The 53,133-nt window shown below is 65.2% G+C and carries 57 protein-coding genes and 1 other RNA gene (1 of these 58 cut by a window edge); 32 read left to right on the top strand and 26 right to left on the bottom strand.

The annotated features are described in order from the left end of the window. Positions 1 to 662: 662 nt before the first annotated feature. Complete coding sequence (locus AC3WOB_RS29510; protein WP_492276978.1) at positions 663 to 1,139, bottom strand: Lrp/AsnC family transcriptional regulator; 477 nt, start codon at positions 1,137 to 1,139, stop codon at positions 663 to 665. Between the two features lie 156 nt (positions 1,140 to 1,295). On the opposite strand from AC3WOB_RS29510, the gene hppD reads away from it, so the two are divergent. Next, on the top strand, positions 1,296 to 2,408 hold the full coding sequence (gene hppD, locus AC3WOB_RS29505; protein WP_013391515.1) for a 4-hydroxyphenylpyruvate dioxygenase: 1,113 nt from the start codon (positions 1,296 to 1,298) through the stop codon (positions 2,406 to 2,408). Between the two features lie 82 nt (positions 2,409 to 2,490). Here the strand turns inward: hppD and msrA are convergent, their stop codons facing one another. The 3 genes from msrA to ilvD form a co-directional block, all read right to left on the bottom strand. Beyond that, a complete protein-coding gene (msrA, locus tag AC3WOB_RS29500; RefSeq protein ID WP_492276977.1) occupies positions 2,491 to 3,045 on the bottom strand; it encodes a peptide-methionine (S)-S-oxide reductase MsrA in 555 nt (184 codons plus the stop codon). 77 nt (positions 3,046 to 3,122) lie between these two features. Next, positions 3,123 to 3,458 (bottom strand): c-type cytochrome, encoded by a 336-nt coding sequence (locus AC3WOB_RS29495; RefSeq protein WP_054458538.1) that lies wholly within the window; start codon positions 3,456 to 3,458, stop codon positions 3,123 to 3,125. Continuing rightward, positions 3,442 to 5,127: a dihydroxy-acid dehydratase gene (ilvD, locus tag AC3WOB_RS29490; RefSeq protein WP_492276976.1), complete on the bottom strand. Its 1,686-nt coding sequence runs from the start codon at positions 5,125 to 5,127 to the stop codon at positions 3,442 to 3,444. Before ilvD ends, AC3WOB_RS29495 begins: the two co-directional genes overlap by 17 nt. A 126-nt stretch (positions 5,128 to 5,253) precedes the next feature. Between ilvD and lgt the strand changes: the two genes are divergently transcribed. Beyond that, the gene (gene lgt, locus AC3WOB_RS29485) at positions 5,254 to 6,042 is read left to right on the top strand and encodes a prolipoprotein diacylglyceryl transferase (RefSeq protein WP_013391511.1); all 789 of its coding nucleotides are present in this window, start codon (positions 5,254 to 5,256) and stop codon (positions 6,040 to 6,042) included. Here the strand turns inward: lgt and AC3WOB_RS29480 are convergent. The 4 genes from AC3WOB_RS29480 to AC3WOB_RS29465 form a co-directional block, all read right to left on the bottom strand. After that, a complete protein-coding gene (locus AC3WOB_RS29480) occupies positions 6,017 to 6,775 on the bottom strand; it encodes an SIMPL domain-containing protein (protein WP_492276975.1) in 759 nt (252 codons plus the stop codon). The two genes, lgt and AC3WOB_RS29480, sit on opposite strands and share 26 nt — an antisense overlap. A gap of 82 nt (positions 6,776 to 6,857) precedes the next feature. Further along, positions 6,858 to 7,042, bottom strand: a non-coding RNA gene (gene ssrS / locus AC3WOB_RS29475) — 6S RNA. 33 nt (positions 7,043 to 7,075) lie between these two features. Further along, on the bottom strand, positions 7,076 to 7,387 hold the full coding sequence (locus tag AC3WOB_RS29470) for a cell division protein ZapA (RefSeq protein ID WP_006388757.1): 312 nt from the start codon (positions 7,385 to 7,387) through the stop codon (positions 7,076 to 7,078). Next, positions 7,387 to 7,833 carry a hypothetical protein gene (locus AC3WOB_RS29465; protein WP_013391509.1) on the bottom strand — a complete coding sequence of 149 codons (447 nt, stop codon included), beginning with the start codon at positions 7,831 to 7,833 and terminating at the stop codon, positions 7,387 to 7,389. Before AC3WOB_RS29465 ends, AC3WOB_RS29470 begins: the two co-directional genes overlap by 1 nt. A 424-nt stretch (positions 7,834 to 8,257) precedes the next feature. Between AC3WOB_RS29465 and AC3WOB_RS29460 the strand changes: the two genes are divergently transcribed. The 4 genes from AC3WOB_RS29460 (at position 8,258) to AC3WOB_RS29445 (ending at position 13,013) form a co-directional block, all read left to right on the top strand. Next, positions 8,258 to 8,722 (top strand): tripartite tricarboxylate transporter TctB family protein, encoded by a 465-nt coding sequence (locus AC3WOB_RS29460; RefSeq protein WP_013391508.1) that lies wholly within the window; start codon positions 8,258 to 8,260, stop codon positions 8,720 to 8,722. Between the two features lie 13 nt (positions 8,723 to 8,735). Further along, positions 8,736 to 10,241, top strand: coding sequence for a tripartite tricarboxylate transporter permease (locus tag AC3WOB_RS29455; RefSeq protein ID WP_013391507.1), 1,506 nt, complete (start codon positions 8,736 to 8,738; stop codon positions 10,239 to 10,241). Positions 10,242 to 10,426: 185 nt separating this feature from the next. After that, positions 10,427 to 12,031: a gamma-glutamyltransferase family protein gene (locus AC3WOB_RS29450; protein ID WP_492276974.1), complete on the top strand. Its 1,605-nt coding sequence runs from the start codon at positions 10,427 to 10,429 to the stop codon at positions 12,029 to 12,031. 76 nt (positions 12,032 to 12,107) lie between these two features. Then, entirely contained in the window at positions 12,108 to 13,013 is a 906-nt protein-coding gene (locus tag AC3WOB_RS29445; protein ID WP_013391505.1) for an NAD(P)-dependent oxidoreductase, read from the top strand. A gap of 65 nt (positions 13,014 to 13,078) precedes the next feature. Here AC3WOB_RS29445 and AC3WOB_RS29440 read toward each other — a convergent pair whose 3' ends face one another. After that, a complete protein-coding gene (locus AC3WOB_RS29440; RefSeq protein WP_492276973.1) occupies positions 13,079 to 13,708 on the bottom strand; it encodes an FMN-dependent NADH-azoreductase in 630 nt (209 codons plus the stop codon). 152 nt (positions 13,709 to 13,860) lie between these two features. Between AC3WOB_RS29440 and AC3WOB_RS29435 the strand changes: the two genes are divergently transcribed. Then, complete coding sequence (locus AC3WOB_RS29435) at positions 13,861 to 14,796, top strand: LysR family transcriptional regulator (RefSeq protein WP_013391503.1); 936 nt, start codon at positions 13,861 to 13,863, stop codon at positions 14,794 to 14,796. Here AC3WOB_RS29435 and AC3WOB_RS29430 read toward each other — a convergent pair. The 6 genes from AC3WOB_RS29430 to AC3WOB_RS29405 all read right to left on the bottom strand — a co-directional run bounded on the left by AC3WOB_RS29430 (position 14,790) and on the right by AC3WOB_RS29405 (position 20,810). After that, entirely contained in the window at positions 14,790 to 15,719 is a 930-nt protein-coding gene (locus AC3WOB_RS29430; RefSeq protein ID WP_492276972.1) for a 2-hydroxyacid dehydrogenase, read from the bottom strand. The genes AC3WOB_RS29435 and AC3WOB_RS29430 overlap by 7 nt on opposite strands. 108 nt (positions 15,720 to 15,827) lie before the next feature. Beyond that, positions 15,828 to 17,357 carry a tripartite tricarboxylate transporter permease gene (locus tag AC3WOB_RS29425; RefSeq protein WP_013391501.1) on the bottom strand — a complete coding sequence of 510 codons (1,530 nt, stop codon included), beginning with the start codon at positions 17,355 to 17,357 and terminating at the stop codon, positions 15,828 to 15,830. Positions 17,358 to 17,363: 6 nt separating this feature from the next. Then, the gene (locus AC3WOB_RS29420; RefSeq protein WP_207473562.1) at positions 17,364 to 17,792 is read right to left on the bottom strand and encodes a tripartite tricarboxylate transporter TctB family protein; all 429 of its coding nucleotides are present in this window, start codon (positions 17,790 to 17,792) and stop codon (positions 17,364 to 17,366) included. A 245-nt stretch (positions 17,793 to 18,037) separates the two neighbouring features. After that, complete coding sequence (locus AC3WOB_RS29415; protein WP_085947832.1) at positions 18,038 to 19,540, bottom strand: sensor histidine kinase; 1,503 nt, start codon at positions 19,538 to 19,540, stop codon at positions 18,038 to 18,040. A 30-nt stretch (positions 19,541 to 19,570) separates the two neighbouring features. Next, the gene (locus AC3WOB_RS29410; RefSeq protein WP_013391498.1) at positions 19,571 to 20,257 is read right to left on the bottom strand and encodes a response regulator; all 687 of its coding nucleotides are present in this window, start codon (positions 20,255 to 20,257) and stop codon (positions 19,571 to 19,573) included. Next, positions 20,238 to 20,810 carry an RNA pyrophosphohydrolase gene (locus AC3WOB_RS29405; RefSeq protein ID WP_013391497.1) on the bottom strand — a complete coding sequence of 191 codons (573 nt, stop codon included), beginning with the start codon at positions 20,808 to 20,810 and terminating at the stop codon, positions 20,238 to 20,240. The genes AC3WOB_RS29410 and AC3WOB_RS29405 overlap by 20 nt, the downstream gene beginning before the upstream one ends. 65 nt (positions 20,811 to 20,875) lie before the next feature. On the opposite strand from AC3WOB_RS29405, the gene AC3WOB_RS29400 reads away from it, so the two are divergent. The 10 genes from AC3WOB_RS29400 (at position 20,876) to AC3WOB_RS29355 (ending at position 29,866) form a co-directional block, all read left to right on the top strand. Further along, positions 20,876 to 22,603, top strand: coding sequence for a proline--tRNA ligase (locus tag AC3WOB_RS29400; RefSeq protein WP_207473491.1), 1,728 nt, complete (start codon positions 20,876 to 20,878; stop codon positions 22,601 to 22,603). A gap of 53 nt (positions 22,604 to 22,656) precedes the next feature. Next, positions 22,657 to 23,079 (top strand): tol-pal system-associated acyl-CoA thioesterase, encoded by a 423-nt coding sequence (gene ybgC / locus AC3WOB_RS29395; RefSeq protein ID WP_013391495.1) that lies wholly within the window; start codon positions 22,657 to 22,659, stop codon positions 23,077 to 23,079. A gap of 2 nt (positions 23,080 to 23,081) precedes the next feature. Continuing rightward, on the top strand, positions 23,082 to 23,762 hold the full coding sequence (tolQ, locus tag AC3WOB_RS29390) for a protein TolQ (protein WP_013391494.1): 681 nt from the start codon (positions 23,082 to 23,084) through the stop codon (positions 23,760 to 23,762). Further along, positions 23,762 to 24,220 carry an ExbD/TolR family protein gene (locus AC3WOB_RS29385; RefSeq protein ID WP_041652194.1) on the top strand — a complete coding sequence of 153 codons (459 nt, stop codon included), beginning with the start codon at positions 23,762 to 23,764 and terminating at the stop codon, positions 24,218 to 24,220. Before tolQ ends, AC3WOB_RS29385 begins: the two co-directional genes overlap by 1 nt. Before the next feature lie 39 nt (positions 24,221 to 24,259). Continuing rightward, positions 24,260 to 25,369, top strand: a complete 1,110-nt coding sequence (gene tolA, locus AC3WOB_RS29380; RefSeq protein WP_492276971.1) for a cell envelope integrity protein TolA — start codon at positions 24,260 to 24,262, stop codon at positions 25,367 to 25,369. Positions 25,370 to 25,385: 16 nt separating this feature from the next. Further along, the gene (gene tolB / locus AC3WOB_RS29375) at positions 25,386 to 26,708 is read left to right on the top strand and encodes a Tol-Pal system beta propeller repeat protein TolB (protein WP_041654868.1); all 1,323 of its coding nucleotides are present in this window, start codon (positions 25,386 to 25,388) and stop codon (positions 26,706 to 26,708) included. A 31-nt stretch (positions 26,709 to 26,739) separates the two neighbouring features. Further along, on the top strand, positions 26,740 to 27,240 hold the full coding sequence (gene pal / locus AC3WOB_RS29370) for a peptidoglycan-associated lipoprotein Pal (protein WP_013391490.1): 501 nt from the start codon (positions 26,740 to 26,742) through the stop codon (positions 27,238 to 27,240). A gap of 87 nt (positions 27,241 to 27,327) precedes the next feature. After that, entirely contained in the window at positions 27,328 to 28,017 is a 690-nt protein-coding gene (gene ybgF / locus AC3WOB_RS29365; RefSeq protein ID WP_013391489.1) for a tol-pal system protein YbgF, read from the top strand. Then, the gene (locus tag AC3WOB_RS29360; RefSeq protein ID WP_013391488.1) at positions 28,017 to 29,060 is read left to right on the top strand and encodes a FecCD family ABC transporter permease; all 1,044 of its coding nucleotides are present in this window, start codon (positions 28,017 to 28,019) and stop codon (positions 29,058 to 29,060) included. Before ybgF ends, AC3WOB_RS29360 begins: the two co-directional genes overlap by 1 nt. Beyond that, entirely contained in the window at positions 29,057 to 29,866 is an 810-nt protein-coding gene (locus AC3WOB_RS29355) for an ABC transporter ATP-binding protein (RefSeq protein WP_492276970.1), read from the top strand. Before AC3WOB_RS29360 ends, AC3WOB_RS29355 begins: the two co-directional genes overlap by 4 nt. A 17-nt stretch (positions 29,867 to 29,883) precedes the next feature. Here AC3WOB_RS29355 and AC3WOB_RS29350 read toward each other — a convergent pair whose 3' ends face one another. Then, positions 29,884 to 30,381: a YbaK/EbsC family protein gene (locus AC3WOB_RS29350; RefSeq protein ID WP_013391486.1), complete on the bottom strand. Its 498-nt coding sequence runs from the start codon at positions 30,379 to 30,381 to the stop codon at positions 29,884 to 29,886. Positions 30,382 to 30,509: 128 nt separating this feature from the next. Between AC3WOB_RS29350 and AC3WOB_RS29345 the strand changes: the two genes are divergently transcribed. Then, positions 30,510 to 31,319 (top strand): alpha/beta fold hydrolase, encoded by an 810-nt coding sequence (locus AC3WOB_RS29345; RefSeq protein ID WP_013391485.1) that lies wholly within the window; start codon positions 30,510 to 30,512, stop codon positions 31,317 to 31,319. Between the two features lie 119 nt (positions 31,320 to 31,438). On the opposite strand, the gene AC3WOB_RS29340 is transcribed toward AC3WOB_RS29345, so the two are convergent. Further along, the gene (locus AC3WOB_RS29340) at positions 31,439 to 31,909 is read right to left on the bottom strand and encodes an Lrp/AsnC family transcriptional regulator (RefSeq protein ID WP_013391484.1); all 471 of its coding nucleotides are present in this window, start codon (positions 31,907 to 31,909) and stop codon (positions 31,439 to 31,441) included. A gap of 244 nt (positions 31,910 to 32,153) precedes the next feature. Here AC3WOB_RS29340 and AC3WOB_RS29335 point away from each other — a divergent pair, with 244 nt between their 5' ends. Next, the gene (locus AC3WOB_RS29335; protein WP_492276969.1) at positions 32,154 to 33,110 is read left to right on the top strand and encodes a DMT family transporter; all 957 of its coding nucleotides are present in this window, start codon (positions 32,154 to 32,156) and stop codon (positions 33,108 to 33,110) included. A gap of 18 nt (positions 33,111 to 33,128) precedes the next feature. Here AC3WOB_RS29335 and fusA read toward each other — a convergent pair whose 3' ends face one another. From fusA to AC3WOB_RS29315, 4 genes are all read right to left on the bottom strand, one after another. Then, positions 33,129 to 35,240, bottom strand: coding sequence for an elongation factor G (fusA, locus tag AC3WOB_RS29330; protein WP_013391482.1), 2,112 nt, complete (start codon positions 35,238 to 35,240; stop codon positions 33,129 to 33,131). Between the two features lie 270 nt (positions 35,241 to 35,510). Next, a complete protein-coding gene (locus tag AC3WOB_RS29325) occupies positions 35,511 to 35,975 on the bottom strand; it encodes a universal stress protein (protein ID WP_013391481.1) in 465 nt (154 codons plus the stop codon). Positions 35,976 to 36,075: 100 nt separating this feature from the next. Continuing rightward, a complete protein-coding gene (locus AC3WOB_RS29320) occupies positions 36,076 to 36,420 on the bottom strand; it encodes a protein tyrosine phosphatase family protein (RefSeq protein WP_013391480.1) in 345 nt (114 codons plus the stop codon). Positions 36,421 to 36,461: 41 nt separating this feature from the next. After that, the gene (locus tag AC3WOB_RS29315) at positions 36,462 to 37,874 is read right to left on the bottom strand and encodes an aminotransferase-like domain-containing protein (RefSeq protein ID WP_085947831.1); all 1,413 of its coding nucleotides are present in this window, start codon (positions 37,872 to 37,874) and stop codon (positions 36,462 to 36,464) included. Between the two features lie 194 nt (positions 37,875 to 38,068). Here AC3WOB_RS29315 and AC3WOB_RS29310 point away from each other — a divergent pair, with 194 nt between their 5' ends. Further along, positions 38,069 to 38,992: a DMT family transporter gene (locus AC3WOB_RS29310; protein ID WP_492276968.1), complete on the top strand. Its 924-nt coding sequence runs from the start codon at positions 38,069 to 38,071 to the stop codon at positions 38,990 to 38,992. Then, positions 38,989 to 39,633 (top strand): LysE family translocator, encoded by a 645-nt coding sequence (locus tag AC3WOB_RS29305; RefSeq protein WP_492276967.1) that lies wholly within the window; start codon positions 38,989 to 38,991, stop codon positions 39,631 to 39,633. Before AC3WOB_RS29310 ends, AC3WOB_RS29305 begins: the two co-directional genes overlap by 4 nt. Before the next feature lie 8 nt (positions 39,634 to 39,641). Here AC3WOB_RS29305 and AC3WOB_RS29300 read toward each other — a convergent pair whose 3' ends face one another. Next, entirely contained in the window at positions 39,642 to 40,334 is a 693-nt protein-coding gene (locus AC3WOB_RS29300; protein WP_492276966.1) for an LrgB family protein, read from the bottom strand. Then, positions 40,324 to 40,728 carry a CidA/LrgA family protein gene (locus tag AC3WOB_RS29295; RefSeq protein WP_492276965.1) on the bottom strand — a complete coding sequence of 135 codons (405 nt, stop codon included), beginning with the start codon at positions 40,726 to 40,728 and terminating at the stop codon, positions 40,324 to 40,326. The genes AC3WOB_RS29300 and AC3WOB_RS29295 overlap by 11 nt, the downstream gene beginning before the upstream one ends. Before the next feature lie 98 nt (positions 40,729 to 40,826). Between AC3WOB_RS29295 and AC3WOB_RS29290 the strand changes: the two genes are divergently transcribed. The 9 genes from AC3WOB_RS29290 (at position 40,827) to AC3WOB_RS29250 (ending at position 49,303) form a co-directional block, all read left to right on the top strand. After that, positions 40,827 to 41,714 (top strand): LysR family transcriptional regulator, encoded by an 888-nt coding sequence (locus tag AC3WOB_RS29290; protein WP_492276964.1) that lies wholly within the window; start codon positions 40,827 to 40,829, stop codon positions 41,712 to 41,714. Between the two features lie 38 nt (positions 41,715 to 41,752). After that, positions 41,753 to 42,640 (top strand): alpha/beta hydrolase, encoded by an 888-nt coding sequence (locus AC3WOB_RS29285; RefSeq protein ID WP_492276963.1) that lies wholly within the window; start codon positions 41,753 to 41,755, stop codon positions 42,638 to 42,640. Between the two features lie 295 nt (positions 42,641 to 42,935). Beyond that, the gene (locus AC3WOB_RS29280) at positions 42,936 to 43,847 is read left to right on the top strand and encodes a dihydrodipicolinate synthase family protein (RefSeq protein WP_013391472.1); all 912 of its coding nucleotides are present in this window, start codon (positions 42,936 to 42,938) and stop codon (positions 43,845 to 43,847) included. A gap of 90 nt (positions 43,848 to 43,937) precedes the next feature. After that, on the top strand, positions 43,938 to 44,693 hold the full coding sequence (locus AC3WOB_RS29275; protein WP_492276962.1) for an ABC transporter ATP-binding protein: 756 nt from the start codon (positions 43,938 to 43,940) through the stop codon (positions 44,691 to 44,693). Then, complete coding sequence (locus tag AC3WOB_RS29270) at positions 44,686 to 45,411, top strand: ABC transporter ATP-binding protein (protein WP_492276961.1); 726 nt, start codon at positions 44,686 to 44,688, stop codon at positions 45,409 to 45,411. The genes AC3WOB_RS29275 and AC3WOB_RS29270 overlap by 8 nt, the downstream gene beginning before the upstream one ends. Before the next feature lie 57 nt (positions 45,412 to 45,468). Then, entirely contained in the window at positions 45,469 to 46,674 is a 1,206-nt protein-coding gene (locus AC3WOB_RS29265; protein WP_492276960.1) for an ABC transporter substrate-binding protein, read from the top strand. Positions 46,675 to 46,783: 109 nt separating this feature from the next. Beyond that, positions 46,784 to 47,686 (top strand): branched-chain amino acid ABC transporter permease, encoded by a 903-nt coding sequence (locus AC3WOB_RS29260; protein ID WP_492276959.1) that lies wholly within the window; start codon positions 46,784 to 46,786, stop codon positions 47,684 to 47,686. Between the two features lies 1 nt (position 47,687). Beyond that, positions 47,688 to 48,653 (top strand): branched-chain amino acid ABC transporter permease, encoded by a 966-nt coding sequence (locus tag AC3WOB_RS29255; RefSeq protein ID WP_492276958.1) that lies wholly within the window; start codon positions 47,688 to 47,690, stop codon positions 48,651 to 48,653. Beyond that, positions 48,653 to 49,303, top strand: coding sequence for a GntR family transcriptional regulator (locus tag AC3WOB_RS29250; protein WP_207470884.1), 651 nt, complete (start codon positions 48,653 to 48,655; stop codon positions 49,301 to 49,303). Before AC3WOB_RS29255 ends, AC3WOB_RS29250 begins: the two co-directional genes overlap by 1 nt. Here AC3WOB_RS29250 and AC3WOB_RS29245 read toward each other — a convergent pair. After that, on the bottom strand, positions 49,278 to 49,760 hold the full coding sequence (locus tag AC3WOB_RS29245; protein ID WP_492276957.1) for a multidrug/biocide efflux PACE transporter: 483 nt from the start codon (positions 49,758 to 49,760) through the stop codon (positions 49,278 to 49,280). The genes AC3WOB_RS29250 and AC3WOB_RS29245 overlap by 26 nt on opposite strands. 122 nt (positions 49,761 to 49,882) lie before the next feature. Between AC3WOB_RS29245 and AC3WOB_RS29240 the strand changes: the two genes are divergently transcribed. After that, a complete protein-coding gene (locus AC3WOB_RS29240) occupies positions 49,883 to 50,746 on the top strand; it encodes a LysR family transcriptional regulator (RefSeq protein WP_013391464.1) in 864 nt (287 codons plus the stop codon). A 28-nt stretch (positions 50,747 to 50,774) separates the two neighbouring features. Here the strand turns inward: AC3WOB_RS29240 and AC3WOB_RS29235 are convergent, their stop codons facing one another. Beyond that, entirely contained in the window at positions 50,775 to 51,590 is an 816-nt protein-coding gene (locus AC3WOB_RS29235; protein ID WP_013391463.1) for a ChbG/HpnK family deacetylase, read from the bottom strand. A 36-nt stretch (positions 51,591 to 51,626) separates the two neighbouring features. On the opposite strand from AC3WOB_RS29235, the gene AC3WOB_RS29230 reads away from it, so the two are divergent. Then, entirely contained in the window at positions 51,627 to 52,022 is a 396-nt protein-coding gene (locus AC3WOB_RS29230) for a GtrA family protein (RefSeq protein ID WP_013391462.1), read from the top strand. Here AC3WOB_RS29230 and AC3WOB_RS29225 read toward each other — a convergent pair. Next, positions 51,982 to 53,133: the 3' portion of a glycosyltransferase family 39 protein gene (locus tag AC3WOB_RS29225; RefSeq protein ID WP_492276956.1), read on the bottom strand. Its footprint extends 426 nt past the window's final position; only the last 1,152 of its 1,578 coding nucleotides appear in the window; the start codon falls outside the window, past its right edge — the gene reads right to left on this strand; its stop codon occupies positions 51,982 to 51,984. The genes AC3WOB_RS29230 and AC3WOB_RS29225 overlap by 41 nt on opposite strands.

Genomic DNA, 53,133 nt, shown 5'->3' with positions numbered 1-53,133 from the left:
AGCAGAGAAACGAGATTATGAAGAAGTTTTTATCGCTTGTCAAGTCAGCGTCACATCCATCGTTACGCTTTCTTGCCCGCGACCTCTTCAGGTCCGTCTCTCTTTAGCAGCTATCGAAATATCAGGGTTAACCCTAAGTTTTCGGTAACTGCCAAGCCCAAGACTATAACACGATTTTTGCAGATTGCGCAACCGGCTTTTGCCTAACTTGCACCCTATCTTGCAACCCCTCAGCTCGACTTTCGCCTCAGCCTTGGCCCCGGAATCCAGGGATCGGTCACCGCACTGGGTGGCTGGGAAGTAAGGGAAAACCCTTAAACAACATAACCAGCCAAGCCCAAGACTATAGCACGATTTTTGCGAATTGTGCAACTGGCTTCTGCCTGATTTGCCGCAATTCTTGCAATAACCGCTGAGCTTCCATTTCTGATCGCCTGGCGGCAGGTCGGCTTGGTTACCCATGCTGGCCTGTGTGCTTGCTTGGCTTCGCGCTTCAAAACTGCCCGAATCGCGAAGGAGCGAGACTATAGCACGGAATTTTTCCTATGCTGCGGAGGTGGCACCCTTTTTTCAAGAAGATGAATTTTTTAGGGGACGTACTAACGCATCTGAAACGATCCAGCCACCCGCGCCTATATATAAAGGGCAGTAAGGCGCGGCAGCTACAGCCTAAGCTCCGTGGTTTCCTTGATCTGCTGAAGCGCGAAGAATGAGCGCATGTCGATCACGGCGGGATGCCGCATCAGCGTGTCCATGGCGAACCGGGAGAAATGCGCCAGGTCGGCGACCTGTATGCGCAGCAGGTAGTCCATGTCGCCAGACATGGCGTAGCACTCGACCACCTCCGGCCAGAGTTGCACGTCGCGTGCGAAATCGCTCATTGGGGCATGACTGGAGCCGCTGTGCTTGTTCAGGCGGATGTTCACGTAGGCGAGCAGACCGAGGCCTACCTTCCCCGCGTCGATCAACGCGACGTACTTCTTGATGAACCCCTTCTCTTCGAGCCGGCGAACCCGGCGCAGGCAGGGACTGGGAGAGAGCGACACCCGGTCGGCCAGTTCCTGGTTGCTCAGGCGGCCATCTCGCTGCAGTTCAGCCAAAATCCGTATATCTGTCCTATCTAGCTCAATGTCAGACATTTTCAGCCCTGAATGTTTTCTGTACAGCAATATTATTGCTCAACCTAGCGGCTTTCGCGACATATTTGCAATTGTCTGCCCGTCATTCCTTCCTACAATCTCCGTCTAGACTTGAAGAACAAGTCGTCCTTAAAAACGATGCAAGGGAGCAGACTTATGAGCAGCGCTTTCCAACCCTGGGACAACCCGATGGGTACCGCCGGGTTCGAGTTCATTGAATATGCCGCGCCGGACCCCGCCGCGCTGCGCAAGGTGTTCGAACTGCTGGGCTTCAAGGCCATCGCCAAGCACCGCCACAAGGACGTGACGCTGTACCGTCAGGGCGGTGTGAACTTCCTGATCAACGCCGAACCGGATTCCTTCGCCCAACGTTTCGCCCGCCTGCATGGCCCGTCGATCTGTGCGATCGGCTTCCGTGTGCAGGACGCCAATGCCGCCTACAAGCGCGCGCTGGAGCTGGGCGCATGGGGTTTCGACTCGCATAGCGGCCCGATGGAGCTGAACATCCCGGCGATCAAGGGCATCGGCGATTCGCTGATTTATCTGGTGGATCGCTGGAGCGGCAAGGACGGCCACGGCGGCATCGGCGACATCAGCATCTATGACGTGGACTTCGTGCCCGTGGATCCGCAGAACGCCCAGGCCGATCTGCATCACCGCGGCGCCGGTCTGACGCTGGTGGACCACCTGACGCACAACGTGCACAAGGGCCGCATGGCCGAGTGGGCCGAATTCTACGAACGCCTCTTTAATTTCCGCGAAGTGCGCTACTTCGACATCGAGGGCAAAGTGACGGGCGTGAAGTCCAAGGCCATGACCTCGCCTTGCGGCAACATCCGCATTCCTATCAATGAGGAAGGCACGGAAGAGAAGGGCCAGATCCAGGAATACCTGGACCTGTACCGCGGCGAGGGCATCCAGCACATCGCCATGGCCACGGAAGACATCTACAGCACCATCGAAGCGCTGCGCCAGAACGGCGTGGTGTTCCTGGATACGCCGGAAACCTACTATGAACTGCTGGATCGCCGCCTGCCGAATCACGGCGAGGACGTGGCGCGCCTGCAGAAGAACCGCATCCTGCTGGATGGCGCCCCCGGCGGCGGCCTGCTGCTGCAGATCTTCACCGAAAACCAGATCGGCCCGATTTTCTTCGAGATCATTCAGCGCAAGGGCAACGACGGCTTCGGCGAAGGCAATTTCAAGGCCCTGTTCGAATCGATCGAGCTGGACCAGATGCGCCGCGGCGTGGTTAAGACCGTCGAGTAAAGACTTCCCCCGCCAGCGCCCGGTGCCCAGGCATCGGCGCTGGCTTTGAAACCTCACCTTTGGTGAGGTTTTTTTTCGCCTGCTACTTCCGCAGCCGGTCCTGGAACTGCTTGCGGAACTTGGCGACCTTGGGCGCGATCACGAACTGGCAGTAGCCTTGCTCGGGATGCAGGGCGAAGTAGTTGCTGTGATAGTCCTCGGCTTGCCAGAAGGTGGCGGGCGGCAACACGTGCGTCACGATAGGCGCATCGTAGATTTTCTGGGCTTCGACCTCCGCAATGACCGCTTGCGCCTGCTCGCGCTGCGTTTCGTTCTGCCAGAAGATGGCGGACTCGTATTGCGGGCCGACGTCGTTGCCCTGGCGGCCCGGGGTGGTGGGGTCGTGGGTCGCGAAGAACACGCGCAGCAAATCGCTGTAAGACAATTCGGCGGGGTCGAACTCGACGCGGGCCACTTCGATGTGGCCCGTGGCCTTCCCGCAGACCTGCTCGTAGCTGGGGTTGTCCACATGGCCGCCGCTGTAACCGGGCAGCACGCTCTTGACACCACGCAGCTCGGTGAACACCGCTTCGACGCACCAGAAGCAGCCGCCGCCGAGTACGGCGACTTCATTGCCCGGGGAGGGTTGTTCTGCCATGACGATTCCTTCCTGATAGGCGGCCGCGGACTGCGGCCAAGCGCCCCAGCTTACGCGCGGGACGCGAGAGAATAAGACTACTGCTTGGGCGGAGCCAGCGACAAGATCCATTCGGCGAGCGCGCGGGCGTCGTCCGGGCTGACCTGGGTTTGCGCGGGCATGGGCACGGCGCCCCAGGCGCCACGGCCGCCGCCGCGGATCTTGCCTGCCAGGTAGTCGACCATGGCGTCGCCCTGGCCCGCATAGCGTTCGGCCACGCTCTTGAGCGGCGGCCCCACGCGCTTGGCTTCGACCTGGTGGCAGGCCATACAGGCCTTGTTCTTGGCCAGGTCCAAGCCGGTGGTTTGCGCTTGCGCCGCCCCCGCGCCCAGCACGCAGGCGGCGGCCAACAACAGACTACTCTTCAAATGCATCGGTAACTGCCCCACGGCTCGCGGTGCTGGCGAGCTTGCCGAATTTGGCAAGCACACCGCGTGTATAACGCGGCCGGGGCTGCACCCAGGCCTGGCGACGAGCCGCCATTTCTTCGTCGCTGATATTGAGCTGCAACAGCAGCTTATGGGCATCGATGGTAACCGAATCGCCCTCGCGGATCAGCGCGATGGGACCGCCCACGAAGGCTTCCGGCGCAACGTGGCCCACGACCATGCCCCAGGTGCCGCCGGAAAAGCGCCCGTCGGTGATGAGCCCCACGGTTTCGCCCAGCCCCTGGCCGACCAGCGCGGAGGTAGGCGCAAGCATCTCGCGCATGCCGGGACCGCCCTTCGGGCCTTCGTAACGGATGACCACCACATCGCCATCGCGGATCTCGCGCGCCATGATGGCGGTCATGGCGTCATCCTCGGAATCGAAGACGCGCGCCGGGCCCGTGATGACGGGATTCTTCAGGCCGGTGATCTTGGCGACACAGCCTTCAGGCGAGAGATTGCCCTTCAAGATGGCCAGATGCCCCTGCGGATAGAGCGCGCGGTCCAGCGGCATGATGACGTCCTGGTCCGCCCTGGGCGCATCGGGCACACCGGCCAAGGTCTCGGCGATGGTCTTGCCGGTGATGGTGATGCAGTCCGCATGCAGCAAGCCCGCATTGAGCAGCAGCTTCATGACCTGCGGAATGCCGCCGGCGCGATGCAGATCGGTGGCGACGTATTTGCCGGACGGTTTCAGGTCGCACAGCACCGGCACGCGCTTGCGGATGCGTTCAAAGTCGTCGATGGTCCACGGGACTTCCGCGGCATGCGCAATTGCCAGGAAGTGCAGCACGGCATTGGTGGAGCCGCCCGTGGCCATGATGACGGACACCGCATTTTCGATGGACTCGCGCGTGATGATGTCGCGCGGGCGCAGCCCTTTCCTGACCGCCTCGACCAGCACCCGAGCCGACTCCGCCGCGGAAGCGACCTTTTCCTCGTCCTCGTTGGCCATGGTGCTGGAGTACGGCAGGCTCATGCCCATGGCTTCGAACGCGGAGCTCATGGTGTTGGCGGTGTACATGCCGCCACAGGACCCCGAGCCCGGAATCGCGCATTTCTCTATCTGCTTGAAGTCCTCTTCGGGCATGCGGCCCATGGTGTATTCGCCCACCGCTTCGAAGACGGAGACGATGGTGAGATCGTTGCCCTTGTAATGGCCGGGCTTGATGGTGCCGCCATAGACATAGATGCCGGGCACGTTGGTGCGCGCCAGCGCGATCATCCCGCCGGGCATGTTCTTGTCGCAGCCGCCGATCACCACCACGCCGTCCATCCACTGCCCTTGCGCGGCGGTCTCGATGCAGTCGGCGATGACTTCGCGGGACACCAGCGAGTACTTCATGCCCTCGGTGCCCATGGACATGCCGTCGGAAATGGTGGGCGTGCCGAACACCTGGGGATTCGCGCGCGATGCGCGAATGGCGTCGATCGCGGCATCGGCCAGGCGCTGCAGGCCGCTATTGCAAGGCGTGATGGTCGAATGGCCATTGGCCACGCCGATCATGGGATTTTCGAAATCGGCCTCTTGATAGCCCAGCGCGTAGTACATGGCGCGATTGGGCGCGCGCGCGACACCGTGAGTGATATGGCGGGAACGTTCGTTGTGCGGCATGGTCTGTCTCCTGTCGGCCGACGGGGCTCGGACATGGCGACCGCCCCGGGGGAACTGGCTCGCTTGCGCGCGAATCTTCAATGTTCGCCGGTTATTATCATTCAACTTTATTGTGTCGGGCAGAACATGCTGCAATATCCCCAATTTGATCCCGTCGCCCTGCAGATCGGGCCGCTAGCCATCCACTGGTACGGACTGATGTACCTGGTGGGCTTTGCCCTGGTGTACCTGCTGGGACGCCGGCGCATCACCAGCGGCCACACCACATCGCTGAACGTGAAGGACCTGGAAGACCTGATCTTCTATAGCGTGCTGGGCGTGGTGGTGGGCGGACGGCTAGGCTATGTACTGTTCTACAAGCCTTCGTATTACCTGTCCCATCCGCTGGAAGTGGCGTACCTGTGGCAGGGCGGCATGTCGTTCCATGGCGGCTTGATCGGCGTGATCGTGGTGATGCTGCTGTTCGCGCGCAAGAAGAAGCTGCCGTTCTTTGCGGTCAGCGATTTCATTGCACCGCTGATTCCGTTGGGGCTGGGCTTCGGCCGCCTGGGCAACTTCATCAATGGCGAGCTCTGGGGCCGGCCCACCGATGTGCCGTGGGCCATGGTGTTTCCTGGCAGCGGCGACGGCCTGGCGCGCCACCCTTCGCAGCTCTATGAACTGGGCCTGGAAGGCATCGTGCTGTTTGCGCTGCTGTGGTGGTTTTCGAGCAAGCCGCGCCCGCTGGGACAGGTGAGCGGGCTCTTCCTGATGGGCTACGGAACGTTCCGCTTCCTGGTGGAATTCACCCGCGAGCCGGACAACTTCCTGGGCCTGCTCGCGGGCGGTTTGAGCATGGGACAGTGGCTGTCCGTGCCGATGGTCGCCCTGGGCGCCATCATGTTCAGCCTTACTGCAAAACGATCGTCCCGTTGACTGCGATGCTGACCGTGACGTTGCCCGCTTCCAGCGGCACGTCCGGGCTATAGCCGCCCGAGGCATCCTTGGACATGGCCGCGGCGCCCATCATGCGCGGCATCGGTACCGGACCGCCGGAACCGCCCAGTTCCAGCTTGGACAGGCGGTAGCCCGAGAAACCGAAGGCGTTGGCCGCGGCCAACGCGCGGTCCTTGAAGGCTTGCGCGGCTTCCTTCAGCAGCTTGCGCTCTTCAGCTTCGCGCACCTCGCGCGACAGCAGGAAGCTGATGTTGGAAATGGCTGTCTTGTCTGACAGCTTGGAGGCCAATGCGGCAGCGGCTTCGAAGTCCTTGGATTCGAGGATCACTTCGCCCTGGCCGCGCCAGGAACCGATCTTGCCTTTGCTGGAAGTGTTCGGCCAGACGTTGTAGCCGCCCGTGCGCACTTCCACGCCCTTGACGTCGCGCGCGCGCTTGACCACGTCGTCCAGGGCGGCGCTCAGCTTCTTGCCCGCGGCCGGTTGGTCGGGCGCCTCGACTTCGGCGGACAAGGAAATACGCACCGTGTCCTGCTTGACCTCGGAAGACGCCATGGCCTGCAGGGTCAATTCCGGCGCACGGCTGGCGGCCGCTTCGGTAGCGGCGGCGGGCGCCTGGGTCTGCGCATGCGCGAGCGGCGCGGCGCTCAGAGCGGCCACGGTTGCGCACGCCGCGCCGAGTTTGGTCAGCGAGAAAACTGGGTGTTTGAACATGGACTGGTCCTAGGAGGGAGGACGAAGAGGAAGTGGTGAGGCGCCCGGGGCGGACCTGCTCTTATGGCAGGCCCGCTGGGATAGATGCCCCGCCTGTGCCGTCAAGGCCGGCATCTCGAACCCTGAGGTTCAAGGTGGTCGCGTTCCGAAGAGCGTCGGGTTCGTCTACGGGAGACGATCACTCCAGCTCTGCACTCCCGCAACCAATATGCCAAAAGACATAGGTTCAGAGAATGTATGGCCTAGTCACGAACACGGCAGGGACAAACTGAAAATACTTGAATACTGCTTTATGAACGGTTAGAGCAGTTTTTCCTGACCCGACAAGGCGTCATCGAGTACTGCGTTCATGTCCTCGATTCTACGCTTGAAGTCGCCGACCGCCAAACCGCCCAGAGGACCGTCGGGCGCTTTCATGGCGAGCAGTTCGCCCGCGACTTGCAGCGCGGCCATCACGGCGATGCGTTCGTTGCTGGAGACCTTGCCCGTGCCCTGGATGCGCAGCATCAGTTGGTCCACGTGACGCACGGCGGCCAGCAGCGTCGGTTTCTCTTCGGCGGAACATGCCAGGGAATAGTCGCGCCCCAGTATGGTGACATCTACGCGTTCCATCAGTGTTGCTCTCCAGACGGTGCACCCGGCAGACGGGCCAGCACGGCGTCAATGCGCTCGCGGGCCGATGCGGCAGCCACGCGCAAGCGCTGTAATTCGGTGTCGCGGGTCTGCAGATTGCCCTGCAGTTCGGTTTCCCTGGCGGAGAAACGCGATTCGAGCGATTGGCGCTCGGAAGTTTCGCGAGCCAATTGCTCACGCAGCGAGGCTTCAGCCTGCTGGGCTTGCTCGAGCATGGCGGTGACCGCCCCGTCGTTGTCCTGAAGCTTGCTCTGCAGCGTGACGATTTCGGCCTCGCGCTCGGCGGCGCGCTGCTTGAGCACACGCTGCTCGGCTTCAGTGTCGTTCAGGCGTTGGCGCAACGCGTCACGCTCTGCGTGGAGTTGGCGGGTGCGTTGCACCAGTTGCCCGATACGGGCGGCGAGTTGGTCTAGATCTTGCAGCATGGGCGCTATCGTAAACCATCCTGAGTTGAACGGGGTCTCTTCACGCAAGGTGAGAAACCCGGCAATATTCAGTAGGATTTATCCCTCACTCATACGAAAGCCACGCATCCGGCCGATCCTGCTTTCGCCTTTCTTTCTATAAACTTTCACTTAGCTTTCAAAAAGCCCTCAAACTTCCTGACCCGTTACAACTCGGGGTCGGGAGTTCCCGAATTTTAGGGAAAACCCCAGCCTTTCACCGACCTTACAGGGTTTGCAGCGTGGCGGGCGTCCATTACCATTCGCCCTTTCAAGAATCCCAGCCTTACCTTTCATAAGAACAAACGGCACCCCGAAGTGCCTTTTTTGTGCCTGTCACTCGCCTGTCGGCGGGAGTGGCCACAGACCTTTTTATCTACATGCTGTAAACAGGAGCCAACCAATCATGCAGCTACGCAATCGACAGGACTTCTGGTCGGGGGTGATGTTCATCGCCCTAGGACTGGGATTCGCCTGGCAGGCCAGCAGCTACCAAATGGGTACTGCCGCCCGAATGGGCCCAGGGTATTTTCCTTTCTGGCTAGGCATTGTTCTGGCATTGCTGGGCGCCATCGTGCTGCTTGGCTCGATGTCCAAGAAGGCGCACGACACCCACGTCGACAAGTTCGACTGGCGCATCGTGTTCCTGGTGGTCGGATCGGTCGTGCTCTACGGCTTCATCCTCAAGCTGCTGGGCATCTACATCTCGGTATTCGTCCTGGTTGTCGTCAGCAGCCTGGCCAGCCACGAGTTCAGCCTGAAGGTCGCCGTCGCCAACGGCATCTTCCTGGTGCTGTTCTCGTATCTGGCATTCGTCAAGGGGCTGGGGCTGATTTTCCCGCTGTGGCCGTCGTTTCTGGGCATGAACTAAGGAGCACCCGGTCATGGAATTGTTTGACAACCTGATGTTGGGCTTCTCGGTGGCGTTTACGCCCGAGAACCTGCTTTACGCACTGCTGGGCTGCATTCTGGGCACGCTGATCGGCGTGCTGCCGGGCATCGGCCCCGTCCCGACCATCGCCATGCTGCTGCCGATCACGTACGTGCTGCCCCCGGTAGCCGGCCTGATCATGCTGGCAGGCATCTACTACGGCGCCCAATACGGCGGCTCCACGACGGCAATTCTTGTGGCTTTGCCAGGGGAAACGTCCGCGGTGGTGACCGTGCTGGACGGTCACCAGATGGCCCGCAATGGCCGTGCTGGCGCCGCGCTGGCGATCGCCGCGCTGGGTTCGTTCTTCGCAGGCTGCGTGGCCACGCTGCTGCTGGCCGCCTTCGCGCCCCCGCTGGCTGAAGTCGCGTTCAAGTTCGGCCCCGCCGAGTACTTCTCGCTGATGTGCCTGGGCCTGGTCGGCGCCGTGGTGCTGGCTTCGGGTTCGCTGCCCAAGGCTATCGCGATGATCCTGCTGGGCCTGCTGCTGGGCATGGTCGGCACCGACGTGAACTCGGGCGTTGCCCGCTTCGACTTCGGCATCCCCGAGCTGCAGGACGGCATCGACTTCGCCATCGTGGCCATGGGCGTGTTCGGCTTCGCCGAAATCATGACCAACCTCGAGCAGAAGGAAAACCGCGTCGACATCACCGACAAGATCGGCTCGCTGTATCCCAACAAGCAGGAATTCAAGGAAGCCGCTCCCGCCGTGCTGCGCGGCACGGCCCTGGGTTCGGCCCTGGGCATCCTGCCGGGCGGTGGCGCCGTGCTGTCGTCGTTTGCGTCCTACACGCTGGAAAAGAAGATCTCGAAGAACCCGGAACGCTTCGGCAAGGGCCACCCGGCCGGCCTGGCTGGCCCGGAATCGGCGAACAACGCTGCGGCCCAGACCTCGTTCATCCCGCTGCTGACCCTGGGTATCCCGGGCAACGCCGTGATGGCGCTGATGGTCGGCGCGATGACCATCCACAACATCCAGCCTGGCCCGCAAGTCATGACGAGCCACCCGGAGCTGTTCTGGGGCCTGATCGCCTCGATGTGGATCGGCAACCTGATGCTGGTGGTGCTGAACCTGCCGCTGATCGGCCTGTGGGTCAAGCTGCTGAAGGTGCCCTACCGCATCCTGTTCCCGGCGATTCTGGTGTTCTGCACGATCGGGGTGTACTCGTTGAACTACAACACGTTCGACATCTTCACCACCGCCATCTTCGGCATCATCGGCTACGTCTGGTCCAAGCTGAAGTGCGAAGGCGCACCGCTGCTGCTGGGCCTGGTGCTGGGCCCCATGATGGAAGAGAACTTCCGTCGCGCCCTGCTGCTGTCGCGCGGCGACTTCACGACCTTCGTGACGCGTCCGCTGTCGGCCTCGCTGCTGGCCATCGCCGTCTTCCTGGTGATCCTGGTGGCGCTGCCTGCGATCCGCAAGAAGCGCGAAGAGACCTTCGTCGAAGAAGAGTAAAGCGCAGCCTGCCGCTCAGCGGCAGTCTCGCCCTGAAAACCCCCGGGTTCCGCCCGGGGGTTTTTCTTTGTGCGCGCGGAATTCAGTCCGACAAACGCTACGGATCGATACCACTCAATACGGAATATGTTCAAACGCAGTTCGCGTACGTTAAGCTAGGGGTTTACCCCACGCGACGATTCGAGATGAATTTCAACTGGAACAACCCCTATCCCACCATCCGGCGCCCGGTGTTCGCGCGCAACGTGGTCGCCACCTCGCAGCCGCTGGCCGCGCAGGCGGGCCTGCGGATCCTGGCGCAAGGCGGCAATGCCGTCGACGCGGCGATCGCCGCGGCCGCCACGCTGGCCCTGACGGAGCCGGTCAGCAACGGACTGGGATCGGACTGTTTCGCCATCGTCTGGGACGGCGCCAAGCTGCATGGGCTGAATGCCTCGGGCACGGCGCCGGCCGGGTGGAACATGGATTACTTCCGGCGCAAGCATCAGGGCGCCATCCCGGCCCGGGGCTGGGACAGCGTGACGGTGCCGGGCTGCGTGGCCGGCTGGGCCGCCCTGCATGAAAAACTGGGCCGCCTGGCCTTTGCCGACGTGCTGGCGCCCGCCATCGAGTACGCCGAGCGCGGCTTTGCCGTGTCGCCCGTCGTGCAAGAGAAATGGGCGGCGCAAGCCGATGTCCTGCAGCCGCAGCCGGGCTTCGCCGAGCATTTCCTGCCGCGCGGGCGCGCGCCGCAGGTCGGCGAGCACTTCGTGCTGCAGGGCGCGGCCGCCACCCTCAAGCGCATCGCGGCCAGCGGAGGCAGGGACTTCTACGAAGGCGAAACCGCCCACAAGCTGGTGGCGCATGCCCAGGCCCACGACGCCGCCCTGACGCTGGCCGATCTGCGCGATTACGCGCCGCAATGGGTCACGCCGATCAGCCAGGCGTATCGCGGCCACACACTGCATCAGATTCCACCCAATGGCCAGGGCATCGCCGCCCTGATAGCCCTGGGCATCCTGCAAAACTTCGACGTGGCGGCCCGCCCGGTAGATCATCCAGAGACGCAGCACCTGCTGATCGAGGCGATGAAACTGGCCTTCGCCGACGTCTACGATCACGTGGCCGATGCCCGCCACATGCGCGTCACGCCCGAACAGATGCTGGCCGCGGACTATCTGGCGCAGCGTGCGCGCCTGATCGACCCCAACGCCGCACAGGCCCCTGCCAGCGGCCATGCGCCGCGCGGCGGCACCGTCTACCTGACCGCGGCCGACAAGTGCGGCATGATGGTCAGCTTCATCCAGTCGAACTACATGGGTTTTGGTTCCGGCGTGGTGGTGCCAGGCACCGGCGTCAGCCTGCAGAACCGCGGTCATTGCTTCAGTACCGATCCCGGCCACCCCAATGCGGTGGCCGGCGGCAAGCGCCCTTTCCACACCATCATCCCCGGTTTCCTGATGCGCAATGGCGCCCCCGTCATGAGTTTCGGGGTCATGGGAGGCAATATGCAGCCCCAGGGGCAGGTGCAGGCGCTGGTGCGGATGCTGGACTATGGGCAGCAGCCGCAAGCCGCCTGCGACGCGCCTCGCTGGAAATGGAACCACGGACTGTCATTGGATGTAGAGGCCGGCCTGGCCCCGGCGGTCGCCGAGGGACTGCGCGTCCGCGGCCACCTGCTCGAAAGCATGGCCGATCCCTACATGGATTTCGGATCGGGGCAATTCATCTGGCGCCTGGGCGACCCGGCCGTGGACGGATATGTCAGCGCCAGCGACAGCCGGCGCGATGGACTCGCCGCGGGCTTTTGATTGCGTTAAGGTTAGGGCCTGTTTACAGGCGCCAGCGCCCCTGATGCCCCTAACTTCATAAAGCGGAGTTCCCTGCATGGCAACGATCGGTACCAAGAGCTACGACGCTGTCGTAGCCCAGAAAGTCACTTTCCTCGGTTTGGGCGTGATGGGCCTGCCCATGGCCGGCCATCTGGCGCGCGCGGGACACGAGGTCACGGTCTACAACCGCTCGCCCGCCAAGGCGCAGGCCTGGGTCGCCGAGTTCGGCGGCAAGAGCGCGGCCACGCCGCGCGAAGCCGTGGCCGGCGCGCAGATCGTGTTCGCCTGCGTGGGCAATGACGATGACCTGCGCAGCGTGGTGCTGGGACCGGACGGCGCCTTCGCCGGCATGGCGCCGGGCGCGGTCTTCGTCGACCACACCACCGCATCCGCCGACGTGGCGCGCGAGCTCTACGCGCAAGCCAAGGACCTGGGCCTGAATTTCATCGACGCCCCGGTGTCGGGCGGACAGGCGGGCGCGGTCAATGGCGTGCTGACCATCATGTGCGGCGGCGAACAGGCCGTGTTCGATGCGATCAAGCCCGTGGCACAGTCTTTCGGCCGCGCCGTCACGCTGGTTGGCCCCCCGGGAGCTGGCCAACTGGCCAAGATGGTCAACCAGATCTGCATCGCGGGCGTGGTGCAGGGCCTGTCCGAAGCCATCGCTTTCGGCCAGGCGGCCGATCTGGACATGAAACTCGTGCTGGACGTGATCAGCAAGGGCGCGGCGCAGAGCTGGCAGATGGAAAATCGCGGCGGGACCATGGTCGACGACAAGTTCGAGTTCGGTTTCGCGGTGGACTGGATGCGCAAGGATCTGGGCCTGGTGCTGGCCGAAGCCCGCCACAACGGCGCACGCCTGCCCCTGACGGCGCTGGTGGACCAGTTCTATGGCGACGTCCAGAAGATGGGCGGCAGCCGCTGGGATACGTCCAGCCTGATCAAGCGCCTGCGCGACTGAGCCCTGCCCTCGCGGCAAGAAAAAAGGCGAGCCATGAGGCTCGCCTTTGCTTTTGGGGCCCGCGCTTACGCGGCCAGGCTGTCCTGTTGCGCGGCGGGCAGCAGCGCATTGATGCGCTGCTTGGCCTGCGCAATGCCTTCCAGCGCGGCCACTTCGCCCATGGCCATGCCTTCGGCGGCGATGAAGTTGACGTCGGTCATGCCCAGGAAGGCGAGCATCTGGCGCAGATAAGGCGTCAGCGTATCCGAGGGCGTGCCTTCGGCCTTGCCGCCGCGGGCGGTCAGCACAAACACCTGCTTGCCCTTGACCAGACCTTCCGGCACGCCTTCGGCGGTATAGCGGAAGGTGATGCCGGCGCGCGCCAGATGGTCGAGATAGCTCTTGAACTGCGCGGGCATGTTGAAGTTGTAGACCGGAACGGCGAAGACGATGCGGTCGGCCTCCATCACTTCAGCGACCAGCGTGTCACTCATCTCAACCAGGCGTTGCTGTTCCACGCTGCGGGCATCCGCCGGGGTAAACAGCGCGCCGGCGGTGTTGCCGTCGAAGTACGGGATCGGTTGCGCACCAAGGTCACGGACCTTGATGGCCGCGGCCGGGTTGGACGCCTTGACGCGGTTGATCAGGTGATCGGCCAATTGCTTGCTGTTGGAACGATCGCCGAGAATAGAGGAAAGGATAACCAGGGTCTTCATTGCAAATTTCTCCAGTGAGGGCCCGCTCGCTGCGGGCGGTCAGGATCCGTAGGCTTTGATCAGATCCCGAGTGCATGGCGTCACTGTAGACCGCTTAATTGTTCACATAAATACGGTTATGATGAACTATTCGTTCCAGGAATAGAACAATTATGCAAGATCTCAACGATCTCTATTACTTCTCCCAGGTGGTCGAGCAGGGAGGCTTCAGCGCGGCGGCCAGGGCGCTGGATATCCCGAAATCCCGCTTGTCGCGCCGGATCTCGCACCTGGAGGAAAGCCTGGGCGTGCGCCTCTTGCAACGCACGACGCGCCGCTTGCGCCTGACCTCGGCTGGCGAACGCTATTTGCACTATTGCCGTGAAATGGCCGCCTCGGCGCGCGCGGCGGACGACGCCATGCGGCAGTTGCAGGCGGAGCCCACCGGCCCTGTGATCGTGAGCTGCCCGGTGTCCATCGCGCAGGACGTGCTGTCGCCGCTGTTGCCCGAGTTCCTGGACGCCTGGCCCGCCGTGTCGGTGCAATTGCTGGTGACCAACCGCCGCGTGGACCTGATCCGCGAAGGCGTGGACCTGGCCCTGCGCGTACGCACCAAGCTGGATACGGACGCCGAACTGGTCGTGCGCCACTTCGGCACGGCGCGCGGCACGCTGGTCGCCAGCCCCAGCTACCTGCAACGCCACGGCACGCCCGATACGCCGCAGGATCTCGCCACGCATACCACGCTGAGTTTCAGCGATCCGCAAAACGAAGTGCGCTGGCCGTTGCGCAACGACAAGGGCGAAGAGGTGCACATTGAATTGAAGCCGCAGCTGTCCTGCAACGACTTCATCGTGCTGACCGAGGCCGCGGTGCGGGGCCGCGGCATCGCCCTGCTGCCTTCTATCGCCACGCACGAACAGCTGCGGCGCGGCCAGCTGGTGCAGGTCCTGCCGCAGTGGCAGTCGCCCGAAGGCATCGTGCATTGCATCTATCCGTCGCGGCGGGGCATGATGCCCGCCGTGCGCGCCCTGCTCGATTTCCTGTCGGAGCGCCTGCCCGCCATGTACCAGCGGCTGGAAAAGGCCCCGCTGCCCCCGGCTCAGTAGCCGCGCGAGCGGTCCACCACGCCGCTGATGGATTCGCCGCGCTGCAGTTGCGCAACCTTGTCCGCGATCTGCCGGATGCTTTCGTCGCGCAAGGTGCGCGCCGCGATATGCGGCGTGACGTGCACGCGCGCATCGCGCCAGAACGCATGGTCCTTGGGCAAGGGCTCGGTGTGGAAGACGTCCAGCGTGGCGCCGTCGATCTCGCCTTCTTCAAGCATCTGCACCAGATCGTCTTCGACCAGATGTTCGCCGCGGCCCACGTTGACCAGATGCGCATGCGGCAGAAGCTGCGACAGCGTGTCGCGATTGAGGATGCCGATCGTGTCCGGCGTGAGCGGCAGCACGTTCACCAGGAAGCGCGTGCGGGCCAGGAACGCCGGCAAGGCGGCTTCGCCCGCGTAGGACTCCACGCCCGGGATCTCGCGCGGCGAACGCGACCAGCCGGCCACGGGATAGCCAAACTGGGCCAGGATCTGCGCCACGCGCGCGCCCACCTGCCCCAGCCCCAGCACGCCGACCGGCCAGTCCGCCTGGCGCGAGCCTTCGCGAGTGTCCCAATGCTGGCGCGCCTGCGCATGATCGAAGGCTTCGAAATCGCGCGAGACGCGCAGCAGCGCGTACAGCGCGTACTCGGCCATCTGCACCGACATGCCCGCGTCCTCCAGGCGGACGATGCGCACATGCGGCGGGATCTCGGGCATCTTCAGCAAGGCATCGACGCCGGCGCCCAGATTGAACAGCGTCTTCAGGCCGGTCTCGTGCGCGAAGAGCTCTGCCGGCGGACGCCAGACCAGGGCGGCTTCCGCGCCCGAGGGCGGGCCGTCAGGGTTCCACACGGAGATGCGACAGCCGGGCATGGCGGCTTCCAGGAGCGGAACCCAGGCGGCGGGATCGTGGTGGGGGCAGGCAAAGAGTATGTGCATGATGGCTCTGAGTGCAGGCTCGGGAAGGCTCAAGCATGAGGGATGCCGCCCCACAAATCAAACGGCCCGGCAGATGCCGGGCCGTGTTCAGGCTGAGGGCAGCCGCGCTCAGGCCGCTTGCGGCACCTCGGGCTTGCTCTTGTCCTTGTTCTTGTTGCGGCGCAGGAATGCCCACACTTGCAGGAAGATCAGCAAGGCGCTTGCGCCAATGAACCAGGCGCTGATCGGCCGTTCCACGAATACCGCCAGATCGCCACGGGACAGCAACAGCGCGCGGCGGAAGTTCTCTTCGACCATCGGCCCCAGCACGAAGCCGAGCAGGATGGGCGCGACGGAAAACTCCAGCGTCATCAGGATCGCGCCGATCACGCCGAACGCCAGCACTTCCCAAATCTGGAAGAGGCTGTTCTGCGTGCTGAACACGCCCACCGCGATGAAGAACAGCGCCGACGGGAACAGGTAGCGGTACGGCACCTGCAGCAGTTTCACCCACACGCCGATCAGCGGCACGTTCAGCACCATGAGCAGCACATTACCCACCCAGAAGCTGGCGATCAGGCCCCAAAAGATGTCCGGATGCTCGGTGATCAGCTGCGGGCCGGGCTGGATGCCCTGGATCAGCAGCGCGCCCAGGATCAGCGCCATCACCGCGTCGCCGGGAATGCCCAGGCTCATCGTGGGGATGAAGTCGACCTGCGTCTTGGAGTGCGAAGACGCTTCGGGCGACGCCACGCCGGCGATCATGCCGGTGCCGAACTTCTCGGGCGTCTTGGAGATCTTGCGCTCCAGCGCATAGGCCACGAAAGTGGTGATGGTGGGACCGGTGCCGGGCATGGCGCCGAACAGCGTGCCCACCGCCGTGCCGCGGACCATGGGCCAGAAAGCAGTCTTGAGTTCCTGCTTGCTGGGCCGCATGTCGCGCAGGCGCAGCTTGGCGCCGCTGCCGATGATGGTCATGCGGTTGACGCTCATCAGGAAGTCGGCCACGCCGAACAGGCCCATCGAAATCGCCACCAGTTCCAGGCCGTCGGACAGGTCCAGCAGACCGAAGGAGAAGCGGATGGTGCCGGTGTTCACGTCCGTGCCCACCACGCCGCACATCAGGCCGAACAAGGTCATTGCCACGCCCTTGAGCGGCGAGCCGCGCGACATCGTGGCGCCGGCCAACAGGCCCAGCAGCATGATCGAGAAAATCTCGGTCGGACCGAACTTGAACGCGACTTCGACCAGCAGCGGCGAGGCGAAGATCATGACGATGATCCCCACCGACGCGGCGAAGAACGAACAGATCATCGTGATGCCCAACGCTGTTCCGCCCTTGCCCTGCTTGGTCAGCGGATAGCCGTCCAGGCAGGTGACCGCGTGCGGCGGGTGCGAAGGCAGATTCAGCAGGATCGCGCCAATGGCACCGCCGTACTGCGAGCCATAGAAAATGCCGGCCAGCATCAGGATGGCGGGCACCGGATGCATCACGTAGGTCAGCGGCAGCAGAATGGAAATGGCTGACAGCGCGCCCATGCCGGGCAACACGCCGATGAGGTTGCCCACCAGCACGCCGAAGAACGACCACATCAGGTTGTGCCACTGGAAGGCGACGCCGAAGCCGTACCAGAGGTCCATCAAGGATTGCGAAATCATGGCGCTTCAACCCCAGCGAAACAGCGGAAGCTGCAGTTGCAGCGCCCACCAGAAGACGACGACCGCGATGGCGGTCATGGCGACCGAAAGCAGGATGGCCTGCTTGATCGTGTTCTTGCGATCGCCCAGCGCAGAGATGAATACGATGGCGAACGTAGCGGGCAGCAAGCCGCCGTAATGGCCCAGCAGCAGGAAGGCCAGGATGCCCAGCAGGATGCAGGCACCGCCGCGGAAATCCGGCAGTCCATGGCCGTGGCCGTCGCCGGGCGGCGGCGCCGACGATTCGCCCGAGCGCGCCGAGATGGCGATCAGCACGCCGGTCAGCGCCAGCAGACCGCCGAGCGCCGCAGGGAAAAATCCGGGGCCCATGTGGCTCAAGGTGCCGATGTGATAGTCGGTCCCGCCGTAGATTGCCCCCAGCCCGATGAGGACCATCAGCGCTCCGCCGTAATAGTCCTTTCTATTGATTGTCTTTTGCACTTCATCCTCCTTCGTGGTGCGGCCGCGCGCCTGCCCGGGGATGTGCCGCTCGAAGCGAGCGCGACCCGGGTCCTGGCGACAGGCCCGGACGCAGATTACGGAAGGAAGCTGCTAATCCGCTTTCTGTGCGCTGTCGCGATCCTGAATTCGGGGGTTATCCCTGAACGGAAGCTGCGGATGAAAGCGGAAATGCGGAGAAGTTACTGATCGCCCTTGAGCTCGACATCGAGCGGACGCGGATACTGCGAGACGGTGGACGCGAGCGGCAACCACAGCACGGAAGCCAGTCCTACGCCCCCCTGGGCGTTGGGTTCGCCGTCGCGCAGTTCGATGTCGCCGTCGTTGCGGCGGGCATAGGCGCGGGCGATCGCCAGTCCCAGGCCGGACCCTGACGAGGCGACCGGCTTGTCCGTGCCGACGCGTTCGAAACGCGCGAAGGCCCGCTGGCGCAGTATCGGGTCCAGCCCCGGCCCGTTGTCGGACACGGCAACCTCGGCGCGGTTGGCGTGGCAGCAGACCGATACGGTAATGCGCGCGCCAACTGGGGCGTAATGGATGGCGTTGTGCACCAGGTTCGAAAGCGCCTCGTGCAGTTCGGCCTCGTTGCCCGAAACCGGCGCGGGGATCTCCAGCCCCTCTTCGGAGCCGGCCTGCACCCAGCCCAGGTCCTGCTGCTTTTCGTGCGCCAGCGGCAGGTATTGCAGCACCACCTCGCGCGACACGGCGTTCATGTCCAGCAACTGCCGCGGCAGCTGATCGGCCTGATTGGCGTGGGCCAGGGACAGCAACTGCTCGGTCAGGCGGCGCGTGCGGCCCAGTTGGTCGACGATGCCGCGCAGGCCTTCCTGCGCGCGGGCCGGATCGCGCTCGCGCAGGGCGTACTGGGCCTGGGTCAGCATGATGGCCAGCGGCGTGCGCAGCTGATGCGAGGCATCGGCCAGGAACTGCGATTGTTCATCGAGGACGCGACGGTAGCGGGCGATATGGTGATTGACCGCATCGACCAGCGGCGCCACTTCGCTGGGCACGCGCGAGGCGTCCAGCGGCGTCAGGTCATCCGGGCGGCGCGCACGGATATCGTTGCGCAGCCGGCGTAGCGGCTTCAGCGCCCACGACACGCCCCACCACACCAGCAGCGCCACCAGCGCCAGCATGCGCGTGTCGCGCAGGATTTCCTGGCGCCGCGCGTTGTTCTCGGCTTCGATACGCTTGCCGGTGCTTTCGGCCACGACCACCAGTACCTGCCGATGTTGCCCCTGGTAATACAGATCCCGCACCACCGCGACGACCCGCACGGGATCGTTGCGATAGACGCTGTCGTAGAAGATGGGCTGGCTGTTGGAGCGCGGCCAACTGGGCGGACGCGGCATTTCCGGCATGCCCAGCAGGGTCTTGCCCGGGGCCGTGGGCACCGCGGCGCCGTCCGGCAGGGGCGGGTCGATCTCTTCGATGCGGAAGTACTTGCGCAGGCCCGCGCGGGACTCGAGCATCACCTGCGCGTACAGCGGCGTGGCGACCTGCAGATTGCCGTCAGGCGTGAATTCCAGGCTGCTTTCCAGCACCCGGGCCGGCTCCACCAGGGCGCTGTCGTAGGCTTCGTTGGTGATCTCGGCCAGGGTGCGGTAGTCGTTCACGCTGTCTACCACCAGGAGCATGATCACGCCCGGCAGCAGCAGAATGATCAGCAGCGCGCGGATGCCCACGCGCGGCAGCTCGGATAGCCGCAGCCTCACTCAGGATTCCGCGGACTCGCTGGCGACGCTTTCCAGCATGTAGCCCAGCCCGCGCACGGTGACGATGCGCACGTCGCTGCCGGTCAGTTTCTTGCGCAGCCGGTGCAGCACGACCTCGATGGCATCCGGATTGGCCTCGCTGTCGTGGGTGAAGACCTTGCCGAACAACTGGGACTTGTCCACCGGATAGCCGCTGCGGGTCAACAAGGCGGCCAGGGCGGCATGTTCGCGCGGGGTCAGGAACAGCAGCGAGCCGTCCAGGGTGAAGGCGCGGCTTTCGCTGTCGTAGGATAGCGAGCCGCATTGCAGCCGCGGATGCTGGCGGCCGCGGCTGCGGCGCACCAGCGCCGTGAGGCGCGCTTCCAGTTCCTCGAGCGCGAAGGGTTTGGTCAGGAAGTCGTCCGCGCCCAGGTTCAGGCCGCGCACGCGATCCTGCAGGGCGCCCTGGGCGGTGAGCAGCAGCACGGGGGTGCGGTCATCGCGGTTGCGCATTTCGCGCAGCACTACCAGCCCATGCTTGTCAGGCAGGCGCAGGTCCATGACGATGGCGTCATATTCGGTGCCCGCCATGAAGGCTTCGGCGGTACGGGCGTCGGCCGCGTGGTCCGGCACGAATCCGCTCTGGGCGAGTGCGCGCATCAACCAGGACGCCATGTCCCGTTCGTCTTCAACCAACAATATGCGCATGACCGTCCGTTCCTTCGGGCAGATTGTCTGCCGCCCGTTGCCCGTGCACCCGTTGGCGCAGGTAGCGGGTTTCGTGATGGCGCCGGAAGAGGATAGCCGACAACTCGTTCAGCGCCTGGGTGTAGACATCGCGCTTGAACTCGATCACGGCATCCAGGGGCACCCAATACTGGCTCCAGCGCCAGGCATCGAATTCCGGATGCTGCGTCGCGCGCAAGCACACATCGCTGTCACGTCCTACCAGGCGCAACAAGAACCAAATCTGCTTTTGTCCTTTATAGTGGCCGCGCCACTCACGCCGGACGAAGTGATCGGGCACGTTATAACGTAACCAATCGCGTGTACGCCCCAAAATACGGACATGCTCGGGCTTCAAGCCCACCTCTTCATGGAGTTCGCGATACATGGCTTGCACCGGGCTTTCGCCGTACTTGATGCCGCCTTGGGGGAACTGCCAGGCATGTTCCCTGATACGCTTGCCCCAAAAGACCTCGTTTCTACCGTTGACGAGAATGATGCCGACATTGGGGCGGTAGCCTTCGCGGTCAAGCATGGGCCACCCCCACCGAATTCAATACAATTACGGTCGATTATACGTATCTGCTGCCACCTTTAAACATGCGCGCATCCAACTACCACATCAACACCCTCAAAGAAGCCCCTTCCGAAGCCGAAGTCGCCAGCCACCAGCTGATGACCCGGGCCGGGATGATCCGCAAGCTCGCGGGCGGCATCTACACCTATATGCCCCTGGGGCTGAAAGTCATCCGCAAGGTCGAGGCCATCGTCCGCGAAGAAATGAACGCCGCGGGTGCGATCGAGCTGCTGATGCCGGTGGTCCAGCCGGCCGAGCTCTGGCAGGAGTCGGGCCGCTGGGAGCAGTACGGCGCCGAGCTGCTGCGCATCAAGGATCGGCACCAGCGCGATTTCGTGCTGCAGCCCACGTCCGAGGAAGTCATCACCGACATCGCGCGCAACGAAATCCACAGCTATCGCCAGTTGCCGGTGAACTTCTATCACATCCAGACCAAGTTCCGGGACGAGCGCCGTCCGCGCTTCGGCCTGATGCGTGGCCGCGAGTTCACCATGAAGGACGCCTACTCCTTCGACCGTGACGAAGCCGGCGCGCAGGCCAGCTACGACACCATGTACAACGCCTACATGCGCATTTTCGGCCGTCTGGGCCTGGGATTCCGCGCCGTGGCCGCTGACACGGGCTCGATCGGCGGCACCCGCAGCCACGAATTCCAGGTGATCGCCGACACCGGCGAAGACCTGCTGGTCTACAACGCCGACACCGACTACGCCGCCAACATCGAACTGGCCGAGGCCGTGGCCCTGTACCCCACCCGCGCCGAACCCGCCCAGGCCATGGCCGACGTGCCCACGCCGGGCGCCGCCAAGTGCGAGGACGTGGCCAAGCTGCTGGGCCTGCCGCTGGAACGCACGATCAAGTCCATCGTGCTGGCCACCGACGGCGAGAAAGGCGCCGACATCTGGCTGCTGCTGCTGCGCGGCGACCATGAGCTCAATGAAATCAAGGCCGGCAAGCTGCCCGGCCTGGCCGGCTTCCGCTTCGCCACGGAAACCGAGATCGTCGAGGCCTTCGGCTGCAAGCCCGGCTACCTGGGCCCGGTCAAGACCGTCCGTCCGGTGCACGTCATCGCCGACCGCACCGTGGCCAACATGGCCGATTTCGTCTGCGGCGCGAACAAGGAAGACTTCCACATCCAGGGCGTGAACTGGGGCCGCGACCTGCCCGAGCCCGAACTGGTGGCCGACCTGCGCAACGTGGTCGCGGGCGACCCCTCGCCGGACGGCAAGGGCACCCTGTCGATCCAGCGCGGCATCGAAGTGGGCCACGTCTTCTACTTGGGCAAAAAGTACTCGGAAGCCCTCAAGGCCACCTTCCTGGACGAGACCGGCAAGCCCGCCGTCCTGGAAATGGGCTGCTACGGTATCGGCGTGACCCGCATCGTGGGCGCGGCCATCGAGCAGAACCACGATGCCCGCGGCATCATCTGGCCGCGCGCGATCGCCCCCTTCGAAGTGGTAATCTGCCCGGTCGGCTGGGGCAAAAGTGAAACCGTGCGTGACACCGCGCAGAAACTTTATGAATCGCTCCTGGCGCGCGGCGTGGACGTCATCCTGGATGACCGCGATGCCCGCCCGGGCGTGATGTTTGCTGAATGGGAGCTGATCGGCGCGCCGCTGCGTGTAACAGTTGGAGAACGCGGCCTGAACGATGGTGTGGTGGAATTGCAGGCCCGTCGGGAAACCGAAGCGGCCAAGATTCCGGTAGAGTCCGCGCTTGAAGCCGTGCTGACGAAGCTCGACACGCTGTAAACCTTATAGTAACTACGGACTTTTCGCGTCCCGACCGCCCTTTGCCATCCATCGTGACCGACCCGAAGTCCGCCGAATCCGTCCTGCAAGTCCGTGTCTACTACGAAGACACGGATGCAGGCGGAGTGGTGTTCTACGCCAACTACTTGAAATTCCTGGAACGCGCACGCACCGAGTGGCTGCGCAACCTGGGGGTCAACCAGTCCAACCTGGCGGTCAGCGAGCAACGACTGTTCGTTGTCCGCTCCCTGGACATGTCCTACCGCAAGCCGGCCAGGCTGGACGATTTACTTACCATACGCAGCCGAGTCACACGACTGGGCCGCGCTTCGATACACTTCGCGCAACGCGCGGAACGCGACGGGGAACTGCTTGCCGAAGGCAACATCCAAGTCTGCTGCGTCGATGCCATTCACATGCGGCCGGCGGAGTTGCCGGCTGACGTTCGCGCCAAACTGGAATTCATTCAGGAATAACCATGCAAGTCACCAACGACATGTCGTTGCTTTCGCTGATTTCGCACGCCAGCGTGCCGGTCCAGCTGATCATGCTGATGCTGTTGGGCATTTCGATCATGTCCTGGACCTACATCTTCGCCAAGCGGCTGGCGATCAAGCGGGCCCATGCCCAGACCCGCCGCTTCGAAGACGATTTCTGGTCGGGCGGCGACCTCTCCATGCTGCAGCAGGCCGTGGCCTCGCGCCGCGATGAGCAAGGCGCCCTGGCCCGCATCTTCGACGCCGGCATGACCGAGTTCCTGAAAGCCCGCCGCGGCAATGCCGCGGGTGACGCCACCGCCGTGCTGGACGGCCCGCGCCGCGCCATGCGCGCCGCCTACCAGCGCGAGATGGATTCGCTGGAGTCGCACCTGAACTTCCTGGCTTCGGCCGGCTCCGTGTCCCCTTATATCGGCCTGCTGGGCACGGTCTGGGGGATCATGCACGCCTTCATCGGCCTGTCGAACATGCAGCAGGCCACGCTGGCCTCGGTGGCCCCCGGCATCGCGGAAGCGCTGATCGCCACCGCCATCGGCCTGTTCGCGGCAATTCCCGCCGTGGTCGCCTACAACCGCTTCACGAACGACATCGATCGCATCTCGATCCGTTTCGACAGCTTCGTCGATGAATTCCTGAACATTCTGCAACGGCAGGTGCGCTAATGCCCTCGGTAAGCTCACGCGGCAGGTCCGGCCGCCGCATGAAGGCCGACATCAACGTGGTGCCGTACATCGACGTGATGCTGGTGCTGCTGGTCATCTTCATGGTGACCGCGCCCCTCATCACGCCCGGCCTGATCCAGCTGCCCTCGGTCGGCGCGGCTTCGGACGTGCCGGTCAAGCCGCTGGAAGTCCAGATTTCGGAAGACGGCAAGATTGCCCTGCGCATGCGCGAACCCGGCGCCACCATGCAGGACATCGCGCGCCCCGAACTGGTGGCGCAAGTGCGTTCGCGCATTACCGCGGAAACCCCGGTGGTCATCGCCGCCGACGGCAAGGTGCCCTATGAGACGGTCGTGAAGGTCATGGATGAACTTCGCACCAACGGCATCACCCGCCTGGGCCTGCTGGTGGACCAGTCCGCCGGCGGCTCCCAGCCCGCACCCGCGAAAAAACGCTAACGCGACGCCTTCCGCCGGCGCCGCCGGCATGCAACGCTCATGACGCCACCCATAATCCGACACCGCAGCGGCCCCCCGGCCACCCCGCCGAACCACGACAACCGGAAGGCATTGATTCTGGCCGTGGCGGTGCACGTGCTGCTGCTGATCGTCTTGATCTTTGGCGTGAACTGGCGCTCCGAGAGCCCCGGCCCCGTACAGGTCCAGCTCTGGGCTGACGGCAACTCGCCCGACTCTCCGCCGCCCACGCCGCAACCCGAACCGCCGAAGCCGCAGCCCAAACCGGAACCCAAGCCGGAGCCTGAAAAGGCGCCCGAGCCGCCTCCTCCGCCGCCTCCTCCTCCCAAGCCCGAGCCCGAAGCTCAGCCCAAGACCGAGGAAGTCGACCCCGAAATCGCGCTGCAGGAAGCCAAGAAGAAGCGCGAGCAGGAAGAAAAGGCACGCCAGGCGGCCGAAGCCGCCAAGGAAAAGGCGCGCCTCGAGGAAGAGCGCAAGCAGGCCGAACTGAAGGAAAAGAAGCGTCTGGAGCAGGAACGCCTGGCCGCCGACAAGGCTGCTGCCGAGAAGGCCGCGGCTGAAAAGGCTGCTGCCGACAAGGCGGCCGCGGAAAAGAAGGCCAAGGACGACGCCGCCAAGAAGGCGGCGGCGGAGAAGGCCGCTGCCGAAAAGGCCGCCGAGGAAAAGGCTGAAAAGGCCGCCGCCGAGAAAGCCGCCGCCGAGAAAAAGGCTGCGGCCGAGAAGAAGGCCAAGGAAGAAGCCGCCAAGAAGGCCGCTGCCGACAAGGCGCTGAAGGATGCCTTCCGCAACGACGCCCTGGGCGCCGCCGGCATCCCCGGCGGCACGGCCGACCGCAACCAGGCGGGCGGCGGACGCGACAGCGGCTATGGCGCCAAGGTCCGCGCCTGCGTGCAACCCGGGGTGGCATATCCGCCCCCGGCCCGCAGCGGATCGGAAAATCCCACGGCACAATACCGGGTACAGTTAGGTTCCGACGGGAAGGTCAATGGCGTCACTTTGACCAGTTCTTCGGGCAATGCCGGCTTCGACCGCGCGGTCGAGACGGGCATCCGCCGTTGCAACCCGTTCCCGAAGCCCTCGACGGGCCGCTACGAACCCATTATTGACGTTGTGTACAGAATGTATGATTGACAGGAGATTGATGAATATGACTCCCGCTTATAGCCGACGAGTACCCCCCCTCGCTCTCTGGCGATCGTATGGACTCGGTCTGCTGATGCTGACCCTGGCCTGCCTGATGGCCATCAAGCCCGCCCATGCGCAGCTGCGCGTCGACATTTCCGGCACCGGCGCCACCCAGTACCCCGTGGCCATCGCCGATTTCGCGGTTGACGACACCCATGGCCGCGCCTTGGCCGAAGTGATCCGCGCCGACCTGACCCGCACGGGCCAGTTCCGCCTGATCAACGCCGCAGGTTCCGGCCTGAATGTGGACTCCCCCATCGCCCACGACGACTGGCGCGGCAAGGGCGCGGATTTCATCGCTTACGGCAGCATCACGCGCGGCGGCGACGGCCGCTACGACGTCCGCTACCGCCTGGCCGACACGGTCAAGAAGAGCCAGTTGGATGGCGTGGCGTTCTCGGGCACCGAGCAGGAACTGCGCCGCGTCGCGCACCAGATCGCCGACCGCATTTACGAGAAGATCACCGGCGTTAAGGGCGTCTTCTCGACGCGTATCGCGTATGTGCTGAAGAAGGGCGCCACCTACGAATTGCAGGTGGCCGACGCCGACGGCCAGAATCCCCAGGTGGCACTGCGTTCGCGCGAGCCCATCATCTCGCCGTCCTGGTCGCCCGATGGCTCCAAGCTCGCCTATGTGAGCTTCGAATCCGGCAAACCTGTCGTCTACGTGCACAATCTGGCCACCAGCGCCCGCTCGCCTGTCGCCAACTTCAAGGGCAACAACAGCGCACCCGGCTGGTCGCCCGACGGCAGCAAGCTGGCCGTGGCCCTGACCCGCGATGGTTTGTCGCAAATTTACATCGTTGGCGCAACGGACGGCTCCAATCCGACGCGAGTTACGCGTTCTCCCGGGATTGACACCGAACCGAGCTTTACGCCAGACGGTGCTTCCATTATCTTTACGAGTGACCGCAGCGGCGGGCCGCAAATCTATCAGACCGGCTCGAGTGGCGGCGAAGCTCGCCGCCTCACGTTTAATGGTGGTTACAACATATCACCCCGAATTTCCCCCGATGGATCGACGCTACTGTACGTTGCAAGACGCGACGGCGCGTTTCGTATCGCATCGCTGAACCTGTCCTCAGGCTCCGAGACCTTGCTGACTGATGGTCGTGACGATCAGTCCCCGAGTTTTGCGCCAAATGGAATGCAAGTCCTCTACGCCGCCATCCAAAATGGACGTAGCGTGCTTGCGGGTGTGTCGAGCGATGGCCGCGTACGGCAGACGCTTTCGGTACTGAATGGGGAAATACGTGAACCGACTTGGGGCCCATTTACCCGATAACACGTGTGACTCTCTTTGCAAAGGAACTATCATGAAGTCGCGCATTGCCAAAAGCCTAACCATCGCCGCTCTGGCTGCCGCCCTGGCAGCTTGCAGCTCCGTCCCTCTCGACGATAAAGCGGGTCAGGGCGGAGGCGCTGGCCAAGGATCCTCGGCCTCTGGCCAGATCCTTGATCCCTTCAACCCCCAAAGCATCCTGGCGCAACAGCGCTCGGTGTACTTTGACTTCGACAGCTACACGGTGTCGGACCAGTACCGCAGCTTGGTCGAAACCCACGCCAAGTACCTGGCCTCGCATCAGCAGCAGACCATCAAGATCGAAGGCAACACCGACGAACGCGGCGGCGCTGAATACAACCTGGCCCTGGGCCAGCGCCGTGCCGACGCCGTGCGCCGCATGATGACCCTGCTGGGCGTCAGCGACAACCAGATCGAAACCATCAGCTTCGGTAAAGAAAAGCCGAAGTCGACTGGCACGTCGGAAGCCGACTTTGCGGAAAACCGCCGCGCCGATATCGTTTATCGCCGCTAAGCTTTTTCGTATAGTCTAGAGCCCTACCACGCGTCGGGACGGTCAACCGGCCGTCCCGACGTTTGTTTTTATACCCCGGGAATTTTCATGCGCGATAACGTTCTGTCCCTGCGTCCTCTGATTGCGGCCACCGGCTTGGTGCTGGCGGCCCTGGCGGCGCCCGCCCACGCTTTTTCCGACGATGAAGCCCGCCGGGCCATCCTGGATTTGCGCCAACAGGTGCAGCAGCAGAACGAACAAAGCCAGCGCGCCAAGCTGCAACTGGCCGACCAGATTCAGGCTCTGCAGCAGGAAGTCGCCCAACTGCGCGACCAGCTGGAACTGGTATCGCGCCAGCAGCCCTCGGCCAAGCCGGGCGGCGCCGCGGGCAGCGCCAATCCTCCGGGAGCCTCTGCCGGCGACCCCCAGGAACAGGCGGCCTATGATGGCGCGATCGACCTGTTCCGCAAGGGCCAGTACAAGGAAGCGTCCGAATCGCTGGCCGCGTTCACCGCCCTGTACCCTGCCAGCCAGCTCGCGCCCAGCGCCCAGTTCTACCTGGGCAGCAGCCGCTACGCGCTGAAGGACTTCAAGGGCGCCATCGAACAGTTGAACGCCATGGTGCAGAAGGCCCCGGACAACGCGCGCGCGCCGGACGCCCTGCTGGTCATCGCCGGCAGCCAGATCGAAATGAACAACCGCGCCGGCGCCAAGACCACGTTGCAACGCATCGTCCGCGACTATCCGACCACGCCGGCCGCGAGCACGGCCAAGAGCCGTCTGCAGCTGCTGCAGTAATGCCGCCAACCGCGAACGCGGTTGCCGCCTACCGGCACATTCTGCGCCGCCGGGCAGGGCTTATCGCCCTGCTGTTGGCGGCGCTTTTCATTGCGCTGCTGGCCGACTTCACGGTGGGTCCGTCCGGCCTGCCCTGGGGCGAGCTCTGGCAGACGCTCACCCGCCCCGCCGCCGCCGACCCGACCACCCGCGTGATCGTGTGGGACATCCGTCTGCCGTCCGCGCTGATGGCCGCGCTGGTCGGCATGGCGCTGGGGATGGCGGGCGCCGAAATGCAGACCATCCTGAACAATCCGCTGGCCAGCCCGTTCACCCTTGGCGTGTCTTCAGCCGCCGCTTTCGGGGCCTCGCTGGCCATCGTGCTGCAGCTCGGCGTGCCCGGCATCCCCGCCGGTTGGCTGGTGGCGGGCAATGCCTTCCTGTTCGCCTTGCTGGCGGCCTTGATGCTGGATGCGGTGACCCGCTGGGGCGGCATGAACACGTCGGGCGTGGTGCTGTTCGGCATCGCCATGCTGTTCACCTTCAATGCCCTGGTATCGCTGGTGCAGTTCATGGCCAGCGCCGAAGCGCTGCAGAACCTGGTGTTCTGGACCATGGGCAGCCTGTCGCGCTCCAGCTGGATCACCGTGGCCGTGCTGGCAGCGGCCTTCGCCCTGGCGCTGCCGCTGGCCATGCGCCAATCCTGGAAACTGACGGCGCTGCGCCTGGGCGAGGACCGCGCCGCGAGTTTCGGCGTGGACGTGCGACGGGTGCGCGTCGCGGCGCTGGCCCGGGTCAGCCTGCTGTCGGCGCTGGCGGTAGCTTTTGTCGGCACCATAGGCTTCATCGGGCTGGTCGCGCCGCACATTGCGCGGCGGCTGTTCGGCGAGGACCACCGGTTCTTTCTGCCGGGTAGCGCACTGGTGGGCGCCGTGATCCTGTCGCTGGCGTCGATCGCTTCCAAGAATCTCATGCCGGGCGTGATCGTGCCGATCGGCATCGTGACCTCCCTGGTCGGCATCCCCTTCTTCGCGTCGGTCGTGCTGCGCCGGCGCATGCCATGACCGCGCCCCAGACCGCTCCCTCGTCTGCGCTGGCCGTGCGCGGCCTGACAGCCGGCTATGGCCGCGCGGACGTGCTGCATGGGCTGTCGCTGCCTGAACTGGCAACCGGCCAGGTGACCGCCCTGCTCGGCCCCAACGGCAGCGGCAAATCCACGCTGCTCAAGGCCCTGGCTGGCCTGATACGCGTGCGCGCTGGCGACGTGGCGCTGGATGGACGGGACCTGGTCCGCCAGAGCTTCGGCGAGCGCGCGCGTCATGTGGTCTACCTGCCCCAGGGCCTGCCCGCCGCCGTGCACCTGCGGGTATTCGAGTCCGTGCTGGTGGCGGCCAAGGCCGGCGACGGCCTGGCCACGCCGGTGGACATGCAGGCCATAGACCGCCTGCTGGAACGGCTGGGCATTGCCCATCTGGCCTTGCAGTACCTGGATTCGCTATCCGGCGGACAGAAGCAACTGGTGGGACTGGCGCAGGCGCTGATCCGGCATCCGCGCGTGCTGCTGCTGGACGAACCGCTGTCGGCGCTGGACCTGAACTATCAGTTCCACGTCATGCGGCTGCTGCGGCAGGAGACCCGGGAGCATGGCTTGATCAGCGTCATCGTGCTGCATGACCTGAACGTGGCGCTGCAGCACGCCGACCGCGCGGTCATGATCCATAAAGGCGGGCTGCATGCCGCAGGCTTGCCGGCGGACGTGATCACGCCGGCCTCGCTGGCGGCCGTGTACGGCGTCGAAGGGCGGGTGGAGACCTGCTCGCGCGGCTTGCGGCAAGTGCTGATCGACGGCCTGGACACGCACCCGCACTGATTGTGGCGGGCGCGGACTCAGCCGCGCAGGGCCACATCCACGACCGGTGCGCCAGTCATATCCGCCAGTTGCCGCGGCGTCAGGTTGAACACCGCATGCGGATGTCCCGCCGCGGCCCACAGGCTGTCGTAGTTGAACAGGTCCGCGTCCAGCAGCATCACCGGCTTGACCGCATGGCCGATGGGACATACGCCGCCGATCGCATAGCCGGTCATGTCACGCACGAATTTCGCGTCCGCCTTGGCCAGCGCGCCCACCTGCGCGGCCACCTTGGCCTCGTCCACGCGGTTGGCGCCGCTGGCGATGACCAGCACCGGAGCGTCGTCCGTGGCGCGCCGGAAGATGATGGACTTGGCGATCTGCGCAACCTCGCAGCCTAGCCCCGCCGCCGCTTCCGCCGAGGTCTTGCCGGTTTGCGGCAGGACCACCACGGGTTTGTCATGGCCCAGCTCCAGCAGCAGGCGCGCGACGCGCTGGGCGGATTCGGGCAAGGCGGCAAGCGACTCAGGGGACATCGGGGCGGCTCCGTAGTGGTGCGAAGCCGGCGCGGACAGCGCGCCGGCAGGTCGGAAACGAGTTTATCAGCGCCGCCGGCAGACGCCAGCGGGCTAGAATGCGGACCTGGCTTTCCCATACGACACCCATGCGTTCCGAACCCGTCCTGCCCCTGCAAACCGCGCTGATCGGCGGCTACGCCATGTCCTACACCGAGTACGGCAGCGGCGCGCCCATGGTGCTGGTGCATGGCTCCCTGTCCGACTGCCGCTACTGGAAGTCGCAGATGGCGCCGCTGGGCAAGTCGTTCCGCGTGCTGGCGGTGTGCCTGCGCCGCTACTGGCCCGAAACCTGGGACGGCGAGGGCGAAGGCTTTTCGATCGAGCAACATGCCAATGACGTGCTGGAGTTCATCGATACCGTGGCCGGCGGACCGGCCCATCTGGTGGGCCATTCCCGCGGCGGCCGCGTGGCGCTGGAAGCGGCGCTGCAACAGCCCGGCGCGCTACGCAGCCTGACCCTGGCCGACCCCGGCCTGCCCCTGCCGGGCGACGACGACCAGCGCGGCGGCTTTCGCCAGCGCGCGCTGGCCCTCATCCGCGACGGCGAGATCGAAACGGGCCTGGCGCTGTTCGTCGATACCGTGACCGGACCCGACACTTGGCAGCGCATGGTGCCGTGGTTCAAGGAGATGGTGCGCGATAACGTCGGCACGCTGTTCGGGCAGGCCGAGGAAAAGCCCGAAGCGCTGACGCCGGCGCAGATCGGCACGCTGAAGCTGCCGACCCTGCTGATCGGCGGCGCCCTGAGCCCCGCGCCCTACCCGGCCGTGCTGGACGCCCTGTCGCAGTGGCTGCCGCAAGCGCAGCGCGTGACGATCACGGGATCGTCGCACGGCATGAACCTGGGCAATCCCCGCGCCTTCAACGGGGCCATCGAGACGTTCATCGGCGGCTGAGCCGGTGCCCGGCCGAGTGCCGGAGTCCGGCCGAGAGTGCGCCTGGCTGGGCGCGTCCGACAATGCGCTTTTGGGCGTCGCGTTAGGGCTCGAGCGAGGGTGCACGCTTGGGGGTTGAGCTAGGGCTCGACCGAAGGCGTGTGCTTCAGACGCCGCAACACGAAGGTAGAACGGCTGTGCCGCACGCCACGCAGCTTGTACAGCCGCTTGCGCAGGAATTCCTCGTAGCCTTCGGTTCCCGCCACCGCCACCTTGATCAGATAGTCGTACTCGCCCGTCACGAGAAAGGCCTCGACCACTTCAGGCAGCCGCGTGATTTCTTCGCCGAAACGCGCCAGAGTGTCGTCGTCGTGATGCTCCAGCGTCACCTCGATCATGACGGTGTCCGGCAAACCCAGCGCCTTCTGGTTCAGCAGAGCCGCGTAGCCCTCGATCACGCCCGCCTCTTCCAGCGCCTTGACCCGGTTCCAGCAGGGCGTGGGCGACAGCCCCACCTGTTCGGCCAGCTTCAGATTGGTGAGGCGTCCGTCCGCACGCAAGGCGCGCAGGATCTTGCGGTCGGTTTCGTCGATCTTGGGGGGTGTGGGCATGGCGGGCTTGATCTGAAGATAATATCTCTTAAAAAAACAATTCTACAAGACAGATATTTCCCATATTCCGCCAATAAGGCGTGAATCAGGAAACCTATTTTGCTTTCCTACCCGTAGACTCTCCTGCAAGGCAGCCACCTATCCCGGCCGTCCGATTTCGGCGTCCACGCTGCGGCACAACCCGGCACAGACGCCGGCAGGTTCAACGCAGCACGCCGCGCGCCGATCCGCGCGGCAGGAAACCATGTCTCTCGCAGCAGCAGCACCCGCAAGAACCGGCCTGGGCCTCTCCGGCACCGCCATGCTTTTCGCCGCTCCGGCGCTATTCGCCTCCAACATGGTGGCAGCCCGCTGGGCTCATGACGCCAACCTTCCCCCCGTCTTCCTGGCTTTCGGCCGCTGGCTGATCGCCTTGCTGATCCTGTTGCCGCTGGCCGCGCCCGCCCTGCGCGCGCACCGCAAGACGCTGTGGCGCGCTTTGCCATCGCTGGCGCCCCTGGCGGTGCTGGGCATGGGCGTGGCGGTGGCTCCGCAATACATCGGCGCGCAGAGCACCAGCGCGACCAACATCGCCCTGATCTTTTCTTGCAGCCCCATCCTGGTGGCGCTGCTGGAGGCCGTCATCTGGCGCAAGCCGCTGTCCGCCCTGCGCGGCGCGGGACTGGCGCTGGCCCTGGGCGGCGTGCTGGTGGTGCTGGCGCGCGGCGACGCGCAGACATTAGCGCGGCTGGCTTTCGGCCAGGGCGACCTCTGGGTGTTGTTGGCCGCCACCGGCTGGGCCCTCTATACCGTGCTGCAAAAGCGCCTGCGCCTGCCTGCGGTGCCCGACAGCGCGCGGCTCGCGACCTTGATGCTGGGCGGCGTGCTGGCGCTGGCGCCCTTCGCCGCCATCGAGGCCGCGGCTGGCGCCACGCCGCCCTGGGGCGATCCGCGCCTGGCGGCAGTGCTGCTGTTCCTGGCGGTGGTGCCCAGCCTGGGCGCGTACTACGTGTATGGCCGCCTGATCAGCCAGGCCGGCCCGGCCACCGCGGGACTATCGATGTTCCTGGTGCCGGTCTATGCCGCGCTGCTGGCCTGGCCGCTGCTGGGCGAAGCCCCGCAGCTGTTCCATGCCTACGGTTTTGTGATGATCCTGCTGGGCGTGAAACTGGCTTCGTCGCGCATGCGCGCGGCGGCGCCCACGGCCGCCGCCCCCGCCTGACACGCACGACTCTCGGACTCAGCGGCCGGCGCCCTGGGCCGCCATCACTTCCTGCGCCACCTGGCGCGGCGCCTCGGCATAGTGCTTGAACTCCATGCTGTAGGTCGCGCGCCCCTGGGTCAGCGAACGCAGCGACGTCGAATAGCCGAACATCTCGGCCAGCGGCACTTCGGCCCGCACCAGCTTGCCGCTGCCGCCGGCGATGTCCTCCATGCCCTGCACCATGCCGCGCCGCGACGACAGGTCGCCCATGACGTTGCCGGTAAAGTCCTCGGGCGTTTCCACTTCGACGTGCATCATGGGCTCCAGCAGCACCGGATCCGCACGGCGCATGCCTTCCTTGAAGGCCATCGAGCCCGCCATCTTGAAGGCGTTCTCGTTCGAGTCCACGTCGTGATAGGACCCGAAGAACAGCGTCGCCTTCACGTCCACCACCGGGTAACCCGCCAGCACGCCCGCATTCAGCGCTTCGCGTATGCCCTTGTCGACCGCCGGAATGAATTCGCGCGGCACCACGCCGCCCTTGATGGCGTCGACGAATTCGTAGCCCTTGCCGGGTTCCTGCGGCTCCAGCTTGAGCACCACGTGGCCGTATTGGCCCCGCCCGCCCGATTGCTTGACGAACTTGCCTTCGACCTCGTTGCAGGCCTTGCGTATGGTTTCGCGGTACGCGACCTGGGGCTTGCCCACGGTGGCCTCGACGCCGAACTCGCGCTTCATGCGGTCGACCAGGATTTCCAGGTGCAGTTCGCCCATGCCGGAGATGATGGTCTGCCCGGATTCCTCGTCGGTGCGCACGCGGAAGGACGGGTCCTCTTGCGCCAGGCGGCCCAGCGCGATGCCCATTTTTTCCTGGTCGGCCTTGGTCTTGGGCTCCACGGCCTGGGAAATCACGGGCTCCGGAAACACCATGCGTTCCAGGATGATGATGTGGGCGGGATCGGTCAGCGTGTCGCCGGTGGTGACGTCCTTGATGCCCACGGCCGCGGCGATGTCGCCCGCGTAGACCTCGGTGATCTCGCGCCGCTCGTTGGCGTGCATCTGCAGGATGCGGCCCAGCCTTTCCTTCTTTTCCTTGATGGGATTGAAGACGGAGTCGCCCGACTTCACCACGCCCGAATAGACACGGAAGAACACCAGCTGGCCGACGAAGGGGTCCGTCATGATCTTGAAGGCCAGGGCCGAGAACGGTTCGTTGTCGGTGGGATGGCGTTCGATTTCGTGGTCGCGCACATCGTGGCCTTTGATCGCGGGCACATCAACGGGCGAAGGCATGTAGTCGATGACCGCGTCCAGCATGGCCTGCACGCCCTTGTTCTTGAACGCGCTGCCACAGAGCATGGGCACGATTTCGTTGGCGACCGTGCGCATGCGCAGGCCCTGCTTGATCTCGTCCTCGGTCAGCGCTTCGCCGGACAGGTATTTCTCCAGTAGGGTTTCGTTGGCTTCCGCCGCCTTTTCCACCATCTTGTCGTGCCATTCCTGGGCTTGCGCCTGCATGTCGGCGGGAATGTCGCGATACTCGAAACGCACGCCCTGGCTGTCCTCGTCCCAGATGATGGCCTTCATTTTGACCAGGTCGATCACGCCTTCGAAATGGTCCTCGGCGCCCACCGGCAGTTGGATGGGCACCGCGTCGCCGTTCAGGCGTTCGGCGATCTGGCGCTGCACGCGCAGGAAATCCGCGCCGACCCGGTCCATCTTGTTGACGAAGGCCAGGCGCGGCACCTTGTACTTGTTGGCCTGACGCCAGACGGTTTCGGATTGCGGCTGCACGCCGCCCACGGCGTCATAGACCATGACCGCGCCGTCCAGCACGCGCATGGAACGCTCGACCTCGATGGTGAAGTCGACGTGGCCCGGCGTGTCGATGATGTTGATGCGGTGTTCGGGATAATTGCCCGCCATGCCCTTCCAGAAGGCGGTGGTGGCGGCCGACGTGATGGTGATGCCGCGTTCCTGCTCCTGCTCCATCCAGTCCATCACGGCGGCGCCGTCGTGCACTTCGCCGATTTTATGGGTGATGCCGGTGTAGAAGAGGATGCGCTCGGTGGTGGTCGTTTTGCCCGCGTCGATATGGGCGCTGATGCCGATATTGCGGTATAGCTCGATACGCGTCTTGCGAGTCATGGCCTCTTCCCTTGCAGTGAACTACCGGGCGAAGACGGCAAGCCCGACCGGGCCTTGCCGCGGCGGGCGCCATGCCGCGTAGGGTGCTTGAGAATGGCGAAATCGCGCCCGCACTGATGCGTAAATATTACGCGCGGCGTGCCAAGAAACAAGCCTAGTCCCTGCAAGGGCCAAGGATAAAAAAAGCCCCTCCATCAGGAGGGGCTCGTTCGCCATGCGCCAGCCTGGGGCAACTCCGTAGAGCGTTCCGCGGCGGCTGATGCGGGCAGGCTACTTCTTTTCTTCCTTGACGCGATACACCAGCACTGCCGTGCTGGCCAGCGACAGGACTTTGGCGGTGACGCTGCCCAGCAGCAGGCGCGACAGGCCGCTGCGGCCGTGGCTGCCGATGAAGATCAGGTCGCAGCCGGCGTCGGCGGCAGCTTGCACGATGCCGTCGGCCACGTTGAAGTTGGACACGGCGCGCGATTCGGACTTCACGCCGGCGGTGTCGGCGCGATCGGTGATCTGCTTGAGGTACTTGTCGGCCTGCTCGGCGGAGGCTTTTTCGTAGTCTTCGTCGGTAATGGCGTAAGCGGCGGCCATGCCGTCGAAACCGATCGTGGCAGCGAAAGGCTGGGTCACGTAGAGGGCGACGACTTCAGCGCCCACGGAGCGCGCGAAGCAAATACCGGCGTTGGCGGCCTGGGCCGAGAGCGGGGAACCGTCGGTGGGAATCAGGATCTTCTTGAACATCTTGCCTGCTCCTGTCTGTAAGGTACCTCCATGCTACCGGAAACGCGCCAGGTTCACATCAACGGAACCCGGCGCGCCTTGACGCGCGTCAAGCGCGCGTTCAGCCCAGTTGCTGGGCGGCGGCGAACAGATTGGTGCAGCGCGTGCCGGTGCGGCAATACGCCAGGACCGGGCCCGGCAGGGTGCGCAGCAACTCGGCGAAGCGCACCACGTCGGCGGAGGTCATGGCGCTGCCCACCACGGGCTGGTACTCGATCTGCAGGCCGGCGGCCAGCGCGGCCTTGGACACGTCCGCGGCGGTGGGCTGGTCCGGGCCGCCTTCGAAATCGGGACGGTTGATGATGACGCTCTTGTAGCCGGCGGCGGCGACGTCCGCCATGTCGTCCGGGCCGAGCTGCGGCGCGACGGCGAAATTCTGGGTCAGGGGCTTGATGGGTGCGGACATGGCGTTTCCTTCAATGGCGTCAACGAGATAGCTCTCTATTATTAATTGCTGGAGGCGTTTTGCGCGAAGATTTTTTCCAGATCGGTCCAGACGCCGCGATGATCGACGATGGTGACCGAAAAGCGCAGCATGGTCGAAGGCGCCTGTGACGGGGAAAATAGCGTGCCCGGCGCCAATAACATGCCGTGATCCGCCGCCACGCGCGCCAGCGCCTCGGTATCGCGGCCATAGTCAGCCCAGACGAACATTCCCGCATGCGGCTCGTGCGGCACGGTCAGCCCCAGCTTCAGCAGCCCTTTCAGGCAACGCTGGCGGGCGTCGTCCACCCGCAGGCGCACGCGCTCGATGTGGCGGCGGTATTGCCCTTCCATCAGCACGCGGTGGATGACCCGCTCGCCCAGTTCGGGCGAGGTCAGGCCGGCCAGCATTTTCAGGTCCGCCAGCTTCTGCAGCATCTCGGGATTCGCGGCCAGGTAGCCCACGCGCAGGCTGGCGGCCAGCATCTTGGAATAGCCGCCTACCAGAATCACCCGTTTCAGGCCGTCCAGCGCGGCCAGTTTCATGGCGCCGCCAGGGTGCAGTTCGCCGTAGGTGTCGTCTTCGACCACCAGGAAATCGTGGCGTTCGGCGATGCGCAGGATGTCGTAGGCGACGCCGGCCGACAACCGGTGGCCGGTGGGATTGTGCACCGAGCTGTTGATGATGAAGAGCTTGGGCTTGTGCTGGGCCGCCAACTGTTCGAGCAGCGCCGTGTCGGGGCCGTCGGGGCCGCGCGGCACGCCGATCAGGCGCGCGCCGAAGGCAGCCAGGCGGCCGAAGATGACGAACCAGGCGGGATCTTCGACCAGCACGGTGTCGCCCGGCTTGACCAGGTGCCGCGCGATCAGGTCCAGCCCGTGCGTGACGCCGTTGGTGGTGAGCAGATTGAGTTCCGGGTGCGCCGGCACGCCGTCGTTCTGCAGGAAGGCGGCGATCTGCTGGCGCAGCGGCGCAAAGCCCTGCGGATGTCCATAGCTGACCAGGTGTCCGCGCACCGAACGCCCCACCGCGCGCACCGCCCCCGCCACCATCTCCGGATCCAGCCAGTCCGCCGGCAGCAGCCCCGCGCCGCCCGGCATGCCTGAGGGATTGGTGTCGCGGAACATGCTGCGCAGCAGCCAGGCGACGTCGATGCGGGCAGGCGGCGTCAGCGCCACGGGCGCCGCGCTGGCGACCGCCGCCAACTGGCCGCTGCGCGCCCGCACGAAGAACCCTGCGCCGCGGCGCGATTGCACCAGGCCACTGGCCACCAGACGGTCGTAGGCCTCGACCACGGTGAAGCGGCTGACGCCCGACTGTTCCGCCATCTTGCGGATCGACGGCAGCCGGGTGCCGGGCCGCAGCCCCTGTTCGTCGATGCGGCGCGCCAGCCCGTCGGCCAGTTGCGCCACCAGGGTGGCGTCGGCCTGGCGCACGGGCTGCCAGGGCATGGAGGGGGTCGCGGCGGAAGCAACTGTCATGGGAATTTCACCAGGCCAGTGATTAAAGTGATATGCAAAAGTGTACCGGTACTGTACCGATAACTATGCGTAGAGTGACAGCAATGCCGGAAACCCGCAAGAGCGGACGGGCGCGATGCCCGCGGCGTTCCCATTCCCTGGTGGCTGTGATGACCCGTCCCGCTTTCTATCCGACCTCCCAAGGCGCGCCCGCCGCGCCCGCCACGCTCTGGGAGGGCTACGGCTATGGTTTTCTGGGGGTGTTGGTCTTTTCCCTGACGCTGCCCATGACCCGCCTGGCGGTCGCCGAATTGGCGCCGCTGCTGGTAGGGCTGGGCCGCGCCCTGCTGGCAGCCGTGCCAGCCGTCGCCGTGCTCTGGCTGACCCGCGCACGCAGGCCGAACCGCCAGGAGTGGCCCGGCGTGATCCTGGCCGCGCTCGGGATCGTGGTGGGCTGGCCGCTGGCGTCCTCGCTCGCCATGCAGACCGTACCCGCTGCGCAGGGCGCGGTGTTCAATGGCTTGCTGCCGCTGTCGACCGCGGCGTTTGCCGCGTTGCGCAGCGGCGAACGCCCTTCTCCGGGCTTCTGGGCCTGGGCTGTACTGGGCGCCGCCCTGGTCACGGCCTACGCCTTGCGCCAAGGCAACGGCACGCTAGAGACGGGTTACCTCTGGCTGCTGCTGGCCGTGGTGCTGGGCGGCATGGGCTACGCCGAAGGCGCGCGCGCTTCCCGCACGCTGGGCGGCGGGCGCACCATCTGCTGGGCGCTGGTGATCAGCGCACCGGTGGTGGCGGCGCCTGTCGGCTGGATGGCGGCGCAGCAGGCCAGCTGGCCCACGGCCTCGGTAATCTATGCCTGCGCCTATCTGGCGCTGGGGTCGATGTTCCTGGGCTTTTTTGCCTGGTATCGCGGCCTGGCCGTGGGCGGCATCGCCCGGGTCGGCCAGGTGCAGTTGCTGCAGCCGTTCCTGACGGTGGTGGCGGCCGCAATGCTGTTTGGCGAATCCGTGGAACCGGCGACGTATGTCTTCGCCGCTGCGGTGATCGCCGTTATCGCCGGCGGACGCCGCGCCATCGTCAGGACCAAAAAATGAATCTGCTCCCCTCCAACTGGGCCGACGTGCCCTTGATGTCCCTGTCCTTGCTGGGCCCGCTGGCCATGTTCGCGCTGGTCAGTTCGATTACGCCCGGCCCCAACAACGTGATGCTGGCCTCCTCCGGCCTGAACTTCGGTTTCCGCCGCAGCGTGCCGCACCTGCTGGGCGTGAACCTGGGCTTTACCTTCATGATCTTCCTGGTGGGCATCGGGCTGGGCTCGGTGTTCCAGCAGGTGCCGCAGTTGTACGCCGTGCTGAAGTACGCCGGCGCGGCCTATCTGCTGTACCTGGCCTGGAAGATCGCGAATTCCGGCGAAATGGACGACGGCGAGGCGCGCGGCAAGCCCTTCACCTTCTTGCAGGCCGCGGCCTTCCAGTGGGTCAACCCCAAGGCCTGGGTCATGGCCGTGGGCGTGATCGCGACCTACACGCCGCAGAACGGCTTTTTCGCCAACCTGGTCATCGCCACCGTCGTCTGCGGCATCGTCAACCTGCCCAGCATCGGCATTTGGGTGACCTTCGGCACGGCGCTGCGCCGCGTGCTGCACAAGCCCTGGGCGATCCGCGCCTTCAATGTGGGCATGGCGCTGCTGCTGGTGGCCTCGCTGTATCCGGTGGCGCTGGAAATGCTGCACTGACGCGGCCGTCAGGCCAGCAGTCCCACCACCACGGCGGGCGTGACCAGCACGTTGAACAAGCCCGCCATTACCATCACCAGGCCCGCGACGGCGCCTTCATCGGCCGCCAGCTCGCGGGCCTTGGCCGTTCCGGCGCCGTGCGCGCCCATGCCGAACAGCGCGCCGCGCGCCAAGGCCGAGCGCAGCGGCAGCCAGCGCCGCATCAGCTGGCCGATGGCCGCGCCGAATACGCCCGTGACGATCACGAAGACGGCCGTCAGATCCGGTACCCCGCCCACGTGCGACGACACCGCCACCGCGAACGGCGTGGCCACCGAGCGCGGCAGCAGGCTCAGGCGCAGGTCCGGCGACAAGCCCAGCAGGCTGCCCAGCATCCAGGCGCTGACGCCCGCGATCAGGCTGCCGACCGCCACGCCGGCCACCAGCACCGGCCAGTAGCGGCGGATCAAGGCGCGCTGCTCGTACAAGGGCAGCGCAAACGCGACGATCACCGGCCCCAGCATCGCCATCAGCCAGTGGGACCCCGCCATGTACTCCCGATAGCCGGTGTGCAACACAATCGCCAATGCCAGCAGCAGCGCGGGCGCCACCACCAGTGTCGACGTCCACCAGCAGGCAAAGCGCCGGTAGAACAGACGCGCGCAGACGTAGGCCAGCACGGTCGCGGCGGGCCAGAACCACAGGTTGAAATCAGCCGGCATGGCGGTTCATCCATCGGTAGCAGAGATCGATGGTCAGCGCCGTGCCGGTCATCACCAAGGCCGTGCCCAGGAGGATGACGGCCAGCAACTTCAGCCCCAGCAGGCCAAGGAATTCGCGGTGATCCAGCAGCGACATGACGGCGGGTACAAAGAACAACAGCATCTCGCCCAGCAGCCAACTGGCGCCGCGGTGCACATTGCGCACCCGCAGGCAGCGCGTGGCCAGCAGTAGCAGCACCAGCGCCATGCCGATGACGCCACCCGGCACGGGCAGGCCCAGCAGTTGAGCCAGCGCCTGGCCCAGCAGGGAAAAGAGGATCAGCAGGCAGATCTGCAGCACGCGGCTGCGACGCAGCCAGCTGCGTAGAAGAATGATGAGGCGTGGGCGAGACATTGAATGGAAGTTCCTGCGGCAAGTAGATGTTTTACGCCCGGGCCGCCCATAGATAAAATGAATTCATCGAATCCAGCCCATTCCAAACAGGCATAATCATGGAACTGCGTCCCCTGCGCGCCCTGGTCGAGGTCGTGCGCCAAGGCGGCTTTTCCCAGGCGGCCAAGACCGTCTTCGCCACCCAGCCCACCGTGAGCAAGGCGGTGCGCCAGCTGGAAGACGAGCTGGGCATGCCCTTGCTGGACCGCCACGCCCAGCCCCCGCGGCTGACCTCCGCCGGCGAAATCGTCTACCGCCGCGCCGTGGCCATGCTGGCGCAGCGCGACGACCTGTATGCAGAACTCGACGAATTGAAGGGGCTCAAGCGCGGCGTGCTGCGGCTGGGCCTGCCGCCGCTGGGCAGCAGCACCCTGTTCGCGCCCATGTTCGCGCGCTTTCGCAGCCGCTACCCGCAGATCGAGATCAGCCTGGTGGAACACGGCAGCCGCCGCCTGGAGGAAATGGTGATGGCCGGCGAGATCGAACTGGCGGGTTCGCTCAAGCCGGTGCCCGACATTTTCGAGTGGCAGCCGGTGGCGCGCGAACCGCTGGTGGCGCTGATGCCCGCCGACCATCCCAAGGCGCGCGCCGAAACCGTGGGACTGGGCGAACTGCGCGACTCGCCGTTCATCCTGTTCGAGACTGGCTTCGCCCTGAACCGCATCCTCCACGACGCCTGCCAGCGCGCCGGGTTCGCGCCTGCCATTGCGGCGCGCAGCGGCCAGATCGATTTCATCGTGGCGCTGGTGGCGGCCGGCCTGGGCGTGGCCTTCCTGCCGCGCCTGAAGGCCCGGGAAGAACTGCACGCGGGCGTGGCGCGCGTGCCGCTGCGCGATGCCGGCACGGACTGGGAAATGGTGCTGGTCTGGCGCCGCGGCGGCTACCTGTCGCATGCCGCCCAGGCCTGGCTGGCCTTGACGCGAGAAGTCCATCCCGAAGTATGCTGATGCCGGAACCCAGCCGCCTCGCCCGGGTCAGACACTCCATGCCCGCCCTACCCCGCCTCTCTCCCCGCCGCCTGTTCGCCGTTGCCCTGCTTGCCGGCGCCAGCGTGGTTGGCTGCAGCCAACTCGATTCCTGGCAGCGGCAGACGATTTTCTCTCCCCAGTCCGAACCGCAGACCTGGTGGCGCGAACCCGCCGCCGGCACCCAGGTCTACGACCTGACGCTGGCCGGCGGCGACAAGGTGCGCGCCTGGTATTGGCAAAGCCCGCAAGCCGGCGCGCCCACCGTGCTGTACCTGCATGGCGCGCGCTGGAACCTGAACGGCAGCGCCTTTCGCATCGACGGCTGGACCCGCATGGGCTATTCCGTGCTGGCCATCGACTACCGCGGCTTCGGCGCGTCGACGCCGCGCCTGCCGTCCGAGGACAGCGCGCTGGAAGATGCCGTGGCCGGGCTGAAGGAACTGGCCCGGATTCAGCCCGATCCGTCGCGCCGCTTCATCTACGGCCACAGCCTGGGCGGCGCAATCGCGATCGACCTGGCCGCGCGCCCGGAGCAGCCGGCGTTCGCCGGCCTGATCGTGGAGTCCAGCTTCACCAGCATCGGCGCGATGCTGGGCACGCTGCGTTGGGGCAAAGTGCCGGGCGCCAGTCTGCTGGTCACACAGCCGTTCGCCTCGGTGGAAAAGCTGGCGCGCATGCGCACGCCCATGCTGTTCATGCACGGCACCGCTGACCGCGTGGTGCCCCACACCATGAGCGATGAACTCTACGCCGCCGCCAGCAATGTCGCGCCCGAGCTCAAGCGCCTGGTCAAGATCGAAGGCGCCACGCACTCGGGCGCCTTTCGCAGCGGCGCGCAGTATGAGACCGCGGTGAAGACCTTCATGCAGGACGCGAGCCGCGCGTATCCGCGAAAGGCGGGCTGACGGCCCGAGCCGGCGCGGCGCGCTCTTAGCCGGCCCTGCCCGCACGCGCCAATAGCGCGTTTCCCGTACACCTGCCCGTCCCGCGAAAATGCGCGCGCTGGGCAGGCTCCGCCCCGAACATACGCCCCTTGCGAAATCCCACCCCGGCCTTCCCCCCGGGATGACCCGCCCCGGGTTGGCCCGCCCCGGGAAATCCCCAAATCAAAATATCTTCTAAATATATTTACTAGATATTAGACTTTGCTCCTGCTCGCCGCTCCGCCATTGAAGCGACGGCATCTTGAGGAGAAGCCAGTTGAGTAACGTGCTTTGGCAGGGGGTCTTTCCTGCCGTAACGAGTAAGTTCCATGCCGACGAGACCCTCGACTTCGAGGCGATGCGCAAGCACTTCGGCTTCCTGATCGATAACGGCGTACACGGCCTGGTCACCTGCGGCTCGCTGGGCGAAGCCAGCACCCTGACCCTGGAAGAAAAGCTGGAAGTGACGCGCTGCGCGGTTGAAGTCAGCGCGGGCCGCATTCCTGTCCTGGCCAACGTATCGGAAACCAGCACCCGCGAAGCGCTGCGCTTCATCAAGGCCGCCGTGGAACTGGGCGTCGACGGCTTCATGCTGATGCCTTCGCTGATCTACGTGGCGGACGCGCGCGAAGCGATGCAGAGCATCCGCACCATGGCCGAAGCGGCGCAGAAGCCCTGCATGATCTACAACAACCCCGTCGCTTACCGCGTGGACCTGAAGACCGAGCACATGGTCGAACTGGCCGACTGCAAGTGGCTGGTCGCCATCAAGGAAAGCAGCGACGACGTGCGCCGCCTGACCGACCTGCGTAACGCGCTGGGCACCCGCTACCAACTGTTCATCGGCGTGGACGACCTGTCGTTCGAGGCGCTGGCGCTGGGCGCCGACGGCCTGCTGGCGGGATTGGTGACCGCCTTTCCGCGCGAGACCGTGGCCCTGTACGACCTGATGAAGGCCGGCAAGTGGCAGGAAGCGCTGGCGCTGTACCAGTGGTTCACGCCGCTGTTGCACCTGGATGTGTCGACCAAGCTGGTGCAGAACATCAAGCTGGCCGAGACGCTGGCCGGGGTGGGCAACGAGCACGTGCGCCGTCCGCGCCTGCCGCTGGTCGGGGCGGAGCGCGAACGCTGCGCCGCCATCATCCAGGCCTCGCTGGCCAAGCGCCCCGCGCAGTACCAGTCGAAGTAAGGCCGGGCTCCGGAAGAAGCACGAACCTCCTGGCGCGTGGCGGAGCCGCGACGCGCCAGGGCCTGTCCTCCCGCAAGCCTAACGGACATCATGCAAAGCGACATCATTCTTCAGACCCGGGGCCTGAGCAAGGAATTCCGCGGCTTCGTTGCGGTCAACAACGTCGACATGAGCGTGCGCCGTGGCGCCATCCACGCGCTCATCGGCCCCAACGGCGCGGGCAAGACCACCTTCTTCAATCTGCTGACCAAGTTCCACATCCCGACGCGCGGCGAGATCCTGTACGACGGCGTGGACATCACGCAGGAACGCCCGGCGCAGACCGCCCGCCGCGGCATCGTGCGCTCGTTCCAGATTTCCGCCGTGTTCCCGCAGTTGTCGGTGCGCGAAAACGTGCGCGTGGCCTTGCAGCGCAGGCTGGGCGTGGACTATTGCTTCTGGCGTTCGGAACGCACGCTGGAAAGCCTGCACCATCGTGTCGAGGAACTGTTGGACCAGGTTGGCCTGCGCACGCATCTGGACGTGGCCGCGGGCGACCTGCCCTATGGCCGCAAGCGCACGCTGGAAATCGCCACCACGCTGGCGCTGGAACCCGAGCTGCTGCTGCTCGACGAACCCACCCAGGGCATGGGCCACGAAGATGTAGACCGGGTCAAGCACCTGATCAAGCAGGTCTCCGCCGGCCGCACCATCCTCATGGTCGAACACAACATGAAAGTGGTGGCCGACATCTCCGACACCATCACCGTCTTGCAACGGGGCGAGATCCTGGCCGAAGGCCCCTACGCAACCGTGTCGGAAAACCCGGCGGTGCGCGAAGCCTACATGGGAGCCGAAGATGAATGAAGCCGCCCCGGCCTCGACCTCCAGCATGCTGGAGATCCGCAATCTGCACGCCTGGTACGGCGAATCGCACATCCTGCACGGCATAGACCTGGACGTGAAGCCGGGCGAATGCGTGACCCTGCTGGGCAGGAACGGCGCGGGCCGCAGCTCCACGCTGAAGTCCATCCTGGGACTGGTGGGCCGGCGCAGCGGCTCCATCAAGATCCGGGGCCAGGAGACCGTCGGCCTGCCGCCCCACAAGATCGCGCGCCGCGGCATCGGCTATTGCCCCGAGGAACGCGGCATCTATGCGTCCTTGAGCGCCGAGGAAAACCTCATGCTGCTGCCCTCCGTGGGGCCGGACGGCATGTCGGTGGCGGAGATCTACGACATGTTCCCCAACCTGAAAGAACGCGCCCACAGCCCTGGCACGCGGCTGTCGGGCGGCGAACAGCAGATGCTGGCGATGGCGCGCATCCTGCGCACCGGCGCCCGCCTGCTATTGCTGGACGAAATCACCGAAGGCCTGGCCCCGGTCATCGTGCAGTCCCTGGGCCGCGTGATCCGGCAATTGAAAGAGCGCGGCTACACCACCGTGCTGGTCGAGCAGAACTTCCGCTTCGCCCAGCACCTGGCCGACCGCCATTACGTCATCGAGCACGGCCAGGTGGTGGCGGTGATCGACCGCGCCGAGGTCCGGCAATCGCAGGACAGGCTGAACGCCCTGCTCGGCATTTGAGTTTTCCAGCCGCATTCCTTCCGACCGCAGTCCCCTTCCTACACGGAGCGTAGTCAGATGAAATTGAATCGAATCGCAGCAGCGCTGTTCGCCGTCGGCATGATCGGCGCCGCCCAGGCCCAGACCAAGGTCAGCGACGACGTGGTCAAGATCGGCGTCCTCACCGACCTGTCCGGCGTCTATTCCGACCTGGCTGGCAACGGCTCTGTGATCGCGGCCCGCATGGCCGCCGAGGAAATGGGCAACAAGGTGCTGGGCAAACCGGTGGAGGTGGTTTCGGCCGACCACCAGAACAAGCCCGACGTCGCCGCCAACCTGGCGCGCGAATGGTTCGACCAAGGCAAGGTCGACATGATCACCGACTTCCCCACGGCGTCCACCGCGCTGGCGGTGATGGAGATCGCCAAGCAGAAGAACCGCGTGACCATGCCGTCGGCCGGCCTGTCCACCGCCATCCTGGGCGAGAAATGCTCGCCGCTGAACGCGCAGTGGACTACCAACACCTATGCCCTGGCCGCCGGCACCGCGCGCGCGCTGGTCAAGGAGGGCAAGAAGAGCTGGTACTTCATCACCGCCGACTATACCTTCGGCCACTCGCTGGAAAAGGACGGCACCGAAGTCATCCAGGAAAACGGCGGCAGCGTGGTGGGCGTGTCGCGCCATCCCTTCCCCGGCAATGATTTTTCCTCGTTCCTGTTGAAGGCGCAGGCCTCGAAGGCGGATGTCATCGCGCTGGCCAACGCCGGCAACGACACGGTCAACGCGGTCAAGCAGGCCAACGAGTTCGGCATCAACAAGAAGCAGATCGTGGCGCCGCTACTGACCTACATCTCGGACGTGCACAGCATGGGCCTGGCCAAGGCACAGGGCATGTACCTGACCGAAGCCTTCTACTGGGACTATGACGACGCCTCGCGCGCATGGGCCAAGAAGTTCTTCGAGAAGGCCAAGAAGATGCCGACGGCCTCGCAGGCGGGCGTGTATTCGGCCACGCTGTCGTACCTGAAGGCGATCGAAGCCGCTGGCACCGACGATGCGCCGGCGGTCATGGCCAAGCTGCGCGAAATGACCATCAACGACGCCGTGATCCGCAACGGCAAGCTGCGCGCCGACGGCGCACTGGTACACGACATGCTCCTGCTGCAGGTAAAGACGCCCAAGGAATCCAAGGCGCCCTGGGACTACTACAACGTGAAGTCGGTGCTCAAGGGCGAGGACGTGTTTCCCAAGCCCCAGGCCGCGTGCTCGTTGAACAAGACGTAAAGCCGCCACGCGCCGCACGCCTGGCGTGCGGCGCCGGCTGCCCTGGCCGCGGCGCACCGCCGCGCGCTTCCCGGAAATCGACGCGACACCTGTCCGCCCGCCGCCTACTATGTTCGACATCTCGCTTCCCGCCTTGCTCGCCCAACTGCTGGTGGGGCTGATCAACGGCTGCTTCTACGCCATCCTGAGCATGGGGCTGGCCATCATCTTCGGCCTGCTCAACATCGTCAATTTCACCCACGGCGCCCAATTCATGATGGCGGCGTTCCTGGCCTGGATCGGCTTCACGCAGCTGCCGCAGCTGCTGGGTCCGGGCGTGCAGATCAACTTCTGGGCCGCGCTGATCGTGGCGCCGCTGCTGGTGGGGCTGGTGGGCGTCGCGATCGAGAAGACGCTGCTCAAACGGCTCTACCACCTGGACCACTTGTATGGCCTGTTGCTGACCTTCGGCATCGCGCTGATGATGGAAGGCGGCTTCCGCTACTTCTACGGCATCTCGGGCGTGGGCTATGAACCGCCCGAGATCCTGCAGGGCGGCTTCGACCTGGGCTTCATGTTCCTGCCGGCATACCGCGCTTTCGTGGTGGTGGCGTCGCTGGTGCTGTGCCTGGCCACCTGGTATCTGTTCGAGCGGACCCGGCTGGGCGCCATGCTGCGCGCCGGCACTGAAAATCCCAGGCTGCTGCAGGCCTTCGGCGTCAACGTACCGGTGATGATCACCCTGACCTACGGCTTCGGCGTGGCGCTGGCCGGCGTAGCCGGGGTGCTGGCCGCGCCCGTCATGCAGATCAACCCCCTGATGGGGTCGAACCTGCTGAACATCGTGTTCGCCGTGGTGGTGATCGGGGGGCTGGGTTCCATCATGGGCGCCATCGTCACCGGACTGGCCCTGGGCTTGCTGGAAGGGCTGACCAAAGTGTTCTATCCCGAAGCCTCTACGGTGGTCGTCTTCATCGTGATGGCGATCGTTCTGCTGACGCGCCCGGCCGGCCTGTTCGGCAAGGAGAAATAAGGTGCAGCGCATACCCACCTCGATCCGCATCCTGGCGCTGCTGCTGGTGCCGGCCCTGCTGGTGCCGTTCTTCCCGCAGATCGTCTACCCCGTGTTTGTGATGAAGGTGTTGTGCTTTGCGCTGTTCGCGCTGGCCTTCAACCTGCTGACCGGCTTTACCGGGCTGGTGTCCTTCGGCCACGCCGCGTTCTTCGGCTGGGCCGGCTACGCGGCCGGCGAAATGATGATCCTGTTTGGCGCGCGCGGCCTGCCGCCGGAGATCGCGATGGTCTGCGGCGTGGCCATGGCCGCGGCCATCGGCTACGCGATAGGCTGGCTGGCGATCCGGCGCACCGGCATCTACTTCGCAATGATCACGCTGGCGCTGTCGCAAGTGGCGTATTTCATGGCCGTGCAGGTGGGCTGGACGCGCGGCGAAGACGGCATGCAGGGCATTCCGCGCGGCAAGTTCCTGGGCCTGGTGGATTTGAGCGTCGACGCCAACATGTATTACTTCGCGCTGGGGGTGTTTGTACTGGGCTTCCTGTTCGTCTACCGGGTGATCCATTCGCCCTTCGGCCAGGTGCTCAAGACCATCCGCGACAACGCGCCACGCGCCATATCGCTAGGTTACGATACAGACCGGTGCAAGCTGCTGGCCTTCGTGCTGTCGGCCGCGGTCGCCGGCCTGGCCGGTTCGCTGAAGGCGCTGGTGCTCCAGCTGGTTGCATTGAACGACGTGTCGCTCGCTACCTCCACGGAAGTGCTGCTGATGACGCTCTTGGGCGGCATCGGCACGGTATGGGGGCCAGTGGTCGGCGCGACGCTGGTCGTCAGCTTGCAGAATTACCTTGCCACCCTGGGCGACGTCGTCACCATCGTCATCGGACTGATTTTCGTGTTGTGCGTGTCGTTCTTCCGGCGCGGATTCGTCGGCGAATGGCTGGCCTACGCGCAGTGGCGCAAAACGAAGGAAAACAATAGTTGATGGCAGCAGCAGAATCCAAACGGCGCGCCGCCGATGTCGCCTACGATCAGATCGAAAGCATGATCGCCACGCTGCAATTGCAACCGGGCAGCGCGGTCGTCGAGGCGGATCTGGTCGAAAAGACCGGCCTGGGGCGCACGCCGCTACGCGAGGCGCTGCTGCGCATGGTCGCCGCCGGGCTGATACGCCCTGAGCCGCGGCGCGGCCTGCGTGTGTCCATGATCCAGCTGGCCGACCACATGGACCTGATCCAGACCCGCCGGGCGCTGGAGCAGCTGATCGCCGCCAATGCCGCGCGCCGCGCCACGCCAGCTCAGCGCAGCCAGATCGTGGATTGCGCGGCGCAGATGATACGCGCGGCGGAAGGCGGCAATCTCGACGACTACATGCATGCCGACCAGCTGCTGGACCACGTCTGCCACCAGGCCTGCCGCAATGCCTCGGCCGTGAACGCGGTGGCGCCGCTGATCATCCAGTGCCGGCGCTTCTGGTACGCCTACCAGCACGAGGGCGACATTGCCGAAGGCGCGCGCCGCCACATGCTGATGGCCGAAGGCATCGCCACCGGCAACGAGTCCGCGGCCATCAAGGGCGCGGACTCGCTGATGGACTACCTGGAGATGTTCACGCGCAAGGTGATTGACGCGTGACGGCCGGGGCGGCCTGCCCATTGCGGCGGGCCAGCCACTGCAAGACCCGCGGCCGCGAACGGTCGTACGCCAGGTTGTAGAGGAAGGCGTAAGGCAGATAGAACAGCACCAGTGCGATATCCAGCACGAAGGCCTGCCACAGGCTGATATTGAGCCACCAGGCCGCCAGCGGAATCACGATCAGGATCAGGCCCAGTTCGAAACCGAAGGCGTGCACCACGCGCAACCGCAGCGTGCGGGTCCAGCCCATGCGGTTCTCGATGCGGTCGAAGCCCGCGTTGTAGATCATGTTCCAGACCAGCGCGATCCAGGCGATCACCGCGGTCAACACGCCCATTTCAAACAGAGACTTGCCCATGGCCCAGGCGGCCGCCGGGGCGCACAGGCCGATGGCGATGATTTCGAACAGAAAGGCGTGGAGGAAACGTTCTTTGAGGGATTTCTTGGCTTGCGTCATGACCCACCTGCGGTCGGTTGATACTCAGTGGCAGGAATTTTCGACGATATTTCCGTTACCATAAAGATGGTTTTCATCGTAAAAACCGATAACCCATAAGCCCTACCCCGGAGCCTGCCCGCATGCGCCACTCCCTGGAATCCCTGGCAGCGTTCGCCCAGGTTGCCTCCGAAGGCACGTTTTCCGCCGCCGCCCGCAAGCTTGGCAAAAGCCAGTCCACCGTCAGCGAGACCGTCGCCAACCTGGAGGTGGACCTGAACGTCACGCTGTTCGACCGCAGCCAGCGGCAGCCGACGCTGACCGAGGCTGGCCAGGTGCTGCTGGGGCAGGCCCTGCAGGTGCTGGCGGCGAACGACAGGCTGAACCGCAGCGCCAGCCAACTGGCTGAGGGCCTGGAGCCCCGGCTGACGGTGGTACTGTCCGACACCTTCCAATCCGAGACCTTCGATACCATGCTCAGCCAGATCGATCAGCGCTATCCGGCGCTGCGTTTCGAATGCCTGATCGCGGAATACGAGGACGTGGTGGCGCTGGTGCAGCAGGGACGCGCTCACCTGGGACTGATGGCCGCGCAGGACAGCTATCCGCCCGACGTGGCGCACGCCACGCTGGCGGAGCTGTCGGAGATCGTTCTGTGCGTGGGCCGCGGCCACGCGCTGGCCAAGCTGCCCCGAGTCACCGAAGACCAGCTGAAATCCGAGCGCGCGCTGCGCCTGAGCACGTATGAACTGGGCGACAAGGAAGCCGAGCCAGCCTATGCCACCTGGTCTGCGCCCGGCTATCTGATGCTGCTGGAAATGGCCAGCCGCGGATTCGGCTGGACCGAGCTGCCGCGCTGGATGATCCAGCGCTTCGGCCAGGACCAGCTGGTGGAGTTGAAAGCGCCGGGCTGGCCGCGCCATATCCGCGTCGATGCGGTCTGGTCGCGCCGCCGCGCGCTGGGGCCGGCGGGCGCCTGGCTGCTGCAGAGCCTGACGGGCGGCTAGCGCCGCACGCAACAGGATCTGGAGCCGGTCAGCGCGCCGTGGCGGGCAAGCGCGAAATGTGCACGCCGTTGGCGTTGAGCCAGTCGCCCAGCTTGGGGCTGGCCAGCACGTCGAATTCCGCGCGGCGCTGGCGCGACATGGCGCAGCCGTCCTGGCTGCCCATCGCCGGATGGCACATGAGCAGGTCGCAGTCGCGCGCGTTGAACAGCCAGTTCTGCAGCAGATCCGCGTAGCGGCGCTTGCCGCCTTCGAAACCGTAAACACCCAGCAGCCGGCGATTGGTGCGCATGCCGTCCTGGCGCGCCTGGCGCGCCAGCGCCGCGGAGCCCAGCGCGCCGATGACGCGCGCCTTGATGGCTTCCTTCAAGGGTATGCCGAACTGCATGCCTGGCGCCGTCTGGCGCAGCCACGGCATGTGCGCTCCGTAACGCCGCTTGAGCAGCTGCAGCAGGCGTTCGCGGATGCCGGGCAGCTGATGCACGTGCTGATGGCCATCGACATAATCCGGCGCGCGACCGAACGCGGCCTCGAAGGCATCGAACTGGCGTTCCAGTAGCGCCTCGACCCAGGCGCCGTCCAGCCTGCCCGTGTAGGCGTTGAGGATCAGCCGGCTCAGCGTGGGCATGGGTTCAGCGCCGGGTTCAAGCGCTTCGGTGAAGTTCACGTGCAGGCCGATATCCACGTTCATCTGCGCCAGCCGCCCTGCGTTCGCCGCGAACGAAGGGCCCAGCGCGAGGCAGCTGACCGCGCTCAGGCGGCCCATGCCGGCCAGCGCAATCATGCCTTCATCGATGTCGGCATTCATGCCAAAATCGTCACCGCAGACCACGATACGTTTGCTCATCGCTATACCTTTGACTTCCCTTTCATCACAGCCTTCATGCGCGCCCTGCTGCAACAAGTAAGCACCTTCATTGCTGTCGGATGCGCCGCCGCAGCCACCCATTGGGCTGTCGCCGTGGGTTGCGTCGAACTCTTGCGCATGCCGCCCCTGGCCGCCAACCTGGTGGGGTGGCTGATCGCCTTCGCGGTTTCCTTCACCGGCCACTACCGGCTGACGTTCCGACATTCCAAAACTCCCTGGACGGTAGCAGCGCGCCGTTTCTTCTTTGTGTCAGCCATAGGCTTCCTCATCAACGAAGCCGCTTACGCCTGGCTGCTGCACAACACCGCCATCCGCTACGACATCCTGCTCGCGCTGATCCTGCTCGGGCTCGCCGTGGCGACCTTCATCGTCAGCCGGTTCTGGGCATTCCGCCACAAACCCGCTGCCTGAAGGCCGCGTCCACGTCGACGCGCCACATCACGTACTTCACGCTGCTGGCCACGGGCGCCAGCCCCTGCAGCGGCGGATAGACCGGGTTGTCCGCCGCGGTACCCCATACCCAGAAACGCGCGCCTTCCGCCGCCTGGCACAGACGCGCAGTGAACTCGGTGGGGCTTAGCAGCACCTCCGCGCCCGTCTCGGGATCGAACTGGGCGGCGTCGTACAGCTCCTTGCGCCAGTTGTCCCGCACCGGCACCTCGGGGTTGCGCCAGTCGTCCACCACCCACGCGGGCCGCGCGGCTCTGGCGTACAGCGCCAGATCGAAAGGATAGGTGTGCAGCGACACGAAGGTGTCTTCCGGCTGCGCCTGTTGGCGCACCACCTTGGCCAGGGGAGCGGCGCTGCCGCGCGCATTGTTGGCCGCAATGCCCACCGCGATGACGCAGATGCCAGCCGCCACGGCCGCGCTCAGACGCACCAGGCGCGTGGTGCCTTCAGCATCGGCGCGCCTGGCGCCCTGAATCACTTCCGCCAGCAGAAAGGCCAGCGGCGCCAGCGCCGGCAGGACATAGCCCACAAGCTTGGAGTTCGGCAGCGAAAAAAACACCACCACAACGGCAAACCACGCCAAGGCCAGACGCCGCAGGCTGCGCGTGGGGCCTTCCCAGAACGCCTTGCGCAGAATGCCGCCACCCCAAAGCGACCAGGGCAGGCTGAGCCCGACGATCACCGGCAAGTAAAACCAGAACGGCTGCGCATTGTTGAAGCCGCTGGCCGCGAAGCGCTGGAAATGCTGATAGACGAAAAAATAGTCGTAAAAACCGGGATAGCGCAGCTGCATCAGCACGAACCACGGCGCCGCCATGGCGATGAAGGCCAACAGCGCGGGCGGCCAGAACAGCGCGGCCAGGCCGCGCCAGCGCCGCTCCCACAGCAGCCAGATCAGCAGGATGGCGCCCGGCAACGCCAAGCCGATCAGGCCCTTGGCCAGTACCGCCAACGCCGCCAGCACCGCGGCGGCCACCGACATCGCGCGCCACGCTTGGCCTTGCTCGACGCGCAGCACCGCGTCCGCCGCGGCCAGCACGCATAGCGTGATCAGGCCGGCCACCAGCATGTC

The sequence above is a fragment of the Achromobacter sp. FW305-C-30-7 genome (assembly GCF_058783105.1).
This window is presented reverse-complemented; position numbering and strand designations above follow the sequence as displayed.

What these genes read in the sequence shown, in the direction of transcription:
- tolA (WP_492276971.1), top strand. Translation starts at nt 24,260, where the DNA reads ATGACGCCACCCATAATCCGACACCGCAGCGGCCCCCCGGCCACCCCG.
- AC3WOB_RS29260 (WP_492276959.1), top strand. Translation starts at nt 46,784, where the DNA reads ATGTTCGACATCTCGCTTCCCGCCTTGCTCGCCCAACTGCTGGTGGGG.
- AC3WOB_RS29410 (WP_013391498.1), bottom strand. Translation starts at nt 20,257, where the DNA reads ATGCGCATATTGTTGGTTGAAGACGAACGGGACATGGCGTCCTGGTTG.
- AC3WOB_RS29265 (WP_492276960.1), top strand. Translation starts at nt 45,469, where the DNA reads ATGAAATTGAATCGAATCGCAGCAGCGCTGTTCGCCGTCGGCATGATC.
- AC3WOB_RS29420 (WP_207473562.1), bottom strand. Translation starts at nt 17,792, where the DNA reads ATGGTCCTCATCGGGCTGGGGGCAATCTACGGCGGGACCGACTATCAC.
- AC3WOB_RS29445 (WP_013391505.1), top strand. Translation starts at nt 12,108, where the DNA reads ATGGCAACGATCGGTACCAAGAGCTACGACGCTGTCGTAGCCCAGAAA.
- ybgF (WP_013391489.1), top strand. Translation starts at nt 27,328, where the DNA reads ATGCGCGATAACGTTCTGTCCCTGCGTCCTCTGATTGCGGCCACCGGC.
- AC3WOB_RS29325 (WP_013391481.1), bottom strand. Translation starts at nt 35,975, where the DNA reads ATGTTCAAGAAGATCCTGATTCCCACCGACGGTTCCCCGCTCTCGGCC.
- AC3WOB_RS29290 (WP_492276964.1), top strand. Translation starts at nt 40,827, where the DNA reads ATGGAACTGCGTCCCCTGCGCGCCCTGGTCGAGGTCGTGCGCCAAGGC.
- AC3WOB_RS29405 (WP_013391497.1), bottom strand. Translation starts at nt 20,810, where the DNA reads ATGCTTGACCGCGAAGGCTACCGCCCCAATGTCGGCATCATTCTCGTC.
- AC3WOB_RS29450 (WP_492276974.1), top strand. Translation starts at nt 10,427, where the DNA reads ATGAATTTCAACTGGAACAACCCCTATCCCACCATCCGGCGCCCGGTG.
- AC3WOB_RS29240 (WP_013391464.1), top strand. Translation starts at nt 49,883, where the DNA reads ATGCGCCACTCCCTGGAATCCCTGGCAGCGTTCGCCCAGGTTGCCTCC.
- AC3WOB_RS29470 (WP_006388757.1), bottom strand. Translation starts at nt 7,387, where the DNA reads ATGGAACGCGTAGATGTCACCATACTGGGGCGCGACTATTCCCTGGCA.
- AC3WOB_RS29235 (WP_013391463.1), bottom strand. Translation starts at nt 51,590, where the DNA reads ATGAGCAAACGTATCGTGGTCTGCGGTGACGATTTTGGCATGAATGCC.
- tolQ (WP_013391494.1), top strand. Translation starts at nt 23,082, where the DNA reads ATGCAAGTCACCAACGACATGTCGTTGCTTTCGCTGATTTCGCACGCC.
- tolB (WP_041654868.1), top strand. Translation starts at nt 25,386, where the DNA reads ATGACTCCCGCTTATAGCCGACGAGTACCCCCCCTCGCTCTCTGGCGA.
- AC3WOB_RS29435 (WP_013391503.1), top strand. Translation starts at nt 13,861, where the DNA reads ATGCAAGATCTCAACGATCTCTATTACTTCTCCCAGGTGGTCGAGCAG.
- AC3WOB_RS29245 (WP_492276957.1), bottom strand. Translation starts at nt 49,760, where the DNA reads ATGACGCAAGCCAAGAAATCCCTCAAAGAACGTTTCCTCCACGCCTTT.
- AC3WOB_RS29495 (WP_054458538.1), bottom strand. Translation starts at nt 3,458, where the DNA reads ATGCATTTGAAGAGTAGTCTGTTGTTGGCCGCCGCCTGCGTGCTGGGC.
- AC3WOB_RS29335 (WP_492276969.1), top strand. Translation starts at nt 32,154, where the DNA reads ATGTCTCTCGCAGCAGCAGCACCCGCAAGAACCGGCCTGGGCCTCTCC.
- AC3WOB_RS29350 (WP_013391486.1), bottom strand. Translation starts at nt 30,381, where the DNA reads ATGTCCCCTGAGTCGCTTGCCGCCTTGCCCGAATCCGCCCAGCGCGTC.
- AC3WOB_RS29270 (WP_492276961.1), top strand. Translation starts at nt 44,686, where the DNA reads ATGAATGAAGCCGCCCCGGCCTCGACCTCCAGCATGCTGGAGATCCGC.
- AC3WOB_RS29385 (WP_041652194.1), top strand. Translation starts at nt 23,762, where the DNA reads ATGCCCTCGGTAAGCTCACGCGGCAGGTCCGGCCGCCGCATGAAGGCC.
- pal (WP_013391490.1), top strand. Translation starts at nt 26,740, where the DNA reads ATGAAGTCGCGCATTGCCAAAAGCCTAACCATCGCCGCTCTGGCTGCC.
- lgt (WP_013391511.1), top strand. Translation starts at nt 5,254, where the DNA reads ATGCTGCAATATCCCCAATTTGATCCCGTCGCCCTGCAGATCGGGCCG.
- hppD (WP_013391515.1), top strand. Translation starts at nt 1,296, where the DNA reads ATGAGCAGCGCTTTCCAACCCTGGGACAACCCGATGGGTACCGCCGGG.
- AC3WOB_RS29425 (WP_013391501.1), bottom strand. Translation starts at nt 17,357, where the DNA reads ATGATTTCGCAATCCTTGATGGACCTCTGGTACGGCTTCGGCGTCGCC.
- fusA (WP_013391482.1), bottom strand. Translation starts at nt 35,240, where the DNA reads ATGACTCGCAAGACGCGTATCGAGCTATACCGCAATATCGGCATCAGC.
- AC3WOB_RS29340 (WP_013391484.1), bottom strand. Translation starts at nt 31,909, where the DNA reads ATGCCCACACCCCCCAAGATCGACGAAACCGACCGCAAGATCCTGCGC.
- AC3WOB_RS29455 (WP_013391507.1), top strand. Translation starts at nt 8,736, where the DNA reads ATGGAATTGTTTGACAACCTGATGTTGGGCTTCTCGGTGGCGTTTACG.
- AC3WOB_RS29300 (WP_492276966.1), bottom strand. Translation starts at nt 40,334, where the DNA reads ATGCCGGCTGATTTCAACCTGTGGTTCTGGCCCGCCGCGACCGTGCTG.
- AC3WOB_RS29295 (WP_492276965.1), bottom strand. Translation starts at nt 40,728, where the DNA reads ATGTCTCGCCCACGCCTCATCATTCTTCTACGCAGCTGGCTGCGTCGC.
- AC3WOB_RS29230 (WP_013391462.1), top strand. Translation starts at nt 51,627, where the DNA reads ATGCGCGCCCTGCTGCAACAAGTAAGCACCTTCATTGCTGTCGGATGC.
- AC3WOB_RS29305 (WP_492276967.1), top strand. Translation starts at nt 38,989, where the DNA reads ATGAATCTGCTCCCCTCCAACTGGGCCGACGTGCCCTTGATGTCCCTG.
- AC3WOB_RS29480 (WP_492276975.1), bottom strand. Translation starts at nt 6,775, where the DNA reads ATGTTCAAACACCCAGTTTTCTCGCTGACCAAACTCGGCGCGGCGTGC.
- AC3WOB_RS29460 (WP_013391508.1), top strand. Translation starts at nt 8,258, where the DNA reads ATGCAGCTACGCAATCGACAGGACTTCTGGTCGGGGGTGATGTTCATC.
- msrA (WP_492276977.1), bottom strand. Translation starts at nt 3,045, where the DNA reads ATGGCAGAACAACCCTCCCCGGGCAATGAAGTCGCCGTACTCGGCGGC.
- AC3WOB_RS29430 (WP_492276972.1), bottom strand. Translation starts at nt 15,719, where the DNA reads ATGCACATACTCTTTGCCTGCCCCCACCACGATCCCGCCGCCTGGGTT.
- AC3WOB_RS29360 (WP_013391488.1), top strand. Translation starts at nt 28,017, where the DNA reads ATGCCGCCAACCGCGAACGCGGTTGCCGCCTACCGGCACATTCTGCGC.
- AC3WOB_RS29400 (WP_207473491.1), top strand. Translation starts at nt 20,876, where the DNA reads ATGCGCGCATCCAACTACCACATCAACACCCTCAAAGAAGCCCCTTCC.
- AC3WOB_RS29250 (WP_207470884.1), top strand. Translation starts at nt 48,653, where the DNA reads ATGGCAGCAGCAGAATCCAAACGGCGCGCCGCCGATGTCGCCTACGAT.
- AC3WOB_RS29310 (WP_492276968.1), top strand. Translation starts at nt 38,069, where the DNA reads ATGACCCGTCCCGCTTTCTATCCGACCTCCCAAGGCGCGCCCGCCGCG.
- AC3WOB_RS29465 (WP_013391509.1), bottom strand. Translation starts at nt 7,833, where the DNA reads ATGCTGCAAGATCTAGACCAACTCGCCGCCCGTATCGGGCAACTGGTG.
- AC3WOB_RS29285 (WP_492276963.1), top strand. Translation starts at nt 41,753, where the DNA reads ATGCCCGCCCTACCCCGCCTCTCTCCCCGCCGCCTGTTCGCCGTTGCC.
- AC3WOB_RS29275 (WP_492276962.1), top strand. Translation starts at nt 43,938, where the DNA reads ATGCAAAGCGACATCATTCTTCAGACCCGGGGCCTGAGCAAGGAATTC.
- AC3WOB_RS29320 (WP_013391480.1), bottom strand. Translation starts at nt 36,420, where the DNA reads ATGTCCGCACCCATCAAGCCCCTGACCCAGAATTTCGCCGTCGCGCCG.
- AC3WOB_RS29440 (WP_492276973.1), bottom strand. Translation starts at nt 13,708, where the DNA reads ATGAAGACCCTGGTTATCCTTTCCTCTATTCTCGGCGATCGTTCCAAC.
- ilvD (WP_492276976.1), bottom strand. Translation starts at nt 5,127, where the DNA reads ATGCCGCACAACGAACGTTCCCGCCATATCACTCACGGTGTCGCGCGC.
- AC3WOB_RS29355 (WP_492276970.1), top strand. Translation starts at nt 29,057, where the DNA reads ATGACCGCGCCCCAGACCGCTCCCTCGTCTGCGCTGGCCGTGCGCGGC.
- AC3WOB_RS29345 (WP_013391485.1), top strand. Translation starts at nt 30,510, where the DNA reads ATGCGTTCCGAACCCGTCCTGCCCCTGCAAACCGCGCTGATCGGCGGC.
- AC3WOB_RS29510 (WP_492276978.1), bottom strand. Translation starts at nt 1,139, where the DNA reads ATGTCTGACATTGAGCTAGATAGGACAGATATACGGATTTTGGCTGAA.